The following is a 50,441-nucleotide window of genomic DNA, read 5'->3' as shown; positions in this document are numbered from 1 at the left end:
CCTCGAACTGGACGATGGATGGTCTGGCGGGCAACGACACCCTCACAGGCGGAGGCGGCAACGACACCTTCCTGGTGCGCGGCACGGAAGCCTCCGGTGACAGTATGCAGGGTGGTCTAGGCAGTGACACCTTGAAGGTGGAGGGCGCCACCGCTCTAACGTTGGCTGGCTTTGACACGGTGGCAAACAGCATCGAGGTCTGGGCTGGCAACAACAAGGGCGTGGTCGGGACCGGGGCAGCCAACCGCTTCGACTTCTCAGGTCTGACCAGCGTCACGGGTCTGACCTCGGTCGATGCAGCCGGCGGCAACGACACCGTGATCGGCTCGAACTTCGACGATAACCTGCGCGGCGGAGCGGGCAACGACACGCTGGACGGTGGCGCTGGCACTGACACCATCGTGTTCTCAGGCCTGAAGAGCAACTACTCGGTCACCAGCCGAGCTGCTGGCGGTTTCCTTGTGCAGGACCTGCGCGTAGGCACCCCGGACGGCGCGGACGTCGTGCTCAACGCTGAAGTCCTGCGCTTCTCCGACTCCAGCGTGACGCTCGGCGGCGTCAGCAATAGCGCACCGGGCGCGGTGAGCGACAGCAATACGGCGGCCAACCTAGTGCCGGAGAACTCTGCCAATGGCACGCTGGTGGGGCTGACGGCGGTGGCCGTCGACCCGAATGCGGGCGACAGCGTGACCTACACGCTGTCTGACAATGCAGGTGGGCGCTTTGCCATCAACGCCTCGACCGGTGTGGTCAGCGTAGCCAACGGGGCCTTGCTCGACTTCGAGACCGCCACCAGCCATAGCGTGACCGTGCGGGCCAGCGATGCCAGTGGGCTGTTCTCGGAGGCTAGCTTCACCATCGGGGTCACCGATGTGGTGGAAGGCCCCAGCACGAGCTTTGTCGGTACACCAAACGCTGATGTGTTCGCGGTCCCGAACGCCTCAACCTCGAACTGGACGATGGATGGTCTGGCGGGCAACGACACCCTCACAGGCGGAGGCGGCAACGACACCTTCCTGGTGCGCGGCACGGAAGCCTCCGGTGACAGCATGCAAGGTGGTCTAGGCAGTGACACCTTGAAGGTGGAGGGCACCACCGCTCTGACGTTGGCTGGCTTTGACACGGTGGCAAACAGCATCGAGGTCTGGGCTGGCAACAACAAGGGCGTGGTCGGGACCGGGGCAGCCAACCGCTTCGACTTCTCAGGTCTGACCAGCGTCACGGGTCTGACCTCGGTCGATGCAGCCGGCGGCAACGACACGCTCATCGGCTCGAACTTCGCCGATAACCTGCTGGGCGGTGCCGGCAATGACAAACTCACGGGCGGGGCTGGCAACGACCTCCTTACGGGCGGCACCGGCAATGACACCTTCGTGTTTGCCTCAAGCGGCACGGGCCTGGATCGGGTCAGTGACTTTGCCGGCGGTGCGGGTCCCGGCGACGTGATCGAGTGGCACGGCCAGTTCGCGAACTTTGCCGCGGTGCAGGCAGCGGCCTCGGACTTCAGCGGCACGGTGCAAGGTTCTGCGTTCACGGGCGTGCAGATCGTGTCAGGTGCGGACACGCTCTACCTGTCAGGAATCACCAAGATAGCGCTCGTGGCCGACGACTTCGCGTTCCTGTGAGATGCTGCACGCCAAGTAAAACATCGGCTCTCCGCCTCCTCACATGGGGCGGGGAGCTCAAGTATTCGAGAATCTAAACACTTCTTGCATTAGTCGCGACCGAGGCAAGCCCGACAAGCACTAGGAAGTTCAGCGATGAGCCATCGACGGAGCCATGCTCACCATATCGAGCAACGAGCGGGGTGGGCGCGAGAAGCGGGGTTCACGCTAATCGAGGTCATCGTGGTGCTCAGCATCATCGGTCTGGTCATGGGCATGGTCGGACCTCGCATGCTCGGCTACCTCACGGACTCAAAGGTCAAAACCGCTCGCATCCAGGCAGAGACCCTCTCCAGTGCCGTCGAACTCTTCTTCATCGATAACGGGCGATTCCCGCATGCGACGGAAGGGCTGCAGGCGCTGGTGAAAGCCCCTGCGGGGCTTCGGTCATGGAACGGTCCCTACCTGAAAGGCACCACTGTCCCCCTCGACCCGTGGGGGCGGGACTACGTCTACACCTCCCTCGACCGCGGTCGAGCCTACCGCATCACCTTCGTGGGCGCAGATGGAGGCGATCCAAATGGGCACGAGCGACCACGATTAGGCCTCAGCTCGGCCTCAGCCGGGCAGACCCTGAGCGAACGCGATATCGCCTCGCGGGATCCAACGCGATGACGATCCAACGCCATCTCAGTAGGCTCTGGAAATCCCTGGCCACCTGGTGGCTTGATCAATTGGAAATGGCCCTACCCATTGCCAACCGCTATGCCACTGCTGATCGTCAGCCGATGCGCCTGGTCGTGCGCACCGAGGAAAAGGCGGTTTCCATTGCCTTGCTCAACCAAGCCGACGAAGTGCTTTTCATCGAGCACACGGATTGGCTCTCGTACACCCGGGAGATGTTTGATCGTTGCTTAAGCGCGGCCGAGCGCTTGGCGCGTCCACGAGGGTTTTCGGTAAGCTTGGTTCTCACTCAAGCGATCGGCCGTTCGCTCATGATTCCGCGCGCGGCCCGTGCCCAAGCCGAAGACATCATTCGCGCTCACATTCGTCGGAAGACGCCGCTGCGCCTCGACGACATCTTCCTGGGCTTTGTTGTACGCATGGCCCGCGATGGTTGCCTGGAGGTGCGCTACCTTGTGACGCCGCGTTCCTTTCTCGACAAGCTTCTGCAGCGCCTTGCAATCCAGTCGACTGAGGTTTCAACGCTGGAAAACCAACCGGACGGCGCCGTTCCTGCCGTCATTGTTCCTCTCACCCCGACCCAGCGGCCTGCTGCACAATGGTGTCGGCGCGTGGCATTCGGCCTGGCGACCGTCATGCTCGCGAGCGCAGCGCTTAGCTTCGGTAGCATCGTCATTCGTCAGGAGCTCGCTTTGCAGCAGATCGAGCAGGACCTTGCGGATTTAACTCGGACCGCGTCATCTACCGCCGACAAGTCGCAGGCAATTTACGAGATGGCCAGTGACCTGACTCGCTTTGCAGACTTGCAAGACCTGCCAGGAGCCTTAAGGATCTGGGAACATCTAGCTACGATCCTGCCTTTGTCGACCTATCTGACCGAGATCACGATCTCTGATAATACTGTGCAGATCTCGGGCTTCTCAGCCTCGGCCACGGCCCTCATCCAAGCCATCGAAGGATCTGCGTTCCTGCACGGTGCAGTGCTGACTGCCCCCGTGACCCGAGGGCAGGACACCGACAAGGAGCGCTTCTCGATCAAGGCCTCCCTTCGTCGGCCCCGAGCCACAGCCGAGGAGCGAGAAAAAGGATGAAGCGCGTCGATTGCAGACGGTTCGCCCTCTTCATCGTCGCGCATGTGGCGGTGTTCGCCCTCCTTGCGTTCATCATTGTCTCGCTGGGCAGAGACGTGTTGCTGAGCCAAAAGGAAAGGACCGCAGCGGCCACGGCGCGCCTTGCCTTAGCAACAGCGATCGCCAGCCGTCATGCCGCATCCTTCGCGCTTGACCCAGGCGTAGTCGAAGAGGCTGCTGGGCGGTTTCTACGAGGCGAGACTGCAAGCGTCCAGACCGCTGATTTGCTTGTTCGGCTGAAGACCTGTGCCGAGCGGCACATGGTCACTTTAATATCCGTCTCCACCCTTCCAGACATAGAATGGCAAGGGAGAACGATGGTCGGCGCGCGGGTTGAGTTCGTCACAAACAACGCGCGGGCGGCAGCGATCTTGGCCAGCATCGAGCAGGGACCGACGTTGCTGTTCATCCGACGCGTGCAGTTGCAAGCGGTCAATGATCGTGCCCCTGACGTCGACGCTATAGCAGCGAACCTCGAGATCTATGGGTTGCCACGATGGCCTGGGAACTGAGGCGCGCCGCCTTGCAGACAACGGTCTTCGGCTGTTTTGCGGCCGCGACTGTCGCTTGCGCCTATGAGGCAGGGATCACGATCTTTTCGCCCCTCGAGGCGACCGAGCAGCCAGTCCGCAGCAACGCCGGCAGCGGACACTTGGCAACATTGCAAAACTCTAATCCACCAGCATTTGCTCCAATAGCTGTCCTCGCCAGCCCCCTCTTCCTCGCGACGCGAACGCCCGTGCGCTCACCGGCGCCGATTCCCGAGCCGGTCGCCGAGGCACCGATCGCGGCCGTCATACCAGCCGTGGACTCCGCGCCTCCAGATTACATCCTTGCCGGGGTCATGATTTCATCGGCAGAGCGCAAGGTGTTGCTGCGTAAGCACACAAACGAAAGAGGATTATGGATCAAGCACGGAAATTCAACAGCCGACGGTTGGGTCGTGTTGACTGTTGGTTCTGAAAGAGTGACCTTAACCCGGGATCAAAAGGAGTTCGGACTTTCCCTCCGTTCATCGACAAAAATGAGATAGTGGATACGTCCCATGCCTTTGCCATCGAGTGCGGTCAGGGTGGGAAGGCGTGCGAACAGTAGCAGATTACAGCAGCACCGGGGGCCACCCGTCGGCAAGCGTTACCATATTCGAAATGCATTCATGTGTTTTCCCGCGATTTTGCTTGCGGTAATGGTCTCTCCCGCCGCGGCACGCCAAAAAGCAGTTGTTCCGCCGTCTGGCGAAGAAGTCGTCGTGCCGGATATTGATATCGGACCGGCCATCGTTGTCGATGACGGAAAGCGTCGGCTTGGCGCAACGTCCAGAACGCCGGACCCCAGCGGCGCTGGAGCGCCTCCAGCCGGCAAAGTCCATATTGGAACCGGCCGATTTCTCGGCAACGCGCCATCCCGAAGCGCATCGATCGATAAAGAATCTGGCACGTATACACTTAACTTGTCTGGCGTGACGGTCCAAGAGGCTGCTGATGCGGTTCTAGGGGACATTCTGAAGGTCAATTACACCATCGACTCCAAAATCGAGGGGCGGGTCACGCTTAAAACGATGAATCCTATCACCAAAGCGGGGGCGGTCGAACTGTTCACCTCCTCGCTGCGCTCGGTGGGGGCAGCGATCGTCCGTAATGGCGATGTTGTGCGCGTCGTGCCGATTGACCAGGCGACGATGGGCGCGCGGATTACAACGTCGAATCGTGAGCAGCCGGGCCTCGGGAATGGCGTTCGGGTGATCTCTCTCAAGTACGTTGCGGCCGCCGAAATGAAACGCCTCCTCGAGCCGATTGCATCCTACGGCGGCGTCGTGCGCGTGGACCCTTCTCGCAACGCCTTGCTCGTTTCTGGAAGTGCGGAGGAGATTGCCTCGATCCGCGAAGCCGTCGCAGTGTTCGACATCAATATCATGCAAGGGATGTCCTTTGCGCTAGTCCCGGTACGTACCCTTGATCCCGAGGACGCGGTAGACAATTTGAACCGTGCGTTCGCTTCCAACACCGAGGGCGCCCTTAGTGGCATGGTGCAGTTCGTTCCTAACAAGCGGCTTCGTTCCGTACTGATTATTGCGCGGCAACCCGATTACCTCGTGAAAGCCAAGGCTTGGATTCGTACCCTAGACGGCATAGCGACGGGGACGACGAAGGAGTTTAAGACTTATCTCCTGCGCAACCGGCAGGCGAAAGACGTCGTTGACGTCCTGAACGCGATGTTTTCCACGGAGACGAATACGCGCGAAGTCCGCTCGCCGCGACCCTCGCGCAACGCGTTAGGCGACGGACCATCGGGTGCGCCTGTCGCCGTCGCAGACGCATCGGGACAGGGATTCTCGGTTGGTGGGGGGTTTGCCGGAGTGTCTGCCGGAGGTTTTGGGGGCGGCAGTCCAGTTGCTGCTGCGGGAGGCGGTATAAGTGCGGCCGACCGCTTCCTCGACTCGCCCTTCTCACGCAGCGATGATACAAATGCGTACCGGTCGGCGGCGATCGGCGCAGGACCGGTAGACGGCGAGCCACGCATCAAGATCGTTGCTGATCCAACTCAGAATGCCCTTCTGATTATGGCTTCGGCCAGCGACTACCGCCGCGTTGAGCAGGTAATCGTAAATCTTGATGTGCTTCCTAATCAGGTGCTGATTGAGGCCACCATCGCTGAGGTCGCGCTGACGGACGACTTACAGTTTGGAGTGCGGTGGTTTTTCCAAAATAAATCGGGCGGACGCTCGGGCAGTTTCACGGACTTGGTGAATGGCGCGGTCGGATCGGCGTTTCCGGGCTTCTCCTTCGTAGCGAAGGCGGCAGGGGGGCAGATCACACTGAATGCACTCAACGATGTGACACACGTAAACGTGCTAGCGTCTCCAAGCCTCATGGTCCTCGATCGCAAAACCGCCGTCCTTCAGATTGGCGATCAGGTACCGATCACTACGCAATCAGCTCAGAGCATTTTGACGCCGGGCGCGCCAATCGTAAATTCCGTTGCCTACAAGGATACCGGCGTGATCCTCTCGGTTAGTCCACGGATTAACGAATCTGGACGCGTGCTATTGGAAATCGAGCAGGAGGTTTCCACGGTCTCCCGAACCAACACCTCCAACATTGACTCGCCGACTTTCGGGCGACGCAAGGTCAAAACGACTGTATTGGTCAATAATGGTGAGACCATTACGCTGGGCGGCCTAATTCAAGAGCGGACCACCGAGAGCGAGACTCAGGTCCCGGTGCTCGGTGATATCCCGATCATCGGCAAGGCTTTCAAAGACAAGCAAAGTCTTGTCGAGAAAACTGAGCTTGTCATCATGCTGACGCCGCGTGTTGTACGAGACTTGAACGAAGCCGCGGCAGTAACAGAGGAATATCGCGGCAGGGTGCGTGCTTTCCTGCCAACCCGTGACCCGGTCCGCCGCCTCCTCAACCATGCCAAGCGCACTATCGAGTAGGTCGGAAGCGTGCTCATATGGCAAGATTGGCGACTGTCCCCTCGAATTCTGCCAGTGACGCCTTCGCTCTGCGGTTCAGCGCCTTTCTGACGGAAGCGGGCCTCCTTGACGAGAGCTCGGCTGCCCGTGCTCTGCGAGCCGCCAGTCTGTCGGGGGATCGCTTCGATACAGTTCTGACAAAACTCGGCATCCTTTCCGAGTCGGCGTTGGTGTCTGGCTTGGCCCGGTACCTCGACATGCCTGTCCACGTTCCTGGAGAGATGCCGGTCAGCAGACTGCTTCCCGACTTGCTGCCGTTCCACTTTCTAGCCGAAAACCGAGTCCTGCCCGTACGGCTCAGCGCTGATTGTCTAACAATCGCAGTTGTTGACCCTCTCGACACAGTCCCTCTTGAATCCGTGCGACTGGTCGTCGACCGCGACGTTTCCTTCGAGATCATCACGTTGGCGGAGTTCGAAAGAGCTTTAGCCGCGCTCCAGGCGAAGGGCGAGGGCGCCGGCGCTCTGCCGCTCCTGCGCTCCACCGACGCCGAGCCGAGCGAGAACGATCTGCAGCGCCTGCGCGACAGTGCCAGCGAGGCTCCGGTCATTCGCTTGGTCGAGCAGATCATTGCCGATGCGGTCGATGCACATGCCTCCGACATCTACATCGAGCCGACGGCCCAGGCACTAAGAGTGCGCTACCGCGTGGACGGCGTTTTGCGACAGGCTGATGAAGTGCCTGCGCGGCTACGCGCCGCAATTATTTCCCGTGTCAAGATCCTGGCGCGCCTCGATATTGCCGAAAGGCGTCTTCCGCAGGATGGCCGTATCAAGCTTGCTGTGCGTGGCCAGGACATTGATTTTCGCGTCGCCACGATCCCAACGATCGATGGTGAAGCGGTGACGATGCGCGTGCTTGACCGCAGTCACGTAACCCTCGACTTTCCCAGCCTCGGCTTCGACCCGGAACAGGTTGCGGTGATGCACCAGCTTATGCGTCAGCCGAACGGGATCATCCTCGTGACGGGTCCCACCGGGAGCGGCAAGACGACGACCCTTTACACGATGTTGAAACATGTCAACCGTCCGACGGCGAAGATATTCACTGTCGAAGACCCAATCGAGTATCAACTTTCCGGCATTAGTCAGGTGCAGGTACAGGAGGCCATCGGCCTCGATTTTCCAGCGGTCCTTCGTTCGATCCTTCGACATCATCCAGATATGATTATGATTGGCGAGATCCGCGACGAAGACACCGCTCGCATCGCTGTACAGGCCTCTCTGACCGGCCATCTGGTCTTCTCGACCCTGCACACCAACAGTGCGGCCGAATCTGTGACGCGGCTCATAGACATGGGCATCGAGCGATTCCTGCTCGGCTCCACCCTGCGCGGTATTGTGGCACAACGGCTCGTCCGGCGTCTCTGTACAGCCTGTTCGCAGCCCCATGAGGACGCTTCACGTTTGGCCGATCATTTTCTAGGAGCTGATGCCCGTCTCGCAGCTCTTGGACAGCCGAACTTTCGACGACCCGTCGGGTGTGAGAGCTGCCGAGGCAGTGGCTATCAAGGGCAGATGTCCATAGCCGAGATGCTTGCGGTTGACCCCTACATTCGGGATGCGATTCTGCAGCAATGTTCGGGTTCACAAATCGAGGATTTGACAAGACAGCGTGGTTGGAGGTCCCTCTACGATGATGGAGTGACACGGGCCTGGTACGGGGTGACCACGATTGAGGAAGTATTGCGGGTAACAAATACGCTGCAAGTTGCGTCATTATGAAATTTCACTTTGAGGCCTTTGACGGAGCGGGAAAACTCGTTGTCGGCGAAATCGACGCTGCATCCGAGGCTGAAGCGCGCCAGCTCGTTTGCACCCGCGGCGTAACCCCCTTCGCGATCCGAAGCGGACGACCCATCGACTTCCTCTTCCGCGAGATCAAGTTCGATCACGCGAACCGACTCCTAAGCGACAGCAAGTTTGCGCGGCTTTCCCGAGACCTCGGTATTTTGCTGCAGGCGGGCCTACCTCTCGATACGGCCTTGCGCATTCTCTCAACCACCGTCGACGACAAGTGGATGAGTAATCTCATCCTCCGCCTGCTGGAAGGCATCCTGCACGGAGCTACGCTCGCGGATGCCATGCACGGCATGGCACCGGTTTTCCGGCCCGAGTACATTCGCATCGTACAGGCCGGCGACGCTGGCGCTGACGTTGCGGCGGCTTTGATCGACCTGGCCGATCTTCTTGACCGGCGGGTACAGGCCCAATCGGCTGTACGGGCGGCAATGGCTTATCCGGCTCTACTCGTCGCCCTCGCATTCGTTTCGCTCTGGATCGTGCTCGATCTACTTGTGCCTGCTGTGACGCCCATTTTTCTCGAGAACGGCAAGACCCTGCCCACCATACTGTGGGTGCTAAACACCATTCGCACGTATTCCGGCCCAGTGTCAGTGGCCGGTCTCGTTGTCGTCGCTAGCTTAGGCATCGCAATTTTCTTTGCGCGCCGCCGACCCGCCACGCGGGTTGCGATTGACAGGATGATCTTACGCATTCCCGTCTTCGGTCGGATCTCCGAGGCGCGACAGGCGTCTCGTTTCACACGCACTCTCGCAACGCTGATCAAGGCCGGGGTGGCGCCATTGCAGGCCCTTCAGACGGCCTGCCCACTCGTCGGTAACGCGGACACCCGAGGTCGTCTTCAAGTTGCTATCGATGACGTTCGCGCTGGCGCGACAATTGGCGACGCCCTGAATGCGACGCGCGCCCTTCCCGCGGTAGCACGACAAATGATTGTTGTTGGCGAAGAGAGTGGATGCCTACAAGGGATGTTGTTGCGGGCAGCCCTGATCCTGGAGCGCCAGGAGCAAGTGCGCACAAATTATGCGCTCGCGATCCTCACGCCCACAGTCACCATCTTTGTCTCCGGACTGATCGCAGCTATTATCTTGTCTATTATGGGCGCGATCCTCTCGATTAACGATTTGGCCCTCCAGTGAACCAGGGTGTGTCATCACTGCAAGGCCAGGGGGGGTTCACGCTTGTTGAAGTCCTCGTCACACTTAGCATTGTAGCCGCCCTCGGCACATTAATGATCCCGAACCGTCGCCCCCCGGCGCAAGCACAGCTGCGCGCTGATACAAATCACCTTGTGGCGGCTCTGCGCATCACGCGTTCCGCCGCTGTTTCACAGAACCGCGACATGACGTTCCTGCTCGATACCGCACGGCGAACTTTCAGTTCGCAGGTAGTTCCTTTGGGGACTATAGACTCACGTACCGAAATTAAGATGGAGACATTCGACGCGCTCCGCTTCGAATCTTTGGGCGGGATTCAGTTCTTCGCCAGTGGACGCTCAACAGGAGGGCGTATTCGCCTTGAACTCGGGCCTTTCAAAACGCGCATCCACGTGATTTGGGCTACCGGCAATGTTGCCGTCATGGAATAGGCGTACAAGTATCAGCGCACGTCACGGAGTCCAGGACGGCTTCGTTATGTTCGAGTTTCTTGTTGCGTTCACGCTCTTCGTCCTATTTCTTGCTGCAACCTTCGCGGCACTAGCGGTCGCGATTCGCGGTGATCATAAGGCAGCGTTCCTCACGTTAGGCACGTTGCTAGCTAAGTCAAAGCTCGCCGCTGCTGGTATTGAGTATCCTCTGTCCGCTGGCACCATTGGCGGAACCTTCACAAATGGGTATCGGTGGCAGGCAAAGATTTATCGTCACGGCATCATCGAGTCTGCGTCAGGTCGATCCGTTCGGGCTTTTCAGGTCCAGGTGACTGTTGCTGAACCTATAGGAGCTGGCGAGCGTACCATTTCGCTTGCCGGTGTGGAGATTGATCGGGGGCTCCGGCCTTGAGTAAAGTTGCTTCATCGAGCAGGATCCAAGGCTTCGTGCTGCTCGACGCATTGTTGGCCCTCCTGCTGTTGGCGCTAACATTTGGGCTTGTGGCCGGTATCATAAGCTTCGGTCACCGCGTTTTGAACGCAGGCGCGGTACGGGACAGGCTTTTGCATGTGGCAGACGGAACCAATGCGCTAGAGAGCTGGCTTGCTGGCGCTAGCGCTCTGCGCCCACGTATTGAAGAGAAGCATGGGCCCGTGCAGTTTGAAGGGCGCCCAGACCGCATGTCCTTCGTGACACTACATACCGGCGACGCTCTGTCGGCGGGACTTCTTGCGGTAAGTGTCGGGTTTTCGGGGGGACGGAACGGCAGTTTATTGTTCGATGCCCAGCCGATGGCACTGGGCGAATTACAGATGCCTGACATAACTGCACGCCAGGTTCTCGTGTCTCATGTGGCCGCGGTACGTTTCCACTACTTCGGTTCGCTCACAGAGGGCGTAGCACCTGGATGGTACGAAGAGTGGACATCTGCCAAAAGCCTGCCGCTTCTTATAGCGTTACACCTTGATGTGGATCTCGGCCATCGCACCGAGCCAATTGACTTGGCGTTCCGCACTCGCGCGCAATGATCTCGCTTCTGCAAAGTTGCTTAATCTCCCCCCCGATCAGGGTGCGAGCCGATCAAGAAGTTCAAACCATGAAGTTTTATTCAACATCAGTGGTGCTGCCGCGACTGTTATGCCGAAAGCCAGAAATGGCCCGAAAGGAATCCGAGCACCTGTACTGAACTCAGCATCTAGCATACGACGAAAGCTAATATAGGCGAGCGCCATGAGGCAGGCGACGAGGAGCGTGGGGGCTAGTCCCTCAAGTCCAGTCCAGGTTGCACCGGCGGCGACAAGCTTGACGTCGCCAGTTCCGAGCCCGTCGTAGCCTTGATATGCGCGGAAACCCGCCTGAACGGCAAGGAGGATGCCTCCGCCAAGGAGCACGGCGAGAACCGCCGATAGGGGCTCGATTTGTCCGAGAGTGAAGGAGGCCGTAAGTCCTGTCGAGAAGATCGCGATGTTGACAGTATCGGGAATGATGAACTGGCGGAGGTCGACGATTGCGGCATAGCCTACGAGTAGCGCAAGAATTCCTAGAGCTGCTGTGCCGCCGATCGTCATGTTCCCACACCTCGGCTGGATGAACGTCGAAGGGTCAACATGCTGGCAATCCGTCCGCGGGTGCAAGCACAACAGTCGAGAAACCTTCACGCCATTCTCGGATGCGATAAGATGCTGGCGGACCGGGCAGGAAGTCAACGATAGCAACGCGCGAGAATCCAATTCCAACACCTGTTACAGAAACACCTTCAATCAGTACCGTGGTTCCCAAGACGTCAGCAACATAGAACGTAGCGTTTCGCGCTGCGGATTCGGTGGGACTGGTGCCGGAAGATACCGCGGCCAGCAACGAGGGCAAAGCGACGCGCGCGTTCAAGCCTGGGCTGCGGGAATGAACTGTTACGAGGGGAACCAAAGTCCGAAGAAGACGGCGATTGATGCCAGGAATCTGTCCGAGTTGCAGAACGGTGTCGAAGGCCGCCTTCGCTCCCTCCGTCCCATCCGTTCTTCGAGCATGAAGGATGCTGCGCGCCAAGCCGAGGGCATTGCGATCTCTGGACATCGCTTCCATCAACAGTGCCTCAATCAGCGCAGGCTTTGCCGCGTTGAGGTCAACTTTGCCGCTCTCGTTGGAGACAGAGACCCCCATTGTCGACCCGTCGACGAACTTGCAAGAAACAGGGACCCCGACCAGTCCAAATCTGCCCGTTGCCAAGCCTGAGCGAGACAGGCCACCGAGAAGCTCGAAGATTGTGGAATTAACAGCGAAGTCGGCCAAAGCTTCGGCGCGCGCACGCTGCGATGCTGTGAAGGCCGCATTCAAGCGAGAGTGCGCCGCCGCGATGTAGGCTACCATCAAAAGGGCGATAATTCCAATCCCGCCAACAACTGCAACAAGGGCAAACCCGTCCTGTCTAGACCGGGCACCTACCTTAACTCCGAGCACATGTTCGGTCAGCCGCGGCAGTACCATCATAGTCAACACCTCCAGGCAAGGTCTCAATATAGATTGTGGCGGATGTATCTGGCTACGAAATCTATATGGCATACGCGGCAGGCGTGATGACGGTACGGCTTACCACTGCGAAGCGAACGATGGAACGACATCTGTAGTACCGAGCAGCGTAAGTTAGGCACGAACGGCAAAATTGGGCCACGCGCCGGAGCTTTGGACGCCGCATTTGAACTACCCTACCGCACAAGGGTTTAGTCCGTCTCGTCAGGCGGTACTAGTGCGAAAACTACTATTGCGGGAATCTGACCATATTCATATGATCATGACCATATGCCAAATCTAGTAGCATATTGGCAGAACGAATATCGAAGTTTAGTGTCACTAGCTAACGACTTTGGTCATTTCATGGGGACGCACGATGTTCTTGGACAAGTCAAACGCGTCCCCCATGCGGATACGCGAGGCTGAACAGGCACGCGAGAACAGGTTAGAGATTGTCAAGGCGGTCTCGCATGGCGAGATCACCAAGCGCGACCTTTTTCGATGGGGCCTATACAGCGCAAGCGGTGTTATCGCTGCAAAGCATGGACTCAGCCCTTTTGTCCGGAGCGCCTACGCTGGTGAGGTGACCGGTACGCCAGCAAGCCCTTTGTTCGGGGCTCAGAAGTTCAGCGAACCACTGCATCGGGCGCTCGTGCAGCCGCGCATTCCACTTCTTCCTGCATCAACTCGTGACGAAGTCATGTGGACCAGAAATGGCGCAGAACTTCCCGAACTTCGTGGCCGTCGACTGTCTTATCATGACGAGTGGAGCCTAAGGGGCGCTAATTACGCCAGATATACCAATCCTGTAACACAGCGAGGTCCCTGCGAAGGGCGTCCGCCAACCGAATTCTTCGCCCACCAGCGATGGACGAACGATCCTAATAGCCCGAACCGCGAGCTATTCCCCAAAGTCGGCTACATAATGTCGATCGGGCAGGCAGAGCCAGGAACTAAGTACTGTCGTAGCATGCCGGAGCAGTACGCCAACTCTGTCTGGAGCTTCGGTGTCCGACCGCCCGGCTATCGCGGCAATGCAGCGGGATCACGACTTGGGTACGGCGCCCCGTGCTTGATCAAGGCCCGCTACGGAGAGCCAATGTTGACCCGCATCTACAACGATCTACCAGCAGATCGAAAGTCGAACGGGGGCTTCGGCCGAAACGAAATCTCTACGCATTTTCACAATGCTCATAATGGTGCCGAGAGCGACGGCGCCTGCAACGCCTACCACTTCCCCGGTACTTTCTACGATTATCATTGGAGTACGGCGTTGGCGCGCCGAGACATGCCAAGCCAGCGCTTATTCTCCGACCCGCGCTACCTCGATAAGGCTTCCGGTCCGACAGATGATGGCGGCCTGATGCGGGTCGAGGGCGACTTTCGCGAGCTCCAAGGCTCGCTATGGTTTCACGACCACCGCTTCTTTTTCACTGCGGAGAATGTGCATAAGGGCATGTTTGCCTTATGCAACTACTATAGTGGGCCGGATCGTGCCTGCACTGCCGTAAATGACGGCGTTAATCTGCTACTGCCCAGCGGCGACTCGCTGCCCTGGGGCAACCAAGACTTCGATGTCAACCTCGCTGTGTCAAACCCGGCCTTTAACAAGGATGGGCAGCTCTTCTTCGACATCTTTGACACCGAAGGGTTTGTTGGCGACGTCTTGGCGGTCAACGGGGGCTACTATCCGTACATGGAAGTATTGCCTCGCCGGTATCGATTCCGTATTCTGAATGCTTCAATGGCGCGTTTCATCCAGCTCGCAGTGGCCGTTAGCAACTCAAGCAAATTCGCGTCCGGTATATCCGTTCCGTTCTGGTTTATCTGCAATGACGGCAACTTTGTTGTTAATCCGATCAAGTTGACAAGCCTTGAAGAGCAGGGTCCGGCCGAGCGTTACGACATCGTGATCGACTTCTCGGCTTTTACGCACGGAGATACACTCTATTTGATCAACCTGCTTAAGCAAACGGACGGCCGCAAGCCCGCCGGGGCAGTGTCTGTCGCCGACGCGTTGAAGGGTGTATCAGGTGACCGATGTGTTGGGCCGGTCCTGGAGTTTCGTGTCAAGAACGGTGGTATCAGTAGCGTCGATGACCCAACTAGGACTTACACTGGCTCGGAACTTGACCCGAGCAGAGATTACAACGCCCCTAATTCTGGTTCAGGACTGTATTTTCTGACGTCGCAAGTTCCGATTGTGGCGCCGGTACGCGAGCGCGTCATCGAGTTCGGTAGGTCTGGGGACGGGGACTCACGCGACAGTACCGGGCAGTGTACGCCGGATTGTCCGGAGGGCATGCTTTTTCCTTGGTCTATCAAGGTCAACGGTCAGAAGGCGCATACGCTGAACGCAAACCGCATTAGCGCTCTTGTGCCCAAACCCGGTGAGGTCGAGCATTGGACGCTGATTGGTGGTGGAACAGGTTGGGACCACCCGATCCACCTCCACTACGAAGAAGGAGTGACATTGGATCGTGGTGGCGGCTATATTGGCCCAACCGAAAAGTTTGCGCGCAAAGACGTATGGCGGCTCCGTCCTGCGGGCAAGGTAAAGTTTCAAGTTCGCTTCGGGGAGTTCGGTGGTTCATACGTGACGCACTGTCACAATACGACCCATGAGGACTTTGCGATGCTAATGCGCCTTCAGGTGCTTACTCCAGACCCCAACGATCCAGATTACGCGAAAAGTGGCAGCGGTCCTCACTGGAGGATTTCGAAGACCCCTCTACCCTCGCCTGACGGTGTCACATGGAAGACACCAGAAGTGCTGCCTGAAGCCGATCCAAAAAACACTCAATACTTCCCGATTCCGACGAACATTTGAGTTTTTCAATATCGATCTTTGTAAGTTTGCATGGTAGGTATAGGAGCGAATGTAATGCTACGGCTTCGCTTGACTTTTGCGGCCCTTGTTCTGGCTGCCCTGCTCGGCTCTATAACTTCTTCAAAGGCGCAGTCCCCGTGGGGGGAGGGGTACTTACCAAATGTACCAGTTATCAGTCAAAATGGAGAAATCTTCAAATTTTATGAAGATTTAGTCAAGGAAAAGACTGTTGTAATCAGTTTTATATTTACGAGCTGCCGAGACATCTGCCCGATAGTTACTGCTCGGCTTGCTCAAGTTCAGGACATTCTTGGTGACAAAGTCGGGCGTGAAATCTTCTTCCTGTCTATTAGTGTCGATCCAGTTGTCGATACGCCTGAAAAGCTAAGGGATTACGCGTCAGCTTTTGGCGTGGGCAGAGGCTGGACCTTCCTAACCGGGAAGCCCGAAGATATGCATCTCATTCGTAATAAGCTGGGCGAGCGTATTCGAGGCCTGTCCGATCATAGCAATACTCTTTTACTTTACAATGACAGAACTAGCGAGTGGTCTAAGGACTCGCCCTTCAGCGATATCAACAGTATAGCTATCAATATAAAGTCAATGAACCCGGATTCGGTGCGTGTCCATGATGAACAAGCGAGATCGGCGCCATCTGCTTCTGCATCACTAAATTCCGTTACGGATCTAAGTACGGCAGCCGGGCTACCGGGACAACATTTATTCATCAAAACTTGTGCTGCATGTCACACAGTTGGAAGAGGTATTAAAATCGGGCCGGACCTCTTGGACATCTCCTCTCGCCGTCCCAAGGATTGGATTGTGAGATACCTTGTAGATCCACAGAAAATGCGCGCTGAAGGTGATCCTGCTGCACTGGACCTTGCCGCTCGATACCCGGCTGTGCGGATGCCCACTCTGTCTCTGTCGGAGAACGATGCTGCTGATCTAACGAGCTACATTGCAGCGCTATCATATGGTGCTAGAGCCGATCAGCAGGTCGGACATGCGCACAGTGGGCACGATCATCATTAATTCAAGCACAAACGTGGGCAGTGCTCACAGGTTGGTGGGTGTTTTTTGTTGCACCCTCAAGCGTGTCGCGCAACGCGATCGAAACGTCTAAACACCGTTAACTTAGCTAGTTCGCTTCCGCCGCTTTTTCAGACTTCAGGAACCCCGTCCGACATCTAAATCGACTTCGAAACTCTGCGCCGCGTGCTTGTCATTCTTAACCAGTACGAACAACTTTATTAGGTGCTCAAAGACATCCTTGAAACACAAGTGGCTTATATCCATTGATAGAATCTCAGCGAGACACTTAGGGTTTCTCGACATAATGTTCGCCGAAGACCCGAGCAGCGTCCCTGCGTTTGTGAACGCCTAGTGCACGATAAAGAGCAACGGCATGGACTTTCACGGTACTCTCCGTAAGACTTAGCAAACGAGCAATTTCCTTGTTTGACTTGCCACATCGAATCAAGCGGAGAACATCGTTCTGGCGCGGCGTCAGTTTCGTGCTCGTCTCAGGGAGATGGGGGCCGTCTGTATTGTCTGGCAGCTCTATTTGGTGCGGCAGCTCCGTTATAAGCGAAGGCACGAAGATTTCGCCCCTTATAATCTTTTGAAAAGCCGCTACTATGTCTTTAACACACAAGGTCTTCGGGATATAACCGTGCAGCCCCGCCTGCAGCGCAAGGAAGATGTCATCGCGGCCGCCCGAACCCGAAACAACCGCCACGCGCACCTGCGGAAAAACCTCCCGCACACTTCGTAAGCTGAGTGCGCTCTCGACACCCGGCATTGCTAAGTCAAACGATGCAAACTTGATTGTAGGAGTTTCGCCTAGAACTTGCATCGCAGCATCGAGGGAACCCACCTCTATTACCGACGAAAATCCACAATCTTGTCTCAGCAGAGCGGAAAGTCCCGTTCGGAAAAGTTCATGATCGTCAGCAATCAACGCGGTGACATCGCCATCATTCATTGTCGATCTCCTGTCGATCAGCGCGGCATTTAGCTCCTATTAAGGAGCACAGTTGCTGGGCTCGGGTCGAAAAAGCCGTATGTGGTAAGTTCTGCGTGTTCAATCTTGATTAGATATCCAGCTTAAGTTTGTCTAACAGCTTCAGCGTTGTTTCGATGACAACATGCAGCTCTTGGACCGCGGGCTGCTTTCGGACACCAGTTCGGCATGCCAATTCGAAATTTCGGCAGGCACGACTGAGATCAGGCAGATCAAGAATGCAAGCTGTGGAGATGAGTGAATGAGCTTGTTCTGCCAGCGCTTCCGAAGCACCTAGTTCGCGGATGCTTATGGCGAGATTGGTTAAGCTCTGATGTAGCTCGACTTGAGCTGCCCTAACCCGGTCGTTGGAGAGCCAGGATTGAGTCGAGGTGTTGTGTGCCGCAGCGTGCGTGATACTGCTGCTGAAATGGGAAGTTCTAAGCCGAAATGCATGGCGTATGAGGACCTTGGCGAGCGCCGCTTGAGATAGCGGCTTGCCAACATGTCCGTTCATGCCCGCCAACTCGAAGCGGCGCACTTGGTGCGAGAACACATCAGCCGAACAAGCTACGATGGGCACCTCACGGGCCGGATGATCCAATGCACGAATGACCTGAGTGGTCGCCGTGCCACTCATTCCAGGCATGTGTTCGTCCATCAAGACCAGGTCGTACGCAACCTTCTGCACCGCGAGAACCGCGGCTTCACCAGAATTAACGAGGTCCACCTGACAGCCAAGCGCCGTTAATAGTTCGCTCAGCAGTTCTCGATTAAGTGAAACGTCCTCAACAACAAGTACATGAGCTTCGAAGACGTTACAGGAGAGAGCGTTTTCTGTCGGCAGTTCCAGTTCATCCTCTGACACCGGTAGTTCGAGGCTTAATAGAAAAGTGGATCCCGCACCAGCCTCACTTCGTACATCGATCCTGCCTCCCATCTGCTTAATAAGGGATTGTGAAATAGCCAAGCCCAGTCCAGTACCGCCGAAACGACGCTCGCTTGATGAGTCAACCTGGGAGAACCGTTTAAATAGGAGATGCTGACGTTCACTTGGAATACCAATGCCTGTGTCGCAGACGTCAACGCTGAGCCGGCAACGGCCGGATGTGACTGCTGCAACCTCTACCATGAGTTGAACACTGCCGGCGTCAGTAAACTTTATAGCGTTGCCGAGAAGGTTCAGTACAATCTGCTGCAGGCGATCCGGATCGCCGACTAACGATTTAGGGAGACGTTTGTCTATAGCAATTTTGAGAGAAAGATCTTTGGCGGTAGCCATTGGAAGAATTATTGAGACGGCATCATCGAGAAGCTTAGAAAACGAAAATGGACGGAGATTTAGCCTCATGTCTCCAGACTCGATCTTTGTCAAATCGAGAATGTCGTTGACGATCGATAGCAGCGCGCTAGCAGCATGCTGAATATGGTCTACGCGTTGACGTTGGGTTGGCATTAGCTTGCGGTCGGACGCGAGTAGGTCTGCGTAGCCTAGAATCCCATTTAGTGGCGTACGTAACTCGTGGCTCATGTTGGCCAGAAACTCTGCTTTGGCGATCGATCCTGCTTCGGCCCGTTCCTTCGCGATCCGTAGTTCCTCATCCTGCCTATGCTGTGCAGTGATGTCTCGCGAGATGGCAAGAATGCGCTGGACTCTTCCTTGATCGTCGAACATTGGGGTGAGTAGAACATCGAGCCATCTCAGCTCACTTTTCGCTTTACCGCGCCAAGCTGTGAAACGGCTCGACTTCCCCTGCTGAGCAAGGACTACAGCCTGGCGGGCCCCTGGGCCACTCTCGTCAGGCCAGGAGTCTGTCCAAAGCTGTCCTTCAATGATTATGCCGGCCGTCGCACCAGGCATATGAGCACAACGATCGTTGGTGAAGATGACCCGGCCGAAGGAGTCCAAGACCTTCACAGTATCTGGGGTGGCACTTAGTATGCTCTGCGTTAGCGCGTGATTTTCGGCGAGTTCTCGCGTCCGATCTAGTACGCGGCGTTCGAGCTCGGAATTGCTGTTCCTTAATTCCTCAGCTTGTTTGTATAGACGCACTGATGCATCAGCAATCGTCCGACCAAGCGTATCGGCCTCAATGACGCCGGTTCGACGATATTCAACGAGTTCGCCTCTCTTAAGCGCGCGTGCCGCCTCCATTGTGATTTGCGCAGCCGACTTCATTCGATGCGCAGTCAGATATGCACAAGGACCTGCCATGAGCAGTAACGAGGCGGTCACAGCAGTCAGAAACCACAAGGATTGATGCAGTGAACTCTGTAGTGCGAAATGTGGAATGGACACAAGAATGAACCAGCCCGAGAATGGCAGTCGACGGTAGTATTGCTGAGCCCTTAGTTCTCCAGAATCTGCCGCTTCAATTAACCCGTGATCATTGATCATCGCACTGGGCATCAAAATCTGACGGCCGACATAACTCTCGTTTTGTGTTGTCTGTGCAATCAGAGCACCTGATTGATCTATCAGGGATCCGCTGCGTGGCGGCGCCAGTTCGGGGCTCCGTAACAAGCTTGCAAGATGTTGTTGAGGGAGCATAAGGACGAGGGCGCGAGGTTCACCTTCGGGTCTCGACACGATCATCGAAATGGCTATCTGGTGTCCGTGTCCAGGGCGTTCGAGTAGCAAGTCAAAAGTCTGGTGCGACGTGCCAAGCTTAATTCTTCGCTTAAGTGAGACCGAATAACTTTTCGGAAACCGCGGATTGTTACCTGTAAGTAGATCACGGCCGTCACTGTCGATTATATATAGGACACTTTGAAGTCCAGCTATTGTGTCCAGCGCCTGCAGCCGAAACCGGCTAAAGTCCTCGTAGAGTGTCCGGGCGGCTGCCAGTAACTCAAGCCGAGAGGAGAGCATCGCGATTTCGCGGTCGACTGCAAGTCCCATGTGAAAAGCAGCCTCGGTAGAGATTAACTCAACTTTCGTACGCTCCGCGTCGACGTAGCGATATGCCATTGAGGGGATGATGACTATTAAAGGAAAAATCAGTACAAGCGCGAAAATCCCGAGATAGAAGCTAACGTGAAAGGATCTTGTTCGCTCAGGGCAGAATTTACCGATGCAAATCGCCTTATGAAATCTGAATCCACGCCTTCGTTCCTGATATAACATTTGACACCCACAATTTTCGGGGCATCGCCCTTTGCTTGACTCTTGATAAAAAGCACCCGGTTCCGTTCGTGTCAACATGAGCGAAAGGGCGTGTCGCTCCGAAGATTGCTTAGGTCAGTGTCAGTTGTTGCAGCTGACGAGTGGAAAGCGTAAATTTCCCGCTATCTGTATTTCCGGCCGGCGTTGGAGCACACAAACGGCGGCATCTCCAAAGCTAATAGTGTCGGCATCGGACTCGCTAGAAAGGCTGACCAGCTTAGCTTTAGGAGTGAGCGTCGGACATCGTGGGCGCTCGGAGAGTATCTGACGCTCACCCATGATGTTAGCGCGCTCACCCTCGTTACCGATGGGGCAGTCTCTATGGCCCAACGTTTCGAAGCAGCCGGACGCAGCAGAGCACAAGATAGGGTAGCGCAAATCGTCTGTTTGACACCCCGTTTGACACTGCCACCGACGGCAGACTACGTGGCTGCGAGGGATCCGCCTGCGCATGGCTGATGGCAACTTCAGTGACGATGTCCGTCTGCGGATCGCCATCGTCCGGCACAAGACCGGCCGGCCCGTGCCCTTTGAGGTGTTCAAGACCCCCCGGGAGACGCTAGCGGCTTGGTTGAAGTTGCGGGGCCTGCTGGCCTGCCGCTGGCCGTTCCCGAGCCGAAGCCGCTCGGGCGAGCCCCCCACAACGCGTCAGTACGATCGACCCGTGGATCAGCAAGTGGCGCTAATTGGCCTCGCTCCTGCGGGGTATGGTACGCGCAGCCTGCAACGGGCGAAGCTCGCGCTGATCTACCAGCGGATGGGCAGCCTAACAGCATGCCAGCTGCTCCTGGATCATACCAAGCTTTATAGCTCGCGTACGCTACCTCGGCATCTACGCGTACGACGCGCTGGTGATAGTGGAGCAGTCGGACATTTGGCACTTATTGCCGCTGGCCCTGGGGACTAACCTAACTGGTATTCTGAACCGGGCTGATTGAAAGGCTACTGAATGGTCGCGGACATGGATTGCCGGAACGTCAGTTAAGGGGAGGTGACGAGAGCGGGCAACGAGTAGCCAAGGACAGATGCTGTCGAACTCGGTTGTTGGTAACTGCCAAATCCCAATCGCGGTCTGTGCCTCCTTGAGCGAGAAAAATATCTTATGGCATAGGCACTCGTACTTCGTATTCTTTCTCAGTGATTTCCGCCTACCTGGACACTCTCGCCACGCTCTTGTCCTGCGCCGCTTGAACCTAGATCTTGCGCAGCTTCAGCATCACCTGCTCCGCACCCGTCTTCTGACCTCGCCGTCTGTCCAATACCTTTGGTCCTAGCTGATCCTCCCAGTCAGCCAGGACCAAAGCCAGCCGGTTATGTCAGCCGCGGTCTTCATCCTGGCGGTTAGTTTCCGAGAGTTGTGCCTCGCTCGTGGACGACGACTTGGACTTCCAGTCGTCCGACCTACCTTAAGGGCGAAGTGGCCTCCGGGGTGTTCCCGATCAGAAGCCGGAACAAGCAGGACCGTGATTGCCCATGGATTCGACCCGCCCGTCCGCGCAAACCGTCCTGCTTGCGGGCGTCGGAGGCGATCTCGGGGGCCGCATTGCGAGAGCACTCGTGGCGCGGGGCGCAGACGTCAGGGCTCTCGTGCGTGTCGGCGTCAAGCCGGGGAATCTTCCGCCCGGCGTGACACCGGTGACCGTCGACTATGGCGATCCACGTTCGCTTGCGAACGCCTGTCATGGTGCTGCCTGCGTCGTCTCGGCCCTGAACGGATTAGAGCCCGTCATCCTCGAAGCGCAGGATCGGTTGCTAGATGCAACGGTCGCCGCCGGTGTGCCGCGCTTCATCCCTTCGGACTTCTCCCTCGACTTCACGCGCACGCGGCCAGGGGACAACCGCAATCTCGACCTGCGCCGGCACTTCATGAACCGGGTCGACCGGACACCAATCCGTGCAACCTCGATCCTCAACGGGGCCTTCGCCGATCTGCTCACAGGTGAGGCGCCGATCGTCCTGCAGAGGCCGCGGCGCATCCTTTACTGGGGCGATGCCGACCAGCCCCTCGATTTCACCGCCAAGGACGACGTCGCGCGCTATACCGCGGCGGCCGCCCTCGACTCCGAAGCGCCGCGCATCTTGCGCATCGCGGGCGATACCGTGACGCCGCGCGTCCTGGCGACCATCATGACCGACCTGACGGGTCGTCCCTTCGGCCTGTGGCGGGCGGGCGGCCTGAAGCGCCTCAGCCTGTTGATCCGGATCGCTCGCGCCGTGACGCCGGCGAGCGACGCCGTCTTCCCGGCTTGGCAGGGCATGCAATACCTGCGCGACATGGCCAGCGGACGGGGTCGATTGTTGCCGCTCGACAATGATCGCTACGGCCAGATGTCGTGGATCGGTGCCCGAACGACCCTCTCGGCAGTCGCGTGAGAACCAGCCGGATCCTCAACGGCCTCAGGCGGAGTGGCGCTCGCTGACCACGAGGCGCAAGCCGGCTTGGCCGAGGGACGATTCGGCGAGGATGGCGGCGGCCTTGCGCTCGAGCTCGCCGCGCTGAAACGGTTTCTGGACGATGCGCTCGGCTCCGACCTCGCCTGCCACCATCAGTGCGGCGGTGTCGGCGTATCCTGTCACGAACATCACGGGAAGATGCGGCCAGCGACTGCGGATCTCGCACGCGGCCTCAGCCCCATTCATGCCCGGCATGGCGAAATCCAGAACGATCAGGTCGACACACGCGTCGGAATCGAGAGCCGTGAGCGCGGCAAGTCCAGATCCGGCCTCGCGGATGCGATAGCCATTCTCGGACAGGATCGAGGTGGTGATCTCGCGAACGGCGCTATCGTCGTCCACGACGAGGACCACGGGTCGATCTCCCGTCCGACGCTGCTCGGCGCAGTCGATGACCGGTTGGGGTGCCTCGCGAACCGAGGCGGCGCCTTCCGCCCTCGGCAGGTAGATCCGCACGGAGGTGCCTTCCCCGATCCGGGTGTCGATGCGAACGCCACCGCCGGATTGCTTCACGAAACCATAGACCTGAGCGAGGCCGAGGCCCGACCCCTTGTCGACCGCCTTCGTTGTGAAGAACGGCTCGAATACGCGTGCCAGGACTTCCGGCACGATACCGGTGCCTGTGTCACTCACCGCGAGCATCACATACTCGCCCGGGGCCGGCTCCTCCGCACGGGCAGGGAGCTGCGTGAGGGTGACGTTCGCGGTTTCGATGGTGAGGCAGCCGCCGACCGCCATGGCATCGCGCGCGTTGATCGCGAGGTTCAGGATCACCAGTTCGATCTGTGTGGCATCGACGAGGGCCGACCAAAGATCGGATTGGAGCATCATCTCGATGCGCACCGCGCCGCCGATTGAACTCTGCAGAAGATCGCGCATGGAGGCGACGGTCTGGTTCAGTTCCACCTGCGTCGGCTCCAGGCGTTGCCGGCGCGAGAAGGCGAGGAGTTGCGCCGTCAGGCGCGCACCGCGGTCGGCCGCGCCGCGCATCATCTGAAGCCGACGCTGAGAACGCTCGTCGGGGACGGCCCGTTCGAGGAATTCGATGTTGCCGGAGATCACCGTCAGCAGATTGTTGAAGTCGTGAGCGACGCCGCTGGTCAGCTGTCCCACGGCTTCAAGGCGCTGAGCCTGGCGCAGAGCCTCCTCGACTCGCTCGCGCTCGGCAATCTGGCGGTGCAGTTCTGCGTTGGCGGCGGCGAGATCGCCCGTGCGAGTCCGGACACGCGCTTCCAGGGTCGCATTGAGGTCCCGCAACTCCTGGAGTGCGCGCTCGCGCTCGGCATGGGCACGCGCCTCGGCGAGGGCACGCATGATGGTCCGAGGTAGGCGGTCGAGGCGCTGCTTCGTCACGTAATCCGTCGCACCCCGCTTCAGGGCCTCCACCGCGACATCCTCGCCGAGGGTACCCGAAACGAAGACGAACGGCGTTCCTGGACATTGGGCACGCGCGATCGCCAGGGCGCTGAGGCCGTCGAAGGTCGGCAAAACATAGTCGGCGAGGATGAGATTATGTCTGCAGGACGCCGCCGCGGCAGTGAAGTCCGGCGCTGTCATCACGCGGTCGATCCGATAGGGATGCCCGAGATCATCGAGGACCGCACCCAGGAGCTCCGTATCGAGGTCGCTGTCTTCGAGGAGCAGGATCTTCAGGAGGGCGGGCCCGGAGGTGTCCAGCATCGCCTGATCGGGCTCGGGCTGTGTCACGTGTTTGATGGCCAACCTCCTCCCCGATGCGGCGGCGGCTCGTTCAGCACCGCCCAGAAGACGCCGAGATCCTGGATCGCCTCGAAGAATTCCGTGAACCCAACGGGCTTGACTACAAAAGCGTTCACGCCGAGGTCGTAGGATCGCACGAGGTCGGTTTCCTCTCGCGACGACGTCAGCATCACAACGGGGATCGCACGGGTACGGACATCACCCTTGACTCGCGCAAGGACCTCCAGTCCGTCGACTTTGGGCAGCTTGAGGTCGAGCAGGACGACGGCCGGGTCGCGCGCATCCCGGTCCGCGAAATCGCCGCGACGATAAAGGAAGTCGAGGGCCTCGGCACCGTCGCGGCAGATCACGATTTCATTCGCGAGCTGGCTCTTGTCCAGGGCGGCGAGGGTGAGCTCGATATCGTTTGGATTATCCTCGACGAGGAGGATCGGCTTCAGATCGGGCATGGATCAGCGCGCTTCCCTGGGGTTCCGCGACGATCGAGCTCGATTCGCGGGATTCGGATTGGGCACCGCCCTCGGCGTCGGCAGCGTGAAATAGAAGGTTGCGCCCCGTCCCACGGCGCCCTCGGCCCAGGTTCGTCCACCGTGGCGCTCGACGATGCGCCGGACGTTCGCAAGGCCGATGCCGGTCCCCTCGAACTCCTCTACCCGATGCAGGCGCTGGAACACGCCGAACAGCTTGTCGACATAGGCCATGTCGAACCCGACGCCGTTGTCGCGCACGAAGAAGACGGCATGCTCCGCCGCATCGTCCTCCTGTCCGCTATCAGCGTTCCGACCATCCAGACGACCGATCTCGATCGTGGTCTCCGCCCGATCCCGGGTGTACTTGATTGCGTTCGAGAGCAGATTCTCGATGACGAGCCGCAACATCACCGGATCGGCGTTGACCCGTCCAAGCTGTCCGATGGTCCAGTGGATCGTCCGCTCGGCCGGGACATCGCGCAGGACTCCGCGGCGGACCTCCTCGACCAGGGCAGTGAGATCACCGGCGACCGGGTTCAGGGCATTGCGGCCCATCTGTGAGAAGCGCAGCAGGTTGTCGACCAGGGTGCCTGCCGAGAAGGCCGCCTCGATGATCGTGTTGATGTAGTGCCGCCCCTTCTCCGACAGGCGGCTGCCCTCGCGCGAGCGCAGCAGCTCCGAATACCCGACGATATGCCGAAAGGGCGCGCGGAGGTCGTGGCTGACGGAGTAGGAGAAGGCTTCCAGCTCCTTGTTCGAGCGCTGCAACTCCTCACTGAGGGAGGCGAGCTCCTCCGCCCGCCGCAGGACGATCCCGAGCACGGACGCCCTCAGGTCCTTCACGGATTCGATTTCGGCCCGCGTCCAGGGGAGGGAGCGGTTCTGCAGCGTCTCCTTCCAGGTGGCGAAGGATTGCCGAGGGTGCAATCGCTCGGGGCCGCCGGCCGGATCGGGCACGGCGGCCTTGGTCGGGTCGCCACCCCACTTCACCGTACGCACTACCTCAGGTCGGAACCAGAGCACGTAGCTGGCGTATTTCTGCGAGATCGAGATCGCCAGGAGGCCGCTGGCCCGTTCGGCGAAGGCGCGTGCCGGCGGATAGGCCTCGCTCAGGGCATCCATGACCACGAGGTCGGCACCTCCCGGGCCACCGGAGAGCCAGTGGTAGATTGCCCGCACCTCGGATTCCCGCGGCGTGGCGCCGAGGAGCCGGCAGCTGTCCGAGGTAATCACCGCCGCGCCCGACGCTCCGGCGAGGGCCAGGACATCGTCGGGATGCTTAAGCAAACCGTCGAGGAAGTTCTCCTCCTCGGCCATGAAGCCGAGGAGCCGCGACTGGATCGCCCCGAGGCGCAGGCGTTGCTCAGCTTCGGCACCGCGCTCCTTGGCGGCGAGTTGCAGGGCGAAGATGCGCGTGAGGAAGTCGCAGGCGTTCCGCGCCTGCAGCGGCACCCGGCGGGCCTCCGCGTTGTGGCAGGAGATCAAGCCCCACAGGGCGCCGTCGACGAGGATCGACACCGACATCGAGGCCATCGTGCCCATGTTGCGCATGTACTCGACATGCACCGGCGAAACGCTGCGCAGGATCGACTGGCTGAGGTCGAGGGGCTCCGCGCTCTCACCGGCCGCGCGCAGGATCGGGACCGGATCGTACGCGGCATCGGGAATGATCCGCAGGCGGTTGCGGCGGTAGAGTTCGCGGGCCTGGGCCGGGATGTCGCTCGCCGGAAAACGGAGGTCGAGGTAGGAGGGCAGGACTCCGTTGCCATCCTCGGCGATGACGGTGCCGTGCCAGTCCCGGTCGAACCGATAGACGAGGGTGCGGTCGAAGCCGGTGATGTGACGGATGTCGACGGCCACGAGATGGCACAGGTCGGCGACGGAGGCGGCGTCGTGCAGGCCCTCGACGAAGCGGCTCAGACGCGGATAGAGCGCGTCGAGACTGTGGTCGGAGGCGAGGGCACTCTCCACCGCCTCAAATTCCAGGATGGTGATCAGGTCCGAGCGATGGACCGCCAGATCGTAAGCCCGAGGCCCATCCGCCGTCGCCAGCGTGACCGTGCGCAGGTACTGCGCGCCGTCGCGCTCCGCCTCGCCCAGGTCCGGCGGGAGAAGCCCTTCGAGGTCCGGAAAGAGATCGGCGAAGGGTCGGCCGAGAACCCCGCCCGTCCCGCCCGGAACGTTGGCGCTCGCCTGCACGATCCGCCGTTCCGCGCCCCGAAGGGCCACAAGGAACCCATGGGGCTGCAGCGCGCCGAGGCGGTGAATCGGCTCTCGGTCGCAGGCGGTCAGAGCCTCGGCCGGTGGCGACCCTGAGGTTAAGCTCAAGTCGTTCGCTCCTCGCTGACAGCCCCCGCCGCGATCTCCAGTGCGGTGCCTACGCGGATCGCGCGGGCCGCGCAACGCGCTGCCTTATGTTCGATACGAAACATTTCGCCGCTCCCTCCAGCGGTCCGGCGCGGCACCCCGTGGGACGGTTCGGGACCGTCCCGAGCGGAATGGTCGACATCACCGACGATCGCTCTAGCTTCACTGTGCGACACGCAAGCTGCCACGGCTGACCGGGACACCGGGTCGGAAGAACCGGGCGCAATCGCGAGGGAGGGCGGCATGGCGAAGCGCGCATTGAAGGAGGCCGTTCCGCCAGAGCTATTGACCCCATGGCGCAGCGAAGCCCGGGCGACGCTCCAGGCCGAAGCGCGCGCCTTCGCCCGGGACGTTGTGATGCCGCTGGCGGACGAACTCGATCCGCAGAAGGCGGAGATGCCCCGCAGTCTCATCGATCGGATGGCTGCCAAGGGCTGGTTCGGCATCACCATACCGGCCGAGCAGGGCGGCCTCGGCCTCGGCGTGTTCGAGTACTGCCTCGTCTCGGAGGAACTCGCGCGGGCCTGGCTCTCGGTGGGCAGCATCCTGGCGCGGGGTCAGGGTCTCGGCACCCAGACCCTCGATCCGGAGCGGCGGAAGGCTCTTCTCGAAAAGTCGGCGAAGGGACAATGGATCGGCGGAATCGCGCTCTCGGAGCCCACTGCCGGCTCCGACCTCGCCGGCGTGCAGACCCGGGCGGTGCGCGAGGGCGACACCTGGGTGCTGACTGGAACCAAGCGCTGGGCGGGCTTCGCCAAGGCCGCGGATTTCGTCGAGGTCTTGGCCCGGACCCGCGATCCGGAGCCGGGCGAACCGCGCTCGGCCGGGCTTGAACCCTTCCTCGTGGTCAAGGATCCGGGGACCTTCCCGCCGGGCATGACAGGCCGGGTCATCGACAAGATCGGCTATCACGGATTCCTGACCTTCGAGCTCGAGCTCGACGGCGTACGGGTGCCGGAGAGCGATCGCCTGACCGGGCTCTACGGCGACCAGGGCGCGGATGCGGATTCCGGCGGCTTCGCCTCGGTCCAACGGGGCCTCAACATCGCACGGGTGCATACGGCTGCACGCGCGGTCGGGGTCGCCCGGGCTGCCCTCGAGGATTGCCAGGCCTATCTGCAGGAACGTGAGCAATTCGGCCACCCGATCGGCGACTTCCAGGCCCTGCGCTTCGCCTTGGCCGACATGGCGGCCGACGTCGCCCAGGCCCGCGCCTTCTGGAATCAGGTGGCCCATCTCCTCGACGCGGGCGAACCCGCGGAGAGCGAGTCGGCCATGGTTAAACTCGTCGCCACCGAGATGGCGGTGCGGGTGACCAACCAGGCGATGCAGCTGCACGGCGGCAACGGCTACACCACCGAGCGGCGGGTGGAGCGCTACTGGCGCGACGCACGCCTGACCACGATCTTCGAGGGGACGAGCGAGATCCAGCGTCGGATCATCAGCGACCGGATGTTACCGAAACCCTGAGGGATGCCGGTGGTCCTCAGCGCCCGCCCATGACCACCCGAAGCTTGTCGGCGAGATCCTCACGGCGGTAAGGCTTGCTCAGGAGCGGCAGGTCGACGGGGACGCCCTGTTCGCCCAGCGCCGAGCCGGTATAGCCCGAGGCAAGCAGCACCCGCAGACCGGTGCGTAGAGCCCGGGCATGGGTCGCGAGTTCGACGCCGTTCATCCCCCCTGGCATGACCACGTCGGAGAACAGGATGTCGATGCGCTCCGGCCCCTTCAGGCGTTGCAGCGCCTCGGCCGCATGGGTGGCGGTGAGGGTCCGATAGCCGAGCTCAGACAGGCTCTCGACGGCCATTTCCAGGACCGCGGCCTCGTCCTCCACCACCAGGACGACCTCACCCTCCGCGGCCCGACGCAGGGGCAGGAGCACGTCCGCCCGGGCGGCCTGGACCACGGATTCGGCCGAGCGCGGAAGATCGATGGTGATGGTGGTGCCCTGGCCCGGTGCGCTCGCGACCCGGACCTGACCGCCGCCCTGGCGCGCGAAGCCGTAGACCTGACTCAGGCCGAGACCGGTGCCCTTGCCGACATCCTTGGTGGTGAAGAATGGCTCGAATGCCTGGGCGACCGTCGCCGCATCCATGCCGAGGCCGGTGTCGCTTACCGAGACGCGGACGTAATCGCCGGGTGTCAGATCGGGCCAGGCCGCCCGGCGCTCCGGCGTGAGGGACAGGTTCTCGGTCCGGATCGTCAGGGTTCCGCCATTCGGCATGGCATCGCGGGCATTGACCGCGAGGTTCAGGATGGCGCTCTCGAATTGACCGGGATCCAGGCGGACGGGATCCAGGGCCGCGTCGAGGTCGAGGACGATGCCAACGGTCTCGCCCACCGCGCGCTGCAGCAGGCCCTGGAAGTCCTTGAGGAGGTGATTGGGATTGACGGTCTCGGGCCGCAGGACCTGCCGGCGCGAGAAGGACAGGAGCTTTTCCGTGACCTCGGCACCGCGCCGGGCCGCCGTCATCGCCGAGGTGGCCAGGCGCTCGACCCGCTGCGCATTGTCAGGCCGGCGTACGATCATGTCGAGGTTTCCGACGATGACCGTGAGAAGATTGTTGAAGTCGTGGGCGACGCCACCCGTGAGCTGGCCGATCGCTTCCATCTTCTGCGCTTGGCTGAGCCGCTGCTCGGCCTCGCGCCGATCGGTGGTATCGATCACCACGCCGGCCATGCTGGTGGGGCTCCCATCCAGGTCCCGATAGAGCCTGCCGCGCACGTCGATCCAACGCTCGGCCCCGTCCCCAGCCCGGGTGATCCGGCACTGGAAGCAGACGGTGTTCTCGTCCTGCGCCCGGGCCATGGCGGCTTCGGCGACCGCCCGGTCGTCGACGACCACATGCTTCAGGAAGTCGGCGAGGCCCCAGCGCGGAAGCAGGCTGTCGTAGCCGAAGATGCGGTCGTGCCGCAGCGTGCGAACGGAAGTTCCGGTCTGAAGGTCGAGGGTCCAATTGCCCATATCGGCCGCCTCGAGGGCGATCGCGACGTTGTCGCGCGCGATCTCCAACTCCGTCCGCTGGCGCTCGCTCTGGATGGCGGCCGCCTCCGCGGCACCGTACAGGACGTCGACCTCACGCAGGTAGACGGCCAGGACGACGATGCCGGCCGCCAGAGCCTCCAGCCGCCCGGCGAACCAGCCCACCGTGCCCCGGGCTGCGCCCGGCAGGGTGATGAGGTTGTCGAAGACGAGGAGCAGCAGCGAGACCGCGAGCCAGAGCTGCAGCACGGTGCGCAGGCGCGTGCGCCAGCAGAGCGTCGCGAGGGCCGCCACCGTGAGCAGCACGACGGCCGGACCTACTCCCGATGTGGTCAGCAGCCAGTAATTGTCGCCCTCGACGCTGCGGGGCAGGTACTCGACATAGGCGATGACGATCCAGCTCAAGGCGCCGGCGCCGGCAGTGACGGCGAGGGCCGTCAGCCAACCGACGACTCCCACGCGGGCGCGCCGCACGAGGCGCGGGCGCTGATCGCCCTCCATGATCGCATAGGGCAGGGCGAAGAGCGGCGGCCCGACATGCCACAGGGTCCAGAGCCAGGTGGTGGTGCCCGGCCCGGAGCCGACGATCCGTCCCGGTCCGAACAGGCCCGGGAAGCTGAGCAGCTGCACCGCCACGACGAGCGTCGTGAACAGGCTGCCGGCGGCCAGGATCAGCAGCGGCACCGAACGGGTGCGCCGATACTGCGCGAAGAACAGGTAGGTGGTGACCGCGTAGACCGTGATGAGCGCGGCTTGGTAGCTCGGGACGAATCCCGGCATCGCACGCACCGGGTCCGCCACGATGGGCAGGAGGGCGAGCGTCAGGAGGCCGAACGCCGCGGCGACCGCAACCGCGAATCGCCTCTGCGAGGGAGTCGTCCCGGCATCCGCCAAGGTCGAGAGGCCTGAAGGGCCAGCGAGTTCCGGCACGATGTGGCTCCCGGCCGCGCGCCGAGGGCGGATCGCCCAGCCGACAGGACCGCCGTCCCGTCTAACACCATCCTGTGCGGGGCGACACAGTTCGTCCGACTTCAAACATCCCAGTACTTCGAGATGGCGCGGACCTGTGTCTGCGAAGTCGAACGAGCGCGCCGAGTTTGTGTGGTCGCGCGCAGGTCAGGCCGGAATCCGCGTTCCATCCCAGGCGAAGACACGGCCCGTATCCTCGGGACCGAGGCCCTCGAGCACCCGCAGCAGGTGCGCCGCGCTCGTCTCAGGCGTGAACAGACCGAGGGCGTTCGGGTCGGGGCGAAAGGGTTCGGACAGGGCCGTCGTCACCGTGCCGGGGTGGAGCCCCACGATGATCGCGCCCGGGTGGGTGCGTCGCGCCTCGATCGCGAGGGTACGCAGGATCTGGTTCAGGGCCGCCTTCGACGCGCGGTAGGCGTACCAGCCGCCCAGCCGGTTGTCCTCGATCGAGCCGACCCGCGCCGACAGGGCGGCGAAGACGCTGCGCCCGGCGCGCGACATCAGCGGCAGGAAGTGCTTGGCCGCCAGCGCGGGACCGATCGTGTTCACCGCGAACACCGCGCCCATGGCCGCCGGATCGAGGGTCCGGATCGCCTTCTCGGGGGAGACGCCCGGCCCATGCAGAATCCCCGTGGCGACCAGGACGAGGCCCACCGGACCGTGACGCCCGACGTGCTCCGCGGCCGCTCGGATGGAATCCTCATCGGTCAGATCAATCCGTCCCGACTGCGCGGGCGCGGCCGCGACACCCCCCGATCGCGAGAGGGCGAAGACCGATCCGTAGGTCCCCCGCGCCACGAGATCGGCAACGAGGGCTCGACCGATGCCGCCGGAGGCGCCGATCACCACGGCGCTGGGCGGCGAAGAAGGCATGGATGATCCTCGTACGGCCTGCCCCCATTTGGCGGCCCGGTTTCGACGTTAGTGCATCGTCGGTCGCGTGACGATGGCAGGGCGTACGAGCGACGTTGCGCGGCTCGGTTCGGTTGGCCAGATGACGTCCCCCGGTGCAGGCGGCTGGGAGCCGACCGCGGTGTGCGGGCGGACGGTGTTCAAGTGCCTTCGCCCTTGCTTGATCACGACGCTGGCCTCCTCGAGGGTGTTGAACACCTCGCCCTTGAGGCTTGCGCCTGTTGTGCGTGCGATCCTCGACGACATCGTAGGACCCGACTTGGTCGGACAGCTGCGGCCGCGGGCGCACGCACGCGCCGTCGTGCCCGTACTGCAGAGCCAGGGCGATGACGGCGGCGGTCAGGGCGGCTTCGTCCTCGATCACCACGGCGCAGGTGCGCTGGGTCGAGCGGTTCTAGCCCAAGACGCGCCAGCAAACCGCTCCGATATGCCATGCTCGGCCACGACGTCATCGACATACGGCCGGCGGCGACCCGAGCTCAGAAGTTTCCCGAGGCCGCCTCCTTCAGCATCAGCTTCTCCAGTGTCAGGTCGGAGATCGCCCGGCGGAGGCGCTCGTTCTCGGTCTCCGGAGACTTCAGCCGCTTGACCTGATCACTCTTCAAGCCGCCGTACTCGGAACGCCAACAATAAGACGTGATCCCCGTCACCGCGATGGAGCGGATTGCTTCATCGAACCTCGCATCCGGAGAGACCAAACCATCAAGCGAGCGCAGCTTATCAACAATCCCTTCAGCCGGATGCGTCTTCCAATGCATCACAACTTCCTCCACATGGCGCGAAGCCATACCCGAAGGAGGACCGCTTTATAGGGGGCAGCCCACTTCGTAACCCTGCCCAGCGGTCCCAAGCGAACAGAGCTGTCATTCTTGCCCGGAAACGGGAACGCTCCCATCACAAGGGTCCTCGCTTTCCCTCCCACCGCCCCGAGCCAGCGCCAGATGCAGAACTTGATCGAGTCTAGCCTGCGTGCCGCCGCCGAGGGCCTTGTCGCGCTGGTGGCGGCCTGCAATCGGTTGCGCCTTCCAGGGACGCAGCACCCCTTCGTCGTCGGCGTCCACGCGCCGATGCGCGAGGAGCTGACCTTACGGGATCTACGCGTGACCGGAACGATCCCAGCCGGGCTGGAGGGCCGCTACCTCAAGATGGGCGCCAACCCCGCCCACCCGACGACGCGCGGCCACGACTGGTTCCTGGGCGATGGCATGGTGCACGGTCTCTGCATCGAGAACGGAAAGGCCTTGTGGTACCGTAACCGTTGGATCGGCTCGCGTGCGGCGTCTGCAGCGCTCGGCCGGCCCGCTGCCCCGGGGCCGCGCCGCGGCGACGACACCGTTAACACCAACGTCGTCGCGATCGGTGGCCGCGCCTTCGCCGTGGTCGAAGCCGGCAGCTTTCCCGTCGCGCTGTCCGATGATTTAGAAATGCAGCGTTACGATGCGTTCGACGGAACGCTTGCCGGCTCCTTCACAGGGCACCCGCATCGCGACCCTGCGACCGGTGAGACACATGCCATCGCCTATGACGGCCGCATCTGGGACAGTGTGCGCCACGTCGTCATCTCGCCCCTGGGTCGGGTCGTGCGTGACGTAGCGATCCCAGTCGAGCACGGTCCCTGCATCCACGATTGTGCGATTACGACGCGATTCGTCGTCGTGCTGGACCTACCCGTCACCTTCTCAATGCGCGCGGTCTTGGCTGGACACCGCTTCCCGTTCCGCTGGAACCCGGCCCACCGCGCCCGCGTCGGCCTGCTCCCGCGGCATGGCACGGCCGCCGACATCGTGTGGTGCGCGGTCGAACCGTGCTTCGTCTTCCACGTCGCCAACGCCTACGACGACGCTGACGGGCGCGTGATCCTCGACGTCGTGGCCTACGAGAGGGTGTTCGCCTCCGCTGGCGGCGGTCTCGACGCACCGGGCTGGCTGGAGCGCTGGACCGCCGACCCCACGACGGGGCGGGTCGACCGTCGAGTGATCGATCCCGCAGCGCAGGAGTTCCCGCGTGTCGATGAGCGTCGCTTTGGACAACACCATCGGTACATCTACACGGGCTCAGTTCCTGCCGACGGCAACACCCAGCTCGCGGGTGCGACGCAGCTCTACAAGCACGATCTGGAGACGGGGGAGCGGCGCGTGCACGAGTTCGGCCCCGACAGTGTCCCGGGCGAGTTCGTGTTCGTGCCGGCGATGCCCGAGGCTGAAGAAGACGAGGGCTGGCTCGTCGGGCTCGTCGTTGACACGGTGAGTGACACGACCGACTTCGTCATCCTTAACGCGCGCGCGTTCGAGGCCGCGCCTGTCGCCGCGGTCCACCTTGGGCACCGAATCCCACCGGGCTTTCACGGGAACTGGTTTCCAAAGCAAAGGACCGAGTGACTGTCGTTTGATGCTTCGGTACTTGGTACGCGTTTATGCGATCTCGGGCGTACTATATTTGAGACTGCGGCGCTTCGATCTGTGTCGGGCCCTGGATACCGACGGCACCCCAGTTTTACGATCGCAGGATCGTGAGGCGGAACGCGCGAACATGAATGCACTGGCATACAGCGTTCAGACGGCTCGCTTAACCTGAGCCCGGTCGAGAAACTGTTTCCGTTCGTACGCGAAAACTAGTCCAGTGGTTGGATGTTCTAATCCGGTGTCGATATCCCGAATCAGAGTACCCCTTTGTGTTGCGATGAGGCATTCTCAGACCGAAGCGTCGCGCGACGCCGACCTGAAGACAGCGATTGAAGCGCGACCGGAGCCGAGACGACCTTGGCGGGTTATGTCCCGGGACCGTGGAGCAACCGCGTCCCCAATGGCACGCAATCCGGGATGAGCATGGCCGAGGGCTTCGAACCAACTGGCGACGGGTGGACTCTCGCCAACTTCACCGCCGCGATCCATCGTGGCGGCGTCGCCATGTGGGCCTGGTCGCCGACCCAGCGCGTGGCCCGGCTCGACGGTCTTTGCCGCGAGTTCTGGGGCGTGTCCGAGTCCGTCGTTTCCATCGACGAGTTGTTCGCCCGGGTGAACGCAGAGGATCGGGTAGAGATGGTGGAGAACTGGTGGGCCAGCGAGCGGGAGCCGCAGGCCTACAGCTTCGACTTTCGCATCGGCGACGGTGCAGGGGCCCGCTGGATCTCCGCGCGCGGCGTCGGCGGGGAGGCCAGCCGCGTCGGCGCGTGGATACAGGCCATCTTCCTCGACGTCACGTACACCAAGCGGGCCGAGGAGGCCGAGCGGCTTCTCACCGCCGAACTCGCCCACCGGGTGTCGAACATGTTCGCGGTAGCCCGGGCGCTGACCTCCATCGTCGCCCGGGACGCCAAGTCCATGCCGCTCTTCGCCGAGGATCTGTCTCGACGCTTCGGGGTGCTGCACGAGGCGACTGCGCTCGCGACGCGCTCGCAGCACGGCGATCACGGAAACGTCCCGATGGGCACGCTGGCCGAGCGCATCCTGGCGCCCTACCGCAACGGCGCCAACATAGACGTCGACATCGCGGACGCGGTGGTTGCCCCTCCAGGCAAGGTCAACGACTACGCGATGATCTTCCACGAGCTCGCGACCAACTCGGCGAAGTACGGCGCCCTGTCAGGTGGGGGCACGCTCACGCTGCGGGGACGAATGGAGGACGGCGCGGCCAGGCTGACATGGGAGGAAGGGGCCGCTCCGTCCAGCGCTACGAAGGCCGAGGGGACGGGGTTCGGCTCGCGTCTCCTCAAGCAGACCATCGAGCGCAGTCTCGGAGGCCGCTTCGAACGCACCATCGATGCCGACGGTCTGCGCTTCGAGATGGTCGTCGAGAGCGTATGATGTGCCAAGGCTCTCTGCTTCTGCGGCCGTCGGCATCGGGCGCTCGGCAAACGACACGGCACCAGGTCAGGCAAGACCGTGCCGGTGACGGACGACGAGCCGACCGTCCGCATGCTCAACACCGACATCTTTGAAAACGTCGGCAACACGGTCATCGCGGTCGGCGACCGCGCGACCGCGCGACCGGTCTCAAGGTGTTGTCGATCACCGGCGACGCGGAGAATGTAATCCTGGGTAACGGCCCGCTTCCGCGCGGGATAGCACTGCTGACCAAGCCGTTGGCGACGGACAACATCACGGCGCGCATACGCCCGACGATCGAGGGCGGCACGAACACGCTTCGTCGCATGTCGTCCCGCCCCAAACCGGGACGGGATGCCAAGCAGTGCGTTGGCTATTCAGACCTGCGTCAGGACCGCCCGCTCGGGAACTCCGCCCCACCGCTTCGGTTCGCTCCTCGTGGATCATCCCAGAGGACATCGAAACCTTGCAACCATCGTCATCCGATCTTCGCTTCTTGGTCGCGGAGAGCGAGCCCCCGGATGCCCGTGAGAAGCGCCGTGAAAGTGTCGGGCGGTCGTCTGGCGAGACCTACCTGGAAATCCTCGAACGTCTGGCGCCGGGGTCGACCTGCGATAGGGTCAAGCCTGCCGATGCGGACGGCGCGCTGCCGTCGCGCACGTCTCTGGCCGACTACGACGCTGTATTCCTGAGCGGATCGCCGCTGTCCTTGTACGAGGAGACCCCAGAGGTCCGGCGCTCGCTTGCCTTCATGGGCGCCCTGTTCGCCTCTGGCACGCCCTCGTTCGGTTCGTGCGCCGGCCTGCAACTCGCGACGGTCGCGGCGGGCGGCACGGTACGACAGAACCGCAACGGTCCCGAGGCCGGCTTCGCCAGGCGCATCGTCGCGACAGAAAAAGGTCGATCCCATCCCCTCTTGAGAGGGCGGCCCGCTGCGTTCGACGCCCCGAGCATCCACACCGACGAGGTGGAGACCCTGCCGGACGGGGCGACCCTGATCGCAGTGAACCGATCCACTGTCGTCCAAGCTGCGGAGATACGGCACGAAAGCGGAACGTTCTGGGGCGTGCAATACCATCCGGAGATCGGCCTCGACGAGGTGACCGGGGCGCTGCGTCGGCAGGCGGACGACCTGGTGGAGGCTGGCTTGGCGTTGTCCCGTCGTGAGGTCGAGGATCAGGCCGACCTCGTCGAGGCCTTGCACCGCGAGCCGACCCGACGGGACCTTGCGTGGCGCCTCGGTCTCGACGAGCAGGTCACGGACGACGACAAGCGGCAGACGGAGATCCGCAACTTCATTGCGGTCATGGCAGTCCCACGGCGCAGCGGAAGAGGCTGACCAGTCGCCGATGCGCCGGGCGGTCGTCATCGCACGGTGACGACAGTCACATCGCGGATTGGCGGAAAACGCCGCGTATCGAATCATCGTGAAGGACGTTGCCTTGACGTCGAACCGTCCAAAGCAGCTGAGAACAGCGCTTCCGCCAGATGTCGCGGGATGGGGGAACGAAAGGAAACGAGATGTCCGAACATACGTTCGACCAGACGAACATCACTTGGCGGACCCTGGATTGGCTGCCGCACATCGCCTTCTTCGTCTACAAAGTCGACGAGCAGAACCGCATTGTCGACGTCGTGTTCAAATTCGCTGCGAACCAGAAGGTGATGCTGCACCGGCACAAGAGCCCCTACGTGACGCTCGTGATGCAGGGCGAGCTCAGGTTCTACCGCGAGGACGGCACCCACAAGGAGACGCGCCCGACGGGCAGCTACGTCTCGGGTGTGGCGAACGGTGATCCGCACATGGAGGGGGGTGGCGACGAGGACGCCATCGTGTTCTTCAGTAACCGCAACATCGAGGATGCGCTCTACGAGTTCCTCGACGACGCGGGCAATCCCGTCCAGGTGCTCGGGATCGCGGACTTCAAGGCGCAGCTCGAAGAGCAGATTGCGACCGGCACGTTCCAGAAGGTCACAGCCAGGGCCGCCTAGGCTTGGAGGTTATCAAGGGGGTATCGGACCGCTTCGATGCCCCCTTGCAAGATCGGACCCTCGGCTTCCAAAAAGCATCGCTTCTCCAGACCGAATGAAGGCCAACGGGGCATGTCCGCCCACGCTCGGCGGTTATCACCCCAATGGCTCTGGCTGCGTCTCGTCGGGCAGCGTCTTGCGAACCTGATGCCGGACGATCTCCGCGCTGAACGGTTTGCCGATGGCCGGACAGGTGGTCTCGATCCCCTTCCTGGCTCGGGCCGCACAAGGTCCGCAACGCAGCCCATGACAGTTCGGTATTGGGGATCGATTCCCGCGCATCCGCCCTGTTCTGAAGGAAGCCCACGGGTTTTCGGCCTCGATTCGTCGGCGGACGAGGGGGTTCGAGCGTTGCACGAGTTCGAGGTGGCGTTCGCTCGGCCTGCATCGGCGATGAGCGATGCAGTCGGCTGTCGACCAACACAAACCAAGGTGTCGAATGGGCAAGATCGCCGAGGCGCAGATCGTCGGAAGCCTGTCACCTGACGGCGATGTACGGGCGGCTGCGCGAGATGCGATGACGGCTGCGTTCGCCACGTTCAAGGAAGGTAGACCCATCCTGGTCGTCAGTCACTTCGATGCGGACGGTCTGACCGCGGCCGCCATCCTGATCCGCGCCCTTCGGCGCGCGGGAAGGGAAGCGGTGTCCGTGGTTGTGGGCAAGGGGCAGTCGCCGTGGGACCCGGAGGTGACCCACCGGCTCGGCGCGCACGAGCCCGGTGGCCTGATCGTTGCCGATCTCGGCACCCGAGCCGATCCCGTGCTGCCGGGTTGCCCGACGCTCGTCATCGACCACCACGTGCCAACCGGCGAACCGAGGGACGCCATCACGATCAGCGGCAATGGCCTCGACCCCGAGCCGACCACCGCCTTGCTGGCCTGGTGGGCCGCCGGTGCCCTGGGAGATCAGGCCGACCTCCTGTGGCTGGCGGCGGTGGGCCTGATCGGCGACATGGCCGAGGGCCTCGATTTCCCCGAGATCGCCGAGGCCCAGGTTCGCTGGGGCAAGACGGCCCTTCGCGATGCCACGTCGCTCGTCAACGCTCCCCGCCGGACCGCGGCTGCCGATGCAGGGCCGGCGTTACGCCTTTTGCTGGCATCGGACGGCCCCAAACGCATCACCAAGGGCGACGATGCCGATGCGCTAGCCTTGCACGCGGCCAAGGCGGAGGTCCGCGCCGCCATGGACGTCGCGAAGCGCGTCCCGCCCGCCATCGGCGGCGACGTTGCGCTGATCGCGCTCGACTCCCCATGTCAGATCCACCCCCTGATCGCCCAGCAATGGCGTGGGCGCCTGAAGGACAAGATCGTCATCGCTGCCAACGCTGGCTATCGCCCCGGCTGGGTGCATTTCGCCGCTAGGTCGGCCAGCGGGTGCGACCTCATCGCCTTTCTCGCGGAGCACCGCCCGGAGAACGCCGACGGGCGCTACGGCAACGGTCACGCCCAGGCGACCGGCGGCGCACTACGCAACGCCGACTGGAACGACTTCATACGGAAACTCGGGTTTCCCCAGGCACAGGTGCAGGCATGACCGCCGATGATCGTCCCTTGCGGCTGGGCTTTCCCGTCAAGGTGATGGGGCGGCCCGACCTGAAGTCACAGGACACACGGCGCTGGCAGAAGGACCCGCACCTCAAGTGCTCGCTCGAACTGCTCGATCATGTCCTGGACTACCTCAAATCCAAGAACCTCGACATGTACCGCATGTCGTCGGACATCGCGCCCTACGCGACCCACCCGGACATGCCCCAGTTCCACAACATGGTGGCGGAGAGCGATGCCGAGTTGCGGGCGTTCGGCGCCAAGGCTCGGGCCTACGACATCCGGCTCTCGTTCCATCCCTCGCAGTACGTGCTGCTGAACGCCCCGAACCCCGATCTTACCGAGAAGAGTATCTGGGATCTGTCCAGCCAGGCGGAGATGCTGGACCGGATGGGGCTGGACGACGAGGCGGTGATGATCACCCACGTCGGCGGCGTCTACAACGACCACGAGGCGAGCCGGGCGCGTTGGGTCGATGGCTGGAACCGATGCCCCGAGCACGTGAAGCGCCGTTTGGTGCTTGAGAATGACGACCTGCGCTTCTCAGCGGCGGACGTTCTCGGGATCCACGAGCGTACCGGTGTCCGGTTGATCTTCGACTACCAGCACTTCTGGTGTCTCAACCCCGAGCGTCTGGACATGCGCGAGACCTTCGAGCGCTTCCTCGCCACGTGGCCTACCGGCGTTCGCCCGAAGATGCACTTCTCCTCGCCGCGCACCGAATTGCGGGAGATCAAGCAGAAGATCACCCCCAAGCAACGGGAGGCGGCCAAGGCCGGGAAGGCCAGGGGTTCGAAGGAGTTGCTGAAGGCGCCGGTCAAGGCGACGGCACGGGTCAAGACGGTGTTGCGGCCACCAATCTGGACCGGTCACGCCGACTTCACCAACCCCTTCGAGTTCGCCACGTTCATGCGGATGGCCGAGGGGCTGGTCTTCGATGTGATGCTGGAAGGCAAGTCCAAGGACCTCAGCCTGCTGCGTCTTCGCCCCGATCTGCTTCGCTTCGCACCCGACGTCGCCGCCCGGTTCGGGATCACCCCACAGGAAGCGACGGATGATGAGGAGCAGTTGGAGGACGGTGTCGACGCCGATCAGGATGCCGACGTGGACGAGGGACGCAACGAAGCCGCGGAATGATCCCGGGTAAACCGGACTACAGAAATACGTTTGGTCGGTCGGTGCGACCGGGGCAGCGGAGCACGAAATTCATCATGAGCGACATGGCATCAAGGCTCTCGGACGGTCCGCATCTGCGCACGATTGCCATGCCGCGCGACACGAACGCGGCGGGTGCGATCTTCGGTGGCTGGACGGTATCCCAGATGGATCTGGCCGGCGGCACCCTCGCCGCCCAGCGAGCGAAGGGACGCGTTGCAACCGTCAGTATCGACGCGATGCGCTTCCTCCGTCCCATCGCGGTGGGCGACGAGGTGAGTTGCTACTGTACCCTTCAGCACGAAAGTGGGACGTCGTTCGGCGTGAAGGTCGAAGTCTGGGTCCGCGATCGTACCGGAGGGGACGCCGAGAAGGTGACTGAGGGCCTCTTCACCTACGTGGCCGTGGATGACGATGGGAGGCCACGGCAGAGCGACGACGGTTGATTGAGCAATGGGTGGAACGGGCCACGATCCACCGTCTTCGCGACCTCAGGGGTCGGTACGGGTACCAACGTGCAGTCCTGAGCCATGCGAGGCCGCACCCCAGCGGCAGGGCTTGGACCACACGTTTCGCGCTGATCGATCCGGGTCGTAACGCGTGGCTGATAGCACCATCGGGGATGCGTGACGGTGTTCTGCGCCTCGTCGAGGCGTCACTGCCATGCTGGACTGGACCGTCGAGTTTTCGCCTGCCTGTCTGGATCGGCGGGTGGGACGGGACACGGAGCGCGCGCATCTCAACCTGACCCTTTCCCGTCCCGCAGCATGAGCCCGCCGGTAGACTTTCTTCCATCAGACTAGGACGCACAGGGCTAGCGGCTTCACAGGACACGTGCCTCGGGATCGGCAGCTTACCGATTCGGCGAGACGAACGGGCGCAGCAAGTCGGGTAGGTCGTCGATGCCGACTTGGCCCTTTCGAAGGAGGCAGTCGGCTCGTCCCGCGAGCCGTCGTCGGTCCTCGCCGTCGACGTCTTTCGCCGTTAGCACAACGACGGGGATCGAACCCCATTCTGGCTTGGCGCGGAGCGTCCTGAGGAACGCGAACCCGTCCATCTCCGGCATCATCAGGTCCAGCAAGATCAAGCCGGGGCGCTCGGCCACCACCGCCGCGAGCCCGGCCCTTCCGTTCTCGGCTGTCGCGACCCGCCAACCTTCCCGTGCAAGCCGCGCGGACATCCGCACACGCGTGTCGGCATCGTCGTCAATGACGAGCAACGGTCCCTCGTGCCCCCGGGGGCGGAAGCGCTCCATCACTGCGTGAAGTTCGTCCCAGTCAACGGGCTTCTGCAGATAGTCGGTAGCCCCCAGGGAAAAGGCCAAGTTCTGCTCGTCCAGCACGGTGACCATGATCACGGGAGTGTCGCCGAGATCCGGGTCACCCCTGAGGGCACGCAGAACCGACCAGCCGTCCATCTGGGGCATCGTGACATCGAGAAACATCACGCGGGGGCGGATCGCCCGCGCCTTGTCGAGGCCCTCGCGCCCGTCAAGGGCGGCGACGACCTCGAACCCGTCGCGTTCCAGGAAGCGGGTGAGGAGTTCGCGCGTCGCCGGATCGTCGTCCACGACAAGGACGACGCCTTGCCGAGACGCCTCGTCCGAAGTCGCAAAGCCCGCGCTTCCATTCGGCTCCGCTTCGTCGTTGGTCCCGGCGATGCACGCTGGGACCGACATGGTGAAGGTGGTGCCGCGGCCCTCCTCACTCGCCACCGCGATGTCGCCGCCGAGCATGGCAGCGAACGCCCTGGTAATGGACAGGCCGAGCCCCGTGCCGCCGAACTTCCGGGTCGTCGAGGCATCGGCCTGGGTGAAGCGCTCGAACAGCCGCGCCTGCTGCTCCGAGTTCATGCCGATGCCGGTGTCGCTCACCTGGAAGGTCAGCCAGTCGACGCCATCACGTGCCCCCCGTTCGGCCTCGAGGGTGATCCGCCCGCCTTCCGTGAACTTGGCAGCGTTGCTGAGCAGGTTGATGAGACACTGTCGCAGCTTGGTCACGTCTGTGCGCGCCTCGCCGAGGTCCGGGCCGAGATTCAGGGCCAGGACATTGTCCTTGGCGGCGACGAGGGATTCGACCGTCGAGGCTACGTCGCGGACGACGGCATCGACGGTGAACGCCTCGACGTAGGTTTCCATCCGCTCGGCCTCGATCTTCGAGAGGTCCAAGACGTCGTTGATCAGTCCGAGCAGGTGGCGCGCGTTCGCCTCGATCTTCCTCACGTCGGGCAGGAGGTCGGCTTGGCCGACATCCTCCATGTCTTCCTGCAGCATCTCGGAATAGCCAATGACCGCCGAGAGCGGGGTGCGGAGTTCGTGGCTCATGTTCGCGAGGAACTCGCTCTTCGCCCGATTGGCTTCCTCCGCTGCATCCTTGGCAGCGGCCAACTGGAGCTCCCCCCGCTTGCGCCCGTCGATGTCCGTGACAACGATGACGGCTCCGATCCGTCGATCGTCGACGTCGAGCAACGGGGCGGCCAGGAACTCGACCCAGGCGCGCGTGCCGTCACCCCGTTGGTATTCGACCTCCAACGCGTCCTGCTGCCCGCCGTCGCGCGCGACCTTGGGGACGGGCCATTCGTCCGCCTCGACCGGGTGTCCGTCCGCGTGGAAGCCGACCCAGCGCTCGGGGTCGCCTTGGACCGCGTCGGGCATCACCTCATGGCCCAGGATGGCCGTGGTCCGAACGTTATGGCCGACAATACGACCGGACGGTGCCTCGGCGATGATGACGCCCACGGGCAGCGTCTCCATGACGGTCCGGAGCGTTGCCTCGCCAAGGCGCATGCCGCGCCGTGCTTCTGCCTCGCCGGCCTCGGCGAGCCCGGCCGGGATGATCCCGGCGAACAGCGTCGCATTGCGCAGGTCCCGACCCGAGAACGCGTCTGGTTGGCTCGACTGCAGCTTAAGGACGCCGATGTGAGCGCTGCCCCTGGCGATCGGCACGTAGATGGCCGATCGCATCCCCAGGGCGGCAATGGCGTCCCGGTCGACCCGCGGGTCGGTGAGTACGTCCGGGCAGAGTACCGGCTTGCCGGTGGTCAGGCAGTGGCCGGAGAGGCTGCCGTCGAGGGGTAAGCGGCGACCGACATGGGCGGCGAGCGCCCCGCGGCCCGAGCGATAGACCAGTTCGTCCCCCTCGCGCAGTTCGATGACGCCGCCCTCCGCCTGGGGGACGGTTTCCATGACTCCCGCGACGAGGGCGTCGAGGATGGCGTCCCTGTCACCGGCCGCGCGCGTCACTGCGGCCTGAGCGGCGATCAACGCGTCCTGCTGGGCGATCAGCGCGGCCTGACCCACGAGGATGCGTTCGCGCTCGAACCCCGAGCGACGGAGCTCTAACTGAGACATAACCTGCCCGGCGAGCGCACGCAGCGCCTCCGCCTGCCGGTCGTCGAGCCCCATCGGTCGGGGGACGAGGTCGATCACGCACAAGCTACCGAGGTGTTCGCCACCTGTCGCCGCGAGCGGGGCCCCCGCGTAGAAACGCAGGTATGGCTCGCCGGTGACGAGGGGGTTGCTGCTGGTACGGGGATCCTGCGTTAGGTCCGGGATCACCAGCAGGTCCGGGGCGCCCAGGACGTGCGCGCAGATGGACTTGTCCAGCGTCGTCTCGCAGGGGGCGAAACCGGAGCGTGCCTTGAACCATTGCCGGTCTCCGGCAACGAGACTGACAAGGGCGACCGGGGCGTCACAGGTCATCCGGGCCAGCGTGACGATGTCGTCAAAGCCCTTCTCGGGTGGCGTGTCGAGGATGTCGTGGTCCAGGAGTGCGTCGAGGCGGCGTCTATCGCGGACCTTGGGCGGAAACGTCGTCGGATCAGTCATCATCGGCTCGCGGTCGGGTGCGGATGCGTTCGCCGACGCAAGGCCACGGGGTGACGCGCTGCGGACTGCTGGGTGCCGTCGACAACACGGCCCACGCCAAGTGGTTGCCGCCCCCCTAGGGCGCAGGGACGTGCCTCGCGAATCGGTGACCCGGGACCGATTCCAAGGGGGTCACGCCTTTTCAATCAGCGAGACTTTGCCGTCGCGCTCAACGATGGCGACGGCGACCTTGTCCAAGTCGTCGAGGCCCTGCTGGCGCGCGGCGGTGCGCACGTCGGCCTGCTGCATGCGCAAGCGCCGCATGTGGATCTCGTCCCAGCCGCCGTCGCGGTAGACGACGATGGGTGTGCCGTCGCAGATGCGCTCGAACCAGACGTAGCGCAGCTTCAGCCACGACACGGCGACGTGCATCAGTCCGACGGTGAACAGGGCGCTCATCGCGCCTGTAAAGGAGTGGTCGTCGCCCAGGATGGCGCTGACGCTCATGCCGCCGAAGAGAAACAGCACCACCATGTCGATGGGGGCTTGCTGGCTGGCGGTGCGCCGCCCAATCAGCCGGATCACGAACAGAACGATGACGTAGGCCGCCGCAGCCTTGAGGACGGTGTTCATGGCTAAGGCACCGCGCACTGTGACCAAGATAAGGTTTCGCCCGCATCGAGGCGGGCGGTGAGATCGACGCCGCCGCGGAAGGCCGGCGAACCCGTGAAGCGGATCAGGGCGTGGCTCTCTCCCGCCTGCACCGGGAACACGAGGCGGATGCCGCCTCCGACGACTTCCCAAGTCGCGGGCCTGGGCGTGATGCTCTCGAGGCCGAACTGGTCGACCAGATCCTTGGCAATAGTCACTGCCACCTTGTCCCCGCCCGGGGGCACGCGGGTGTCGAAGCGAACGATGGTGGGGGCGCCGAAGCGCACCACCGGCTCGTATCGGATGCTGATCGAACCATCGGCGTTGGTGATGCTTCGCTCGCTGAACGGCCCGTGCCCAAGCAGGCCGAAGGCGCAGACCAGCACGAAGGCGAGCATGGCCAGGCGCCCCGCGACCTCGGCCTTGCGCCACCCGTCCTCGAACGCCGGGTAGAACCCGCGGGCGATCTCCTGCGGCATGGGCGGGTCGTCATGGATGACTTCCAATGCGGTCTCGCTCCCATACCTCGGTCAGTCGTCGGAGCCGACCGGGCTCGGCATCGCAGATCCAAGGCCGGTCGTCCTGTCTTGTTCCGTCCGCGGTTGTCTCCGCTATCAAAAGCGTCGCCGACCGAGGACGTCCGCGCGTCTCTCGCATCCCGCACGGCAAGGTAAAGGGTATTGTGAGCTCCCGCCGGGTGCTCGCATGAGCCTGCCTCGCGCCGCAATCGCCTCGTAGTCCGTCTCAGCCTTGACGGTTCGTAAACCGTTGCCCGTCACGGCCATTACGGGGATATCGGACGATTGGTGCGGGTGTCGGTGCAGAAGATGCGAAGCTCTCGCGGCATGCTGGCCGCCTTGCTGATCCTGGCGCTTCCCGCCTGTTCGGGGCGCCCGAGCGGGGTGCTGTTGCCCATCGCCCAGATCGAGCAGATTCCGGGTACGTCCCGGGTGGACATGCTCGTCGCCACGACCCGTAAGTCGGCGACCGACCGAGGCGTCCTGTTCTCGGGCGAGCGCGGCGACGCCGTGACCTACACCGACCTCGCCATCTCGATACCCCCGGACGCTACCCGCCAGCCGGGTTCGGTGCAGTGGCCCAAATCCCTGCCGGGTAACCCGGCCACGGATTTCGTCGCGCTTCGGGCCGAGCCCGTCGACCGCTCGAAGGTCGCCGCCTGGACGGGCCGCGCCGTCCGACGCGGGGCCAAACGCCATGTCCTCGTGTTCGTGCACGGGTTCAACAACAAGTTCGAGGACGCCGTCTTCCGCTTCGCGCAAATCGTGCACGATTCCGGCGCCGAGGTCGCCCCGGTGCTGTTCACGTGGCCGTCCCGCGGCTCTGTACTCGCCTACGGCTACGACCGGGAGAGCACCAACTTCTCGCGCAATGGCCTAGAAACACTGCTGCGAGACCTCGCTCAGGATCCGAACGTCGGCGAGGTCACCGTCCTGGCACACTCGATGGGCAACTGGCTCACGCTGGAGAGCCTGCGCCAGATGGCCATCCGCGACCGGCGCGTCGCCCCGAAGATCCGCAACGTCATCCTGGCCGCGCCCGACGTCGACATGGATCTCGCCCGGGCGGCCTTCCACGACATGGGCAAGGACCGGCCGCGGCTGACCCTGATGGTCTCGAACGACGACCAAGCACTGGCCGTCTCTCGTCTCGTCTGGGGCGACAGCGTGCGGCTGGGGGCCATCGACCCGAACGTCGAGCCCTACCGCTCAGAGTTGGAGCGGGAGAACATCGGCGTCCTGAACCTGACCACCGTGAAGTCCGTGGACGCCCTGAACCACGGCAAGTTCGCGAGCGGTGACGTGGTCGCCCTTCTCGGCAAGCGCCTCGCCGACGGCCAGCCGATCTCCGACGGACAAGTGGGCATCGGCGACCATCTCGTGCGCACCGCTGCTGGCGCGGCCTCGACGGTGGCGACGGGAGCAGCTTTGGCCGTGGCCGCGCCGGTGGCGCTCATCGACCCGCAGACGCGCGAAACTTACGGTGAGCACCTGTCGAACGTCGGTTCGGGCCTGCGCGACACCGCCGGCTCCGGCGCCGATCTCGCTGGCGCGCCGATGCGCGCCATCACCGGTGGGCGCTGACATCGACGCGACCGACACCGGGCCAGCCTGCAAGACGAGGTAGGGGCTCGCGAAGCTGACGGTCGCAAACGGTGTCGCTTTCCGCGGAGAGGAGCGGTCGATTTCGATCCGGTATGGCTCGGATCTGGAGGTCGCCGAGAAGATCTCGCTGGCGGCGGCGGTGAGGCATACGGATCGCGACGAAGACGTACGAGATCAATGGCAGCCTGGTCATCCGCATGGACGGCCAGGACGGGTACTCGTATGGACATCGTACGCCGATACCCCCGGCCGACTGACGACAGGTCGGTCCCCTCAAGATGGCCTTGGGGGCATCGCGGACGTGCCCCAGCTGGCGGGGCACGGCGTTTGGTCCCACGAGGCCGCCCCGTCTTCCCGTGCACGATCCGAGGTCCGATGACGAAGCTGTCCGCCGAACACCTGCGCGTCGTCGACGTGATGTCACGGGACGTAGAGTTCATCGAAGCGCATGCGAGCGCGCAGGACGCGGCCATTCTGATGGGTGAGATCGAGGTCGGGGCCCTGCCGGTGGGCACCGCCGAGCGGCTCGATGGCATCGTGACCGACCGCGACCTGCTCTACCGGGTGGTGGCACGCGGCCGGGACCCGTCGACGGTTTCCGTGAAGGAGGTTGCGTCTCGGCCTGTCCTGACCTGCGGCCCCGAAGATACGCTTCGCGTCGCCATGGATCTGATGATCGCCAACTACGTCCGGCGCCTTCCGGTCGTGGACGGCGCGGGCGCGGTGGTTGGATGGCTGACGCTGGCCGACATCTCCCGCCACCTCCTCGTGGAGGACGCCGCGCTTCAATCGGTGCTTCAGGCGCTGACCGAGGGGTCCGAGGGACCCTGATCAGGAACGGTGGCGGCGCAAGGCTGCGCGCACGGTCGTGGTTGGGATGGACCGGTGTGCTGCGACGTAGTCGGCGAAGGCCCGCGCCGCCGGACCGGCGTCACGAGCGGCGACCAGCGCCAGCACGAAGGCGACGAGCGCGAGGTCCGCATTCGCGATAGCGGCCAGTGCCTTGTCCAGGGCGGGGGGTGATTGCAGCACCGCGTCGTAGGTGGCGAGCAGGTCGGGTGCGGTCCCGGCCCCGGCAAGCCAGGACCTGACCACGCCCTGCGCCGATGCCTCGCCGCCGGCGAGGGCTGCAACGGCGGCGAAGCGGACGATCGCCTCCGCCTCCGATTGCTGAAGGCGGCCGACGTTGATGTTCAGGGGAATGGCGGTCTGGTGCCGGTTCTGAAGCCAGCCGTGCAGCACCTTCTGACCGATCACCTCGGCGATCTGCCACTGCGCCGGCGCGACCTCGCGCTGGCGGCGGTCCACGCCCCTGTCAGGTGACTGGGGCTCGAGTTCCTCCGGTGCATCGGGAGATGGGTGAGGCTTATTGATGCGAAGGTTCATCGCGGATGCCTCGCCGAGTGAACGCCCGAGCCTCCGGCGGGTTGGGGGCCGTACCACCCATCGGATCGCCGCATGCCCGTCTCCATTCCACGCCTCCCGTCACTGCGGTCTTCCCAGGTGCTCACGCGATGACCCTGGATCAAGTGCTCGCCTTCGGCCTGATCGGCGTCACCGTGGCCGCCTTCATCTGGGACCGGTTGCCCTACGATCTCATTGCGCTCACGGCCCTGGCCGCTGGGATCGCGCTCGGCCTGGTGCCGGCCGAGAAGGCGTTCTCGGGCTTCTCCGACGACATCGTCATCATCGTCGGGGGCGCGCTCGTCCTGTCGACGGCGATTGCACGCTCCGGTGCGGTCGAGACGCTGATGCGTCCCATCCTGCCGCATCTGACGAGCGCACAACGACAGGTCACCGCCCTCGCGGGCGGGGTCCTGCTCCTCTCCATGGTCACGAAGAACGTCGGCGCGCTGGCGATCTTCATGCCCATCGCCCTGCAACTCGCCCGCCGCACCGGCACATCGCCTTCCACCCTCCTGATGCCGATGGCATTCGCGTCCCTGATCGGCGGCATCGTCACGCTGGTGGGCACATCCCCCAACGTCATCGTCTCCAAGGTCCGGGCCGATCTGACCGGGCAGCCTTTCGGCATGTTCGACTACGCGCCGGTCGGGCTGTGCGTGGCGGGTGTCGGCTTCCTGTTCCTGTGCCTGGGCTGGCGGCTGCTGCCACGCCGCGACAGCGGGGCACGCGCCATGGACGCGGCGTTCAACCTCGAACGCTACACCACCGAGGCAAGCCTGCCGGCCGGTCATCCGGGGATAGGCGGCACCTTAGGGCAGCTTGAGGCCCTGGCCGATGGCGATGTCCGGATCGCGACAATCCTGCGCGAGCGCTTCCGTCGGTATCCCGCCAGCCCGGACTTCCGGCTTCAAGCCGATGACGTGCTGCTCCTAAGCGGAGAGCCGGACGCCCTTGAGCGCTTCGTGGCGCGCGCGGACCTTGTGCTGGCCGGGGCGCTGCCGGAGGCCGAGGCCGTCGTCATGGAGGGGGTGGTTACCGCCGAGTCCGGGCTCGTCGGGCACACCGCAGCCCAGCTCGATCTGGAGCAACGCCAGGGCGTCCTCATCCTCGCCGTCAGCCGACGCGGTCGCCGCATCGAACAACGCCTCTCGGCCGTGCGGTTCCGCGCAGGGGATGTCGTGGTGATGCGCGGGCGCACGGCCGCTCTTGGTCCAAGTCTGGGCGCGCTCGGCG

Annotated in this window: 38 protein-coding genes and 1 pseudogene (1 of these 39 cut by a window edge); 25 read left to right on the top strand and 14 right to left on the bottom strand. The window is 62.6% G+C overall.

The window, feature by feature from the left end; genetic code table 11:
- From CRT23_RS07590 to CRT23_RS27730, 11 genes are all read left to right on the top strand, one after another.
- The coding region (locus CRT23_RS07590) for a cadherin domain-containing protein (RefSeq protein ID WP_181017282.1) at window positions 1-1,625 on the top strand (1,625 nt) is incomplete at its 5' end.
- A 135-nt stretch (window positions 1,626-1,760) separates the two neighbouring features.
- Entirely contained in the window at window positions 1,761-2,279 is a 519-nt protein-coding gene (gene gspG / locus CRT23_RS07585; protein WP_103709208.1) for a type II secretion system major pseudopilin GspG, read from the top strand.
- The gene (locus CRT23_RS07580) at window positions 2,276-3,379 is read left to right on the top strand and encodes a PilN domain-containing protein (RefSeq protein WP_103709207.1); all 1,104 of its coding nucleotides are present in this window, start codon (window positions 2,276-2,278) and stop codon (window positions 3,377-3,379) included. Before gspG ends, CRT23_RS07580 begins: the two co-directional genes overlap by 4 nt.
- Complete coding sequence (gene gspM / locus CRT23_RS07575; protein WP_103709206.1) at window positions 3,376-3,930, top strand: type II secretion system protein GspM; 555 nt, start codon at window positions 3,376-3,378, stop codon at window positions 3,928-3,930. Before CRT23_RS07580 ends, gspM begins: the two co-directional genes overlap by 4 nt.
- Window positions 3,915-4,451 (top strand): hypothetical protein, encoded by a 537-nt coding sequence (locus tag CRT23_RS27740; RefSeq protein WP_146056343.1) that lies wholly within the window; start codon window positions 3,915-3,917, stop codon window positions 4,449-4,451. The genes gspM and CRT23_RS27740 overlap by 16 nt, the downstream gene beginning before the upstream one ends.
- A 123-nt stretch (window positions 4,452-4,574) precedes the next feature.
- Entirely contained in the window at window positions 4,575-6,857 is a 2,283-nt protein-coding gene (gene gspD, locus CRT23_RS07570; RefSeq protein WP_181017281.1) for a type II secretion system secretin GspD, read from the top strand.
- Window positions 6,858-6,874: 17 nt separating this feature from the next.
- Entirely contained in the window at window positions 6,875-8,620 is a 1,746-nt protein-coding gene (locus CRT23_RS07565; protein ID WP_103709204.1) for a GspE/PulE family protein, read from the top strand.
- A complete protein-coding gene (locus CRT23_RS07560; protein ID WP_103709203.1) occupies window positions 8,617-9,837 on the top strand; it encodes a type II secretion system F family protein in 1,221 nt (406 codons plus the stop codon). Before CRT23_RS07565 ends, CRT23_RS07560 begins: the two co-directional genes overlap by 4 nt.
- Window positions 9,834-10,286: a GspH/FimT family pseudopilin gene (locus CRT23_RS07555; protein WP_103709202.1), complete on the top strand. Its 453-nt coding sequence runs from the start codon at window positions 9,834-9,836 to the stop codon at window positions 10,284-10,286. Before CRT23_RS07560 ends, CRT23_RS07555 begins: the two co-directional genes overlap by 4 nt.
- 46 nt (window positions 10,287-10,332) lie before the next feature.
- Entirely contained in the window at window positions 10,333-10,698 is a 366-nt protein-coding gene (locus CRT23_RS27735) for a hypothetical protein (RefSeq protein ID WP_146056342.1), read from the top strand.
- Window positions 10,699-10,733: 35 nt separating this feature from the next.
- Window positions 10,734-11,315 carry a hypothetical protein gene (locus tag CRT23_RS27730; RefSeq protein ID WP_146056341.1) on the top strand — a complete coding sequence of 194 codons (582 nt, stop codon included), beginning with the start codon at window positions 10,734-10,736 and terminating at the stop codon, window positions 11,313-11,315.
- 36 nt (window positions 11,316-11,351) lie between these two features.
- On the opposite strand, the gene CRT23_RS07550 is transcribed toward CRT23_RS27730, so the two are convergent.
- Together CRT23_RS07550 and CRT23_RS27725 are read right to left on the bottom strand one after the other, a co-directional pair.
- Window positions 11,352-11,855 carry an A24 family peptidase gene (locus CRT23_RS07550; protein WP_103709201.1) on the bottom strand — a complete coding sequence of 168 codons (504 nt, stop codon included), beginning with the start codon at window positions 11,853-11,855 and terminating at the stop codon, window positions 11,352-11,354.
- A gap of 34 nt (window positions 11,856-11,889) precedes the next feature.
- Window positions 11,890-12,771: a type II secretion system protein GspK gene (locus tag CRT23_RS27725; RefSeq protein WP_181017280.1), complete on the bottom strand. Its 882-nt coding sequence runs from the start codon at window positions 12,769-12,771 to the stop codon at window positions 11,890-11,892.
- 1,120 nt (window positions 12,772-13,891) lie between these two features.
- Between CRT23_RS27725 and CRT23_RS07545 the strand changes: the two genes are divergently transcribed.
- Complete coding sequence (locus CRT23_RS07545; protein ID WP_245436038.1) at window positions 13,892-15,622, top strand: multicopper oxidase domain-containing protein; 1,731 nt, start codon at window positions 13,892-13,894, stop codon at window positions 15,620-15,622.
- A 54-nt stretch (window positions 15,623-15,676) separates the two neighbouring features.
- A complete protein-coding gene (locus CRT23_RS07540) occupies window positions 15,677-16,657 on the top strand; it encodes an SCO family protein (RefSeq protein WP_181017279.1) in 981 nt (326 codons plus the stop codon).
- Between the two features lie 286 nt (window positions 16,658-16,943).
- On the opposite strand, the gene CRT23_RS07535 is transcribed toward CRT23_RS07540, so the two are convergent.
- Complete coding sequence (locus CRT23_RS07535; protein WP_103709198.1) at window positions 16,944-17,609, bottom strand: response regulator transcription factor; 666 nt, start codon at window positions 17,607-17,609, stop codon at window positions 16,944-16,946.
- A gap of 109 nt (window positions 17,610-17,718) precedes the next feature.
- Entirely contained in the window at window positions 17,719-20,754 is a 3,036-nt protein-coding gene (locus CRT23_RS07530) for an ATP-binding protein (RefSeq protein WP_181017278.1), read from the bottom strand.
- A gap of 1,512 nt (window positions 20,755-22,266) precedes the next feature.
- Between CRT23_RS07530 and CRT23_RS07525 the strand changes: the two genes are divergently transcribed.
- Complete coding sequence (locus CRT23_RS07525; RefSeq protein WP_103709196.1) at window positions 22,267-23,166, top strand: NmrA family NAD(P)-binding protein; 900 nt, start codon at window positions 22,267-22,269, stop codon at window positions 23,164-23,166.
- A gap of 24 nt (window positions 23,167-23,190) precedes the next feature.
- Here the strand turns inward: CRT23_RS07525 and CRT23_RS07520 are convergent, their stop codons facing one another.
- Genes CRT23_RS07520 through CRT23_RS07510 form a run of 3 tightly spaced genes read right to left on the bottom strand, consistent with a single transcriptional unit; the run spans window position 23,191 to window position 27,764 of the window.
- Window positions 23,191-24,927: a response regulator gene (locus CRT23_RS07520; protein WP_103709195.1), complete on the bottom strand. Its 1,737-nt coding sequence runs from the start codon at window positions 24,925-24,927 to the stop codon at window positions 23,191-23,193.
- 23 nt (window positions 24,928-24,950) lie between these two features.
- Complete coding sequence (locus CRT23_RS07515) at window positions 24,951-25,415, bottom strand: response regulator (protein ID WP_103709194.1); 465 nt, start codon at window positions 25,413-25,415, stop codon at window positions 24,951-24,953.
- A gap of 3 nt (window positions 25,416-25,418) precedes the next feature.
- A complete protein-coding gene (locus CRT23_RS07510; protein ID WP_103709193.1) occupies window positions 25,419-27,764 on the bottom strand; it encodes an ATP-binding protein in 2,346 nt (781 codons plus the stop codon).
- Between the two features lie 282 nt (window positions 27,765-28,046).
- On the opposite strand from CRT23_RS07510, the gene CRT23_RS07505 reads away from it, so the two are divergent.
- Complete coding sequence (locus CRT23_RS07505; RefSeq protein ID WP_103709192.1) at window positions 28,047-29,273, top strand: acyl-CoA dehydrogenase family protein; 1,227 nt, start codon at window positions 28,047-28,049, stop codon at window positions 29,271-29,273.
- A gap of 16 nt (window positions 29,274-29,289) precedes the next feature.
- Here the strand turns inward: CRT23_RS07505 and CRT23_RS07500 are convergent, their stop codons facing one another.
- The 3 genes and pseudogenes from CRT23_RS07500 to CRT23_RS07490 all read right to left on the bottom strand — a co-directional run bounded on the left by CRT23_RS07500 (window position 29,290) and on the right by CRT23_RS07490 (window position 33,425).
- Window positions 29,290-31,716, bottom strand: coding sequence for an MASE4 domain-containing protein (locus tag CRT23_RS07500; protein ID WP_245436036.1), 2,427 nt, complete (start codon window positions 31,714-31,716; stop codon window positions 29,290-29,292).
- Between the two features lie 186 nt (window positions 31,717-31,902).
- Entirely contained in the window at window positions 31,903-32,628 is a 726-nt protein-coding gene (locus CRT23_RS07495; RefSeq protein ID WP_103709191.1) for an SDR family NAD(P)-dependent oxidoreductase, read from the bottom strand.
- Window positions 32,629-32,676: 48 nt separating this feature from the next.
- A pseudogene (locus CRT23_RS07490) lies at window positions 32,677-33,425 on the bottom strand (hypothetical protein).
- 183 nt (window positions 33,426-33,608) lie between these two features.
- Here CRT23_RS07490 and CRT23_RS07485 point away from each other — a divergent pair.
- The 7 genes from CRT23_RS07485 (at window position 33,609) to CRT23_RS07455 (ending at window position 41,668) form a co-directional block, all read left to right on the top strand.
- Complete coding sequence (locus tag CRT23_RS07485; RefSeq protein ID WP_103709190.1) at window positions 33,609-35,045, top strand: carotenoid oxygenase family protein; 1,437 nt, start codon at window positions 33,609-33,611, stop codon at window positions 35,043-35,045.
- Between the two features lie 447 nt (window positions 35,046-35,492).
- The gene (locus CRT23_RS07480) at window positions 35,493-36,470 is read left to right on the top strand and encodes a sensor histidine kinase (protein ID WP_103709189.1); all 978 of its coding nucleotides are present in this window, start codon (window positions 35,493-35,495) and stop codon (window positions 36,468-36,470) included.
- A 517-nt stretch (window positions 36,471-36,987) separates the two neighbouring features.
- Window positions 36,988-37,830, top strand: a complete 843-nt coding sequence (locus CRT23_RS07475) for a type 1 glutamine amidotransferase (RefSeq protein ID WP_245436034.1) — start codon at window positions 36,988-36,990, stop codon at window positions 37,828-37,830.
- 182 nt (window positions 37,831-38,012) lie between these two features.
- The gene (locus CRT23_RS07470) at window positions 38,013-38,483 is read left to right on the top strand and encodes a hypothetical protein (protein ID WP_055952368.1); all 471 of its coding nucleotides are present in this window, start codon (window positions 38,013-38,015) and stop codon (window positions 38,481-38,483) included.
- A 478-nt stretch (window positions 38,484-38,961) separates the two neighbouring features.
- On the top strand, window positions 38,962-40,056 hold the full coding sequence (locus CRT23_RS07465; RefSeq protein ID WP_245436032.1) for a phosphoesterase: 1,095 nt from the start codon (window positions 38,962-38,964) through the stop codon (window positions 40,054-40,056).
- Window positions 40,053-41,204 (top strand): UV DNA damage repair endonuclease UvsE, encoded by a 1,152-nt coding sequence (gene uvsE, locus CRT23_RS07460; protein WP_181017277.1) that lies wholly within the window; start codon window positions 40,053-40,055, stop codon window positions 41,202-41,204. The genes CRT23_RS07465 and uvsE overlap by 4 nt, the downstream gene beginning before the upstream one ends.
- A gap of 74 nt (window positions 41,205-41,278) precedes the next feature.
- A complete protein-coding gene (locus tag CRT23_RS07455) occupies window positions 41,279-41,668 on the top strand; it encodes an acyl-CoA thioesterase (protein ID WP_103709187.1) in 390 nt (129 codons plus the stop codon).
- Window positions 41,669-42,075: 407 nt separating this feature from the next.
- On the opposite strand, the gene CRT23_RS07450 is transcribed toward CRT23_RS07455, so the two are convergent.
- From CRT23_RS07450 to CRT23_RS07440, 3 genes are all read right to left on the bottom strand, one after another.
- Window positions 42,076-45,048 carry a response regulator gene (locus CRT23_RS07450; protein WP_181017276.1) on the bottom strand — a complete coding sequence of 991 codons (2,973 nt, stop codon included), beginning with the start codon at window positions 45,046-45,048 and terminating at the stop codon, window positions 42,076-42,078.
- A 171-nt stretch (window positions 45,049-45,219) separates the two neighbouring features.
- Window positions 45,220-45,660 (bottom strand): YetF domain-containing protein, encoded by a 441-nt coding sequence (locus tag CRT23_RS07445; RefSeq protein ID WP_103709185.1) that lies wholly within the window; start codon window positions 45,658-45,660, stop codon window positions 45,220-45,222.
- Between the two features lie 2 nt (window positions 45,661-45,662).
- The gene (locus tag CRT23_RS07440) at window positions 45,663-46,157 is read right to left on the bottom strand and encodes a hypothetical protein (RefSeq protein ID WP_146056339.1); all 495 of its coding nucleotides are present in this window, start codon (window positions 46,155-46,157) and stop codon (window positions 45,663-45,665) included.
- Window positions 46,158-46,505: 348 nt separating this feature from the next.
- Between CRT23_RS07440 and CRT23_RS07435 the strand changes: the two genes are divergently transcribed.
- Both CRT23_RS07435 and CRT23_RS07430 read left to right on the top strand, forming a co-directional pair.
- On the top strand, window positions 46,506-47,780 hold the full coding sequence (locus CRT23_RS07435) for an alpha/beta hydrolase (RefSeq protein ID WP_103709221.1): 1,275 nt from the start codon (window positions 46,506-46,508) through the stop codon (window positions 47,778-47,780).
- A 396-nt stretch (window positions 47,781-48,176) separates the two neighbouring features.
- A complete protein-coding gene (locus CRT23_RS07430; RefSeq protein ID WP_244477306.1) occupies window positions 48,177-48,632 on the top strand; it encodes a CBS domain-containing protein in 456 nt (151 codons plus the stop codon).
- On the opposite strand, the gene CRT23_RS07425 is transcribed toward CRT23_RS07430, so the two are convergent.
- Window positions 48,633-49,109 (bottom strand): hypothetical protein, encoded by a 477-nt coding sequence (locus CRT23_RS07425; protein ID WP_103709183.1) that lies wholly within the window; start codon window positions 49,107-49,109, stop codon window positions 48,633-48,635.
- Window positions 49,110-49,315: 206 nt separating this feature from the next.
- On the opposite strand from CRT23_RS07425, the gene CRT23_RS07420 reads away from it, so the two are divergent.
- Window positions 49,316-50,441: the 5' portion of an SLC13 family permease gene (locus CRT23_RS07420; RefSeq protein WP_103709182.1), read on the top strand. Its footprint extends 638 nt past the window's final position; only the first 1,126 of its 1,764 coding nucleotides appear in the window; it begins with the start codon at window positions 49,316-49,318; its stop codon lies beyond the right edge, outside the window.

Source organism: Methylobacterium sp. V23, from assembly GCF_002917135.1.
GTDB lineage: Bacteria > Pseudomonadota > Alphaproteobacteria > Rhizobiales > Beijerinckiaceae > Methylobacterium.
This window is presented reverse-complemented; position numbering and strand designations above follow the sequence as displayed.

Excerpts from the sequence above, each read along its gene's own strand:
- gspG (WP_103709208.1), top strand. The coding sequence starts at position 1,761 with ATGAGCCATCGACGGAGCCATGCTCACCATATCGAGCAACGAGCGGGG.
- CRT23_RS07580 (WP_103709207.1), top strand. The coding sequence starts at position 2,276 with ATGACGATCCAACGCCATCTCAGTAGGCTCTGGAAATCCCTGGCCACC.
- gspM (WP_103709206.1), top strand. The coding sequence starts at position 3,376 with ATGAAGCGCGTCGATTGCAGACGGTTCGCCCTCTTCATCGTCGCGCAT.
- CRT23_RS27740 (WP_146056343.1), top strand. The coding sequence starts at position 3,915 with ATGGCCTGGGAACTGAGGCGCGCCGCCTTGCAGACAACGGTCTTCGGC.
- gspD (WP_181017281.1), top strand. The coding sequence starts at position 4,575 with ATGTGTTTTCCCGCGATTTTGCTTGCGGTAATGGTCTCTCCCGCCGCG.
- CRT23_RS07565 (WP_103709204.1), top strand. The coding sequence starts at position 6,875 with ATGGCAAGATTGGCGACTGTCCCCTCGAATTCTGCCAGTGACGCCTTC.
- CRT23_RS07560 (WP_103709203.1), top strand. The coding sequence starts at position 8,617 with ATGAAATTTCACTTTGAGGCCTTTGACGGAGCGGGAAAACTCGTTGTC.
- CRT23_RS27735 (WP_146056342.1), top strand. The coding sequence starts at position 10,333 with ATGTTCGAGTTTCTTGTTGCGTTCACGCTCTTCGTCCTATTTCTTGCT.
- CRT23_RS07550 (WP_103709201.1), bottom strand. The coding sequence starts at position 11,855 with ATGACGATCGGCGGCACAGCAGCTCTAGGAATTCTTGCGCTACTCGTA.
- CRT23_RS27725 (WP_181017280.1), bottom strand. The coding sequence starts at position 12,771 with ATGATGGTACTGCCGCGGCTGACCGAACATGTGCTCGGAGTTAAGGTA.
- CRT23_RS07545 (WP_245436038.1), top strand. The coding sequence starts at position 13,892 with ATGTTGACCCGCATCTACAACGATCTACCAGCAGATCGAAAGTCGAAC.
- CRT23_RS07540 (WP_181017279.1), top strand. The coding sequence starts at position 15,677 with ATGCTACGGCTTCGCTTGACTTTTGCGGCCCTTGTTCTGGCTGCCCTG.
- CRT23_RS07535 (WP_103709198.1), bottom strand. The coding sequence starts at position 17,609 with ATGAATGATGGCGATGTCACCGCGTTGATTGCTGACGATCATGAACTT.
- CRT23_RS07530 (WP_181017278.1), bottom strand. The coding sequence starts at position 20,754 with ATGTTATATCAGGAACGAAGGCGTGGATTCAGATTTCATAAGGCGATT.
- CRT23_RS07525 (WP_103709196.1), top strand. The coding sequence starts at position 22,267 with ATGGATTCGACCCGCCCGTCCGCGCAAACCGTCCTGCTTGCGGGCGTC.
- CRT23_RS07520 (WP_103709195.1), bottom strand. The coding sequence starts at position 24,927 with ATGCTGGACACCTCCGGGCCCGCCCTCCTGAAGATCCTGCTCCTCGAA.
- CRT23_RS07515 (WP_103709194.1), bottom strand. The coding sequence starts at position 25,415 with ATGCCCGATCTGAAGCCGATCCTCCTCGTCGAGGATAATCCAAACGAT.
- CRT23_RS07505 (WP_103709192.1), top strand. The coding sequence starts at position 28,047 with ATGGCGAAGCGCGCATTGAAGGAGGCCGTTCCGCCAGAGCTATTGACC.
- CRT23_RS07495 (WP_103709191.1), bottom strand. The coding sequence starts at position 32,628 with ATGCCTTCTTCGCCGCCCAGCGCCGTGGTGATCGGCGCCTCCGGCGGC.
- CRT23_RS07485 (WP_103709190.1), top strand. The coding sequence starts at position 33,609 with ATGCAGAACTTGATCGAGTCTAGCCTGCGTGCCGCCGCCGAGGGCCTT.
- CRT23_RS07480 (WP_103709189.1), top strand. The coding sequence starts at position 35,493 with ATGGCCGAGGGCTTCGAACCAACTGGCGACGGGTGGACTCTCGCCAAC.
- CRT23_RS07470 (WP_055952368.1), top strand. The coding sequence starts at position 38,013 with ATGTCCGAACATACGTTCGACCAGACGAACATCACTTGGCGGACCCTG.
- CRT23_RS07465 (WP_245436032.1), top strand. The coding sequence starts at position 38,962 with ATGGGCAAGATCGCCGAGGCGCAGATCGTCGGAAGCCTGTCACCTGAC.
- uvsE (WP_181017277.1), top strand. The coding sequence starts at position 40,053 with ATGACCGCCGATGATCGTCCCTTGCGGCTGGGCTTTCCCGTCAAGGTG.
- CRT23_RS07455 (WP_103709187.1), top strand. The coding sequence starts at position 41,279 with ATGAGCGACATGGCATCAAGGCTCTCGGACGGTCCGCATCTGCGCACG.
- CRT23_RS07450 (WP_181017276.1), bottom strand. The coding sequence starts at position 45,048 with ATGACTGATCCGACGACGTTTCCGCCCAAGGTCCGCGATAGACGCCGC.
- CRT23_RS07445 (WP_103709185.1), bottom strand. The coding sequence starts at position 45,660 with ATGAACACCGTCCTCAAGGCTGCGGCGGCCTACGTCATCGTTCTGTTC.
- CRT23_RS07440 (WP_146056339.1), bottom strand. The coding sequence starts at position 46,157 with ATGCCGCAGGAGATCGCCCGCGGGTTCTACCCGGCGTTCGAGGACGGG.
- CRT23_RS07435 (WP_103709221.1), top strand. The coding sequence starts at position 46,506 with ATGCGAAGCTCTCGCGGCATGCTGGCCGCCTTGCTGATCCTGGCGCTT.
- CRT23_RS07430 (WP_244477306.1), top strand. The coding sequence starts at position 48,177 with ATGACGAAGCTGTCCGCCGAACACCTGCGCGTCGTCGACGTGATGTCA.